The sequence below is a fragment of the Variovorax paradoxus genome (genome assembly GCF_902712855.1).
GTDB lineage: Bacteria > Pseudomonadota > Gammaproteobacteria > Burkholderiales > Burkholderiaceae_C > Variovorax > Variovorax paradoxus_Q.
Genome location: NZ_LR743507.1, coordinates 4,045,467 through 4,101,088, shown reverse-complemented (window position 1 = coordinate 4,101,088; position 55,622 = coordinate 4,045,467). Strand labels below are relative to the sequence as shown.

The 55,622-nt window shown below is 69.5% G+C and carries 52 protein-coding genes and 1 riboswitch (2 of these 53 cut by a window edge); of the genes, 30 read left to right on the top strand and 22 right to left on the bottom strand.

Annotated features, from left to right (window positions below; genetic code table 11):
• Positions 1-506 carry the 3' end of a dicarboxylate/amino acid:cation symporter gene (locus AACL56_RS19065; RefSeq protein ID WP_339091378.1) on the top strand. The gene continues 838 nt to the left of window position 1, outside the view, so 506 of the gene's 1,344 nt are visible here — the last part of the coding sequence; its start codon lies beyond the left edge, outside the window; it ends in the stop codon at positions 504-506.
• Between the two features lie 37 nt (positions 507-543).
• A complete protein-coding gene (gene ybaL, locus AACL56_RS19060) occupies positions 544-2,244 on the top strand; it encodes a YbaL family putative K(+) efflux transporter (RefSeq protein ID WP_339091377.1) in 1,701 nt (566 codons plus the stop codon).
• 25 nt (positions 2,245-2,269) lie between these two features.
• On the opposite strand, the gene AACL56_RS19055 is transcribed toward ybaL, so the two are convergent.
• A complete protein-coding gene (locus AACL56_RS19055; RefSeq protein WP_339091376.1) occupies positions 2,270-2,674 on the bottom strand; it encodes a hypothetical protein in 405 nt (134 codons plus the stop codon).
• A gap of 149 nt (positions 2,675-2,823) precedes the next feature.
• On the opposite strand from AACL56_RS19055, the gene AACL56_RS19050 reads away from it, so the two are divergent.
• The 9 genes from AACL56_RS19050 to AACL56_RS19010 all read left to right on the top strand — a co-directional run bounded on the left by AACL56_RS19050 (position 2,824) and on the right by AACL56_RS19010 (position 15,313).
• Positions 2,824-3,063 carry a hypothetical protein gene (locus AACL56_RS19050; protein WP_339091375.1) on the top strand — a complete coding sequence of 80 codons (240 nt, stop codon included), beginning with the start codon at positions 2,824-2,826 and terminating at the stop codon, positions 3,061-3,063.
• A gap of 39 nt (positions 3,064-3,102) precedes the next feature.
• Positions 3,103-3,379: riboswitch (cobalamin riboswitch) on the top strand.
• Between the two features lie 267 nt (positions 3,380-3,646).
• Positions 3,647-5,743, top strand: coding sequence for a TonB-dependent receptor (locus AACL56_RS19045; RefSeq protein WP_339091374.1), 2,097 nt, complete (start codon positions 3,647-3,649; stop codon positions 5,741-5,743).
• Positions 5,744-5,754: 11 nt separating this feature from the next.
• Positions 5,755-7,287, top strand: coding sequence for a PepSY domain-containing protein (locus AACL56_RS19040; RefSeq protein WP_339091373.1), 1,533 nt, complete (start codon positions 5,755-5,757; stop codon positions 7,285-7,287).
• Positions 7,288-7,333: 46 nt separating this feature from the next.
• Positions 7,334-8,011 carry an energy-coupling factor ABC transporter permease gene (locus AACL56_RS19035; protein WP_339091372.1) on the top strand — a complete coding sequence of 226 codons (678 nt, stop codon included), beginning with the start codon at positions 7,334-7,336 and terminating at the stop codon, positions 8,009-8,011.
• Between the two features lie 113 nt (positions 8,012-8,124).
• Positions 8,125-9,192, top strand: a complete 1,068-nt coding sequence (gene cobW / locus AACL56_RS19030; protein WP_339091371.1) for a cobalamin biosynthesis protein CobW — start codon at positions 8,125-8,127, stop codon at positions 9,190-9,192.
• A gap of 3 nt (positions 9,193-9,195) precedes the next feature.
• On the top strand, positions 9,196-13,008 hold the full coding sequence (gene cobN, locus AACL56_RS19025) for a cobaltochelatase subunit CobN (RefSeq protein WP_339091370.1): 3,813 nt from the start codon (positions 9,196-9,198) through the stop codon (positions 13,006-13,008).
• 100 nt (positions 13,009-13,108) lie between these two features.
• On the top strand, positions 13,109-14,173 hold the full coding sequence (locus tag AACL56_RS19020; protein ID WP_339091369.1) for an ATP-binding protein: 1,065 nt from the start codon (positions 13,109-13,111) through the stop codon (positions 14,171-14,173).
• Positions 14,174-14,313: 140 nt separating this feature from the next.
• The gene (locus AACL56_RS19015; RefSeq protein WP_339092900.1) at positions 14,314-14,847 is read left to right on the top strand and encodes a vWA domain-containing protein; all 534 of its coding nucleotides are present in this window, start codon (positions 14,314-14,316) and stop codon (positions 14,845-14,847) included.
• Positions 14,848-14,971: 124 nt separating this feature from the next.
• Complete coding sequence (locus tag AACL56_RS19010) at positions 14,972-15,313, top strand: DUF1090 family protein (RefSeq protein WP_339091368.1); 342 nt, start codon at positions 14,972-14,974, stop codon at positions 15,311-15,313.
• Between the two features lie 28 nt (positions 15,314-15,341).
• On the opposite strand, the gene AACL56_RS19005 is transcribed toward AACL56_RS19010, so the two are convergent.
• From AACL56_RS19005 to AACL56_RS18970, 8 genes are all read right to left on the bottom strand, one after another.
• The gene (locus AACL56_RS19005; RefSeq protein WP_339091367.1) at positions 15,342-15,839 is read right to left on the bottom strand and encodes an SET domain-containing protein; all 498 of its coding nucleotides are present in this window, start codon (positions 15,837-15,839) and stop codon (positions 15,342-15,344) included.
• Positions 15,840-15,894: 55 nt separating this feature from the next.
• Positions 15,895-17,022: a HAMP domain-containing sensor histidine kinase gene (locus AACL56_RS19000; RefSeq protein WP_339091366.1), complete on the bottom strand. Its 1,128-nt coding sequence runs from the start codon at positions 17,020-17,022 to the stop codon at positions 15,895-15,897.
• 205 nt (positions 17,023-17,227) lie between these two features.
• A complete protein-coding gene (locus AACL56_RS18995) occupies positions 17,228-18,163 on the bottom strand; it encodes an ABC transporter substrate-binding protein (protein ID WP_339091365.1) in 936 nt (311 codons plus the stop codon).
• Positions 18,164-18,184: 21 nt separating this feature from the next.
• A complete protein-coding gene (locus AACL56_RS18990) occupies positions 18,185-19,036 on the bottom strand; it encodes a PA4780 family RIO1-like protein kinase (RefSeq protein ID WP_339091364.1) in 852 nt (283 codons plus the stop codon).
• On the bottom strand, positions 19,033-20,145 hold the full coding sequence (locus tag AACL56_RS18985) for a GNAT family N-acetyltransferase (protein ID WP_339091363.1): 1,113 nt from the start codon (positions 20,143-20,145) through the stop codon (positions 19,033-19,035). Before AACL56_RS18985 ends, AACL56_RS18990 begins: the two co-directional genes overlap by 4 nt.
• Before the next feature lie 325 nt (positions 20,146-20,470).
• A complete protein-coding gene (locus AACL56_RS18980; protein WP_339091362.1) occupies positions 20,471-22,411 on the bottom strand; it encodes a reverse transcriptase family protein in 1,941 nt (646 codons plus the stop codon).
• A gap of 283 nt (positions 22,412-22,694) precedes the next feature.
• Positions 22,695-24,380, bottom strand: a complete 1,686-nt coding sequence (locus tag AACL56_RS18975) for an SWIM zinc finger family protein (RefSeq protein WP_339091361.1) — start codon at positions 24,378-24,380, stop codon at positions 22,695-22,697.
• Entirely contained in the window at positions 24,377-27,553 is a 3,177-nt protein-coding gene (locus AACL56_RS18970) for a HEAT repeat domain-containing protein (RefSeq protein WP_339091360.1), read from the bottom strand. The genes AACL56_RS18975 and AACL56_RS18970 overlap by 4 nt, the downstream gene beginning before the upstream one ends.
• A 179-nt stretch (positions 27,554-27,732) precedes the next feature.
• Between AACL56_RS18970 and AACL56_RS18965 the strand changes: the two genes are divergently transcribed.
• Both AACL56_RS18965 and AACL56_RS18960 read left to right on the top strand, forming a co-directional pair.
• Positions 27,733-28,830, top strand: a complete 1,098-nt coding sequence (locus AACL56_RS18965) for an ATP-dependent DNA ligase (protein WP_339091359.1) — start codon at positions 27,733-27,735, stop codon at positions 28,828-28,830.
• A 104-nt stretch (positions 28,831-28,934) separates the two neighbouring features.
• Positions 28,935-29,693, top strand: coding sequence for an NAD-dependent epimerase/dehydratase family protein (locus tag AACL56_RS18960; protein ID WP_339091358.1), 759 nt, complete (start codon positions 28,935-28,937; stop codon positions 29,691-29,693).
• Here the strand turns inward: AACL56_RS18960 and AACL56_RS18955 are convergent.
• Positions 29,690-30,046 carry a DUF2845 domain-containing protein gene (locus tag AACL56_RS18955; RefSeq protein WP_339091357.1) on the bottom strand — a complete coding sequence of 119 codons (357 nt, stop codon included), beginning with the start codon at positions 30,044-30,046 and terminating at the stop codon, positions 29,690-29,692. The genes AACL56_RS18960 and AACL56_RS18955 overlap by 4 nt on opposite strands.
• Positions 30,047-30,268: 222 nt before the next feature.
• On the opposite strand from AACL56_RS18955, the gene AACL56_RS18950 reads away from it, so the two are divergent.
• Positions 30,269-32,020: a carboxylesterase/lipase family protein gene (locus AACL56_RS18950; protein ID WP_339091356.1), complete on the top strand. Its 1,752-nt coding sequence runs from the start codon at positions 30,269-30,271 to the stop codon at positions 32,018-32,020.
• Positions 32,021-32,032: 12 nt separating this feature from the next.
• On the opposite strand, the gene AACL56_RS18945 is transcribed toward AACL56_RS18950, so the two are convergent.
• The gene (locus AACL56_RS18945; RefSeq protein ID WP_339091355.1) at positions 32,033-32,665 is read right to left on the bottom strand and encodes a response regulator; all 633 of its coding nucleotides are present in this window, start codon (positions 32,663-32,665) and stop codon (positions 32,033-32,035) included.
• 11 nt (positions 32,666-32,676) lie between these two features.
• Complete coding sequence (locus AACL56_RS18940) at positions 32,677-33,723, bottom strand: PAS domain S-box protein (RefSeq protein ID WP_339091354.1); 1,047 nt, start codon at positions 33,721-33,723, stop codon at positions 32,677-32,679.
• Between the two features lie 225 nt (positions 33,724-33,948).
• On the opposite strand from AACL56_RS18940, the gene AACL56_RS18935 reads away from it, so the two are divergent.
• On the top strand, positions 33,949-34,974 hold the full coding sequence (locus AACL56_RS18935; RefSeq protein WP_339091353.1) for a phosphotransferase enzyme family protein: 1,026 nt from the start codon (positions 33,949-33,951) through the stop codon (positions 34,972-34,974).
• 40 nt (positions 34,975-35,014) lie between these two features.
• Positions 35,015-35,386 (top strand): hypothetical protein, encoded by a 372-nt coding sequence (locus AACL56_RS18930; RefSeq protein ID WP_339091352.1) that lies wholly within the window; start codon positions 35,015-35,017, stop codon positions 35,384-35,386.
• A 69-nt stretch (positions 35,387-35,455) separates the two neighbouring features.
• Here the strand turns inward: AACL56_RS18930 and AACL56_RS18925 are convergent, their stop codons facing one another.
• From AACL56_RS18925 to AACL56_RS18915, 3 genes are read right to left on the bottom strand one after another with little or no spacing between them, the layout of a single operon-like run.
• A complete protein-coding gene (locus AACL56_RS18925) occupies positions 35,456-36,637 on the bottom strand; it encodes an MFS transporter (protein WP_339091351.1) in 1,182 nt (393 codons plus the stop codon).
• Positions 36,638-36,653: 16 nt separating this feature from the next.
• Complete coding sequence (locus AACL56_RS18920) at positions 36,654-36,824, bottom strand: SDR family NAD(P)-dependent oxidoreductase (protein ID WP_339091350.1); 171 nt, start codon at positions 36,822-36,824, stop codon at positions 36,654-36,656.
• Positions 36,825-36,868: 44 nt separating this feature from the next.
• Complete coding sequence (locus tag AACL56_RS18915; RefSeq protein ID WP_339091349.1) at positions 36,869-37,705, bottom strand: isocitrate lyase/PEP mutase family protein; 837 nt, start codon at positions 37,703-37,705, stop codon at positions 36,869-36,871.
• Between the two features lie 114 nt (positions 37,706-37,819).
• Between AACL56_RS18915 and AACL56_RS18910 the strand changes: the two genes are divergently transcribed.
• Together AACL56_RS18910 and AACL56_RS18905 are read left to right on the top strand one after the other, a co-directional pair.
• The gene (locus AACL56_RS18910; RefSeq protein ID WP_339091348.1) at positions 37,820-38,767 is read left to right on the top strand and encodes a GlxA family transcriptional regulator; all 948 of its coding nucleotides are present in this window, start codon (positions 37,820-37,822) and stop codon (positions 38,765-38,767) included.
• 257 nt (positions 38,768-39,024) lie between these two features.
• Positions 39,025-39,705, top strand: a complete 681-nt coding sequence (locus AACL56_RS18905) for a hypothetical protein (protein ID WP_339091347.1) — start codon at positions 39,025-39,027, stop codon at positions 39,703-39,705.
• Between the two features lie 113 nt (positions 39,706-39,818).
• Here AACL56_RS18905 and AACL56_RS18900 read toward each other — a convergent pair whose 3' ends face one another.
• Complete coding sequence (locus AACL56_RS18900; protein WP_339091346.1) at positions 39,819-40,679, bottom strand: hypothetical protein; 861 nt, start codon at positions 40,677-40,679, stop codon at positions 39,819-39,821.
• A 329-nt stretch (positions 40,680-41,008) separates the two neighbouring features.
• Between AACL56_RS18900 and AACL56_RS18895 the strand changes: the two genes are divergently transcribed.
• Positions 41,009-41,389: a helicase SNF2 gene (locus AACL56_RS18895; protein WP_339091345.1), complete on the top strand. Its 381-nt coding sequence runs from the start codon at positions 41,009-41,011 to the stop codon at positions 41,387-41,389.
• Between the two features lie 141 nt (positions 41,390-41,530).
• On the opposite strand, the gene AACL56_RS18890 is transcribed toward AACL56_RS18895, so the two are convergent.
• Both AACL56_RS18890 and AACL56_RS18885 read right to left on the bottom strand, forming a co-directional pair.
• On the bottom strand, positions 41,531-41,920 hold the full coding sequence (locus AACL56_RS18890) for a DUF427 domain-containing protein (protein WP_339091344.1): 390 nt from the start codon (positions 41,918-41,920) through the stop codon (positions 41,531-41,533).
• Positions 41,921-42,163: 243 nt separating this feature from the next.
• On the bottom strand, positions 42,164-42,481 hold the full coding sequence (locus AACL56_RS18885) for a DMT family transporter (protein WP_339091343.1): 318 nt from the start codon (positions 42,479-42,481) through the stop codon (positions 42,164-42,166).
• 108 nt (positions 42,482-42,589) lie between these two features.
• Here AACL56_RS18885 and AACL56_RS18880 point away from each other — a divergent pair, with 108 nt between their 5' ends.
• The 3 genes from AACL56_RS18880 to AACL56_RS18870 all read left to right on the top strand — a co-directional run bounded on the left by AACL56_RS18880 (position 42,590) and on the right by AACL56_RS18870 (position 44,821).
• Complete coding sequence (locus tag AACL56_RS18880; protein ID WP_339091342.1) at positions 42,590-42,979, top strand: winged helix-turn-helix transcriptional regulator; 390 nt, start codon at positions 42,590-42,592, stop codon at positions 42,977-42,979.
• Between the two features lie 76 nt (positions 42,980-43,055).
• Positions 43,056-44,039 (top strand): Bug family tripartite tricarboxylate transporter substrate binding protein, encoded by a 984-nt coding sequence (locus tag AACL56_RS18875; RefSeq protein ID WP_339091341.1) that lies wholly within the window; start codon positions 43,056-43,058, stop codon positions 44,037-44,039.
• A 35-nt stretch (positions 44,040-44,074) separates the two neighbouring features.
• The gene (locus AACL56_RS18870; protein ID WP_339091340.1) at positions 44,075-44,821 is read left to right on the top strand and encodes an FABP family protein; all 747 of its coding nucleotides are present in this window, start codon (positions 44,075-44,077) and stop codon (positions 44,819-44,821) included.
• Between the two features lie 77 nt (positions 44,822-44,898).
• Here AACL56_RS18870 and AACL56_RS18865 read toward each other — a convergent pair whose 3' ends face one another.
• A complete protein-coding gene (locus AACL56_RS18865; RefSeq protein ID WP_339091339.1) occupies positions 44,899-45,816 on the bottom strand; it encodes a LysR family transcriptional regulator in 918 nt (305 codons plus the stop codon).
• A 98-nt stretch (positions 45,817-45,914) separates the two neighbouring features.
• Here AACL56_RS18865 and AACL56_RS18860 point away from each other — a divergent pair, with 98 nt between their 5' ends.
• The 3 genes from AACL56_RS18860 to AACL56_RS18850 are packed head-to-tail and all read left to right on the top strand — an operon-like array spanning position 45,915 to position 48,699.
• The gene (locus AACL56_RS18860) at positions 45,915-47,306 is read left to right on the top strand and encodes an acyclic terpene utilization AtuA family protein (protein WP_339091338.1); all 1,392 of its coding nucleotides are present in this window, start codon (positions 45,915-45,917) and stop codon (positions 47,304-47,306) included.
• Positions 47,303-47,683: an AtuA-related protein gene (locus AACL56_RS18855; RefSeq protein WP_339091337.1), complete on the top strand. Its 381-nt coding sequence runs from the start codon at positions 47,303-47,305 to the stop codon at positions 47,681-47,683. The genes AACL56_RS18860 and AACL56_RS18855 overlap by 4 nt, the downstream gene beginning before the upstream one ends.
• A 50-nt stretch (positions 47,684-47,733) precedes the next feature.
• Positions 47,734-48,699 carry a Bug family tripartite tricarboxylate transporter substrate binding protein gene (locus tag AACL56_RS18850; protein ID WP_339091336.1) on the top strand — a complete coding sequence of 322 codons (966 nt, stop codon included), beginning with the start codon at positions 47,734-47,736 and terminating at the stop codon, positions 48,697-48,699.
• A gap of 9 nt (positions 48,700-48,708) precedes the next feature.
• Here the strand turns inward: AACL56_RS18850 and AACL56_RS18845 are convergent, their stop codons facing one another.
• The gene (locus tag AACL56_RS18845; protein ID WP_339091335.1) at positions 48,709-49,503 is read right to left on the bottom strand and encodes an NAD(P)H-dependent oxidoreductase; all 795 of its coding nucleotides are present in this window, start codon (positions 49,501-49,503) and stop codon (positions 48,709-48,711) included.
• Between the two features lie 88 nt (positions 49,504-49,591).
• Between AACL56_RS18845 and AACL56_RS18840 the strand changes: the two genes are divergently transcribed.
• The 3 genes from AACL56_RS18840 to AACL56_RS18830 all read left to right on the top strand — a co-directional run bounded on the left by AACL56_RS18840 (position 49,592) and on the right by AACL56_RS18830 (position 52,057).
• A complete protein-coding gene (locus AACL56_RS18840; RefSeq protein WP_339091334.1) occupies positions 49,592-50,512 on the top strand; it encodes a LysR family transcriptional regulator in 921 nt (306 codons plus the stop codon).
• Entirely contained in the window at positions 50,509-50,937 is a 429-nt protein-coding gene (locus AACL56_RS18835; protein ID WP_339091333.1) for a hypothetical protein, read from the top strand. The genes AACL56_RS18840 and AACL56_RS18835 overlap by 4 nt, the downstream gene beginning before the upstream one ends.
• 121 nt (positions 50,938-51,058) lie before the next feature.
• Positions 51,059-52,057 (top strand): OmpA family protein, encoded by a 999-nt coding sequence (locus AACL56_RS18830; RefSeq protein ID WP_339091332.1) that lies wholly within the window; start codon positions 51,059-51,061, stop codon positions 52,055-52,057.
• Between the two features lie 12 nt (positions 52,058-52,069).
• On the opposite strand, the gene AACL56_RS18825 is transcribed toward AACL56_RS18830, so the two are convergent.
• Both AACL56_RS18825 and AACL56_RS18820 read right to left on the bottom strand, forming a co-directional pair.
• Positions 52,070-52,708: a hypothetical protein gene (locus AACL56_RS18825; protein WP_339091331.1), complete on the bottom strand. Its 639-nt coding sequence runs from the start codon at positions 52,706-52,708 to the stop codon at positions 52,070-52,072.
• A gap of 50 nt (positions 52,709-52,758) precedes the next feature.
• Positions 52,759-53,253: an Lrp/AsnC family transcriptional regulator gene (locus AACL56_RS18820; protein ID WP_339091330.1), complete on the bottom strand. Its 495-nt coding sequence runs from the start codon at positions 53,251-53,253 to the stop codon at positions 52,759-52,761.
• A gap of 65 nt (positions 53,254-53,318) precedes the next feature.
• On the opposite strand from AACL56_RS18820, the gene ilvB reads away from it, so the two are divergent.
• Positions 53,319-55,106 carry a biosynthetic-type acetolactate synthase large subunit gene (ilvB, locus tag AACL56_RS18815; RefSeq protein WP_339091329.1) on the top strand — a complete coding sequence of 596 codons (1,788 nt, stop codon included), beginning with the start codon at positions 53,319-53,321 and terminating at the stop codon, positions 55,104-55,106.
• A gap of 255 nt (positions 55,107-55,361) precedes the next feature.
• Positions 55,362-55,622, top strand: partial view of a TetR/AcrR family transcriptional regulator gene (locus tag AACL56_RS18810; RefSeq protein ID WP_339091328.1) — the 5' end (the start) only. It continues 318 nt past the right edge of the window; the window shows 261 of its 579 coding nt (coding positions 1-261); it begins with the start codon at positions 55,362-55,364; its stop codon lies beyond the right edge, outside the window.

Sequence of the window (55,622 nt, the reverse complement as noted above, 5' to 3'; positions counted from 1 at the left end):
CGGTGCTGCCTCGCATGATGGAGAAGATGGAGAACCTGGGCGCCAACAAGACCTGCGTGGGCCTGGTGATCCCCACGGGCTACTCTTTCAACCTCGACGGCACCTCGATCTACCTGACGATGGCGGCCGTGTTCATCGCGCAGGCCACCAACACGCCGATGACGCTGGTGCAGGAGATCACGCTGCTGGCCGTGCTGCTGCTGACCTCGAAGGGCGCGGCCGGCGTCACCGGCAGCGGCTTCATCGTGCTGGCGGCCACGCTGTCGGCCGTGGGCCACGTGCCGGTGGCGGGGCTGGCGCTCATCCTCGGCATCGACCGCTTCATGTCCGAGGCGCGCGCGCTGACCAACCTCATCGGCAACGGCGTGGCCACCATCGTGGTGGCCAAGTGGACCAACGAACTCGACATGGAGCGCCTGCAGGCCGGGCTCAACAACGAGACCTGGGTCGAGGCGCAGGACCCCGAGGCACTCGACGCGGTGCGCGGCGGCAAGATGGCCGGCTGACATGAAGGGGTAGGCATCGTTCCTGCAAAATGGAGCGATGCCCCACAGCGTTTCCCTCATCAACACGATCGCCGCCGGCCTCGGGCTGGCGCTCGTGTTCGGGTTCCTGGCGGCCAGGCTGCGGCTGCCCGCGCTGGTCGGCTACCTGCTGGCCGGCGTGATCATCGGCCCCTTCACCCCGGGCTTCGTGGCCGACGCGGGCATCGCCGCCCAGCTCGCCGAGATCGGCGTGATGCTGCTGATGTTCGGCGTGGGCCTTCATTTCTCCCTCGACGATCTGCTGGCCGTGCGCAAGATCGCGTTGCCGGGTGCCTTGGCGCAGATCGGCGTGGCGACGTTGCTGGGCGGCGGGCTGGCCATGTGGTGGGGGTGGAGTCCGGGTGCCGCGCTGGTGTTCGGGCTGGCGCTCTCGGTGGCCAGCACCGTCGTGCTGCTGCGAGCGCTCGAGAGCCTTGGCATCCTCGATTCGTTCACCGGGCGCATCGCCATCGGCTGGCTGGTGGTCGAGGACCTGGCCATGGTGCTGGTGCTTGTTCTGATGCCACCGCTCGCAGGCACGCTGGGCGGCGCGCAGTCCGGCCCGTCCGATCCGCTGTGGCAGACGCTCGGCCTCACGCTGCTGCAGGTGGGCGGCTTCGTCGCGCTGATGCTGGTGGTGGGGCGCCGCGTGTTCCCCTGGATCCTCTGGCAGGTCACGCGCACCGGTTCGCGCGAGCTGTTCACGCTGTGCGTGGTGGCCGCGGCGGTGAGCATCGCCTTCGCGTCCGCGGCGCTGTTCGGCGTGTCGTTCGCGCTGGGCGCGTTCTTCGCCGGCATGGTCATGCGTGAGTCGCAGTTCAGCCATCGCGCCGCGCAGGAGTCGCTGCCGCTGCGCGACGCTTTCGCGGTGCTGTTCTTCGTGTCGGTCGGCATGCTGTTCGACCCTTCGGTGCTGATCGAGCGGCCGCTGCAGGTGCTGGCGGTGGTGCTTGTGATCGTGCTGGGCAAGTCGCTCGCGGCGTGCGCGCTGGTGCTGGTGTTCCGTTACCCGCTGGGCACGGCGCTCACGGTGAGCGCCAGCCTGGCGCAGATCGGCGAGTTCTCGTTCATCCTGGCCGGCCTGGGTGTGTCGCTTGGCCTGCTGCCGGTGGAGGGACAGAGCCTGGTGCTGGCCGGCGCGCTCATTTCCATCGCCACCAACCCGCTGTGGTTCAGCCTGATCGGGCCGATGCAGAAGTGGCTGCACGCGCATTCATCGTTCGCGCGCGGGCTGGAGTCGCGGGACGACCCCCTGGCCGAGCTGCCGATGACCACCGAGGCCAGGTACCTGTCGCGCCAGGTGGTGCTGGTGGGCTACGGGCGGGTGGGGCGGCGCATCGCGTCCGAGCTCGACGCGCACGACATTCCCTACGTGGTGGCCGAGCAAAACCGTGAGCTGGTCGAGAAGCTGCGCGAAGCGGGCACGCCCGCCGTGTGGGGTGACGCGGCCGATCCGGCCGTGCTCATCCAGGCGCACATCGCGCGCGCCCGCGTGCTCGTGGTGGCCACGCCCGACGCCATGAACGTGCGTCAGATGATGGAAACCGCGCGCACGTTGAATCCCACCATCCAGACGGTGATCCGCAGTCACAACGAGCACGAGGCGAAGCTGCTCACGCAGGAGACCTCGGCCACGGTGTTCCTCGGCGAGCACGAACTGGCGCAGGCCATGGCGCGCGACGTGGTGCAGCGCGCCGTTTCCATGGCCGCGCCGGCCTGACACGAAGACGCCGGCCTCTTCACCTTCAGAGGTCTTCGATCACCAGCGTGCGGTAGCGCTGCGCGATGGAATAGGGCACCGTGCGCACCAGCTCCATCAGCCGTTCGGCCGCCGCACCGTCCCTGGTCTTCACCAGCAGGCAGGCATGGCCTTCGCGGGCCAGCCGGGTATAGGCGCGCACCGTGGCCGCGTCGGTGCCGGCGGAGGGCAGCGGGTCGTCGGAGGTCTTCACCGTCGGCGAGATCCCGGCCAGCACCGCCTGCGCGGGCAGCAGGTAGACCTCGTCGCCGCTCATGCCTTTTTCGATCAGCCGGTGCCCGATGTGGTCGGCGTCGGCCGGGTCGGGGAACATGACGATCGAGCAGCCGGTCGGGCAGAAGGCCCCGCCGATGGTCGCCCGCATGCGGGGCTCCAGAATGAATCGCTTCATGTTGTCACCTGTGTCCTGAAAAGGTTCTCTGACGGCCCCTGGAATCAACACTGGTTCGCGACCGAGACAAGCGCTGTAGGAGAAGTCCGGAAGCTGTCAACCGGAGCCGTCCTCTAGCCATTGACCGATCACCACTTATCGTCCACCCCATGGCCTCACCGAGAAACATCGCGCTCACCGTCCACGAACTGGAAGCGGGCGAGTTCTATTGGGTGCTGATGGAAGCGGTGGACGACACGCCGGGAACCCCGCGCGATACCGCCCATACATACGTCCCGCTGGAAGCCGCTCACGCGCCCTACGCCACCTACTCGAACGCGCTGGTCGCGGGGGTGGCGGTGATGCGCCGGCTGTTCGGCCCCGGCGGTACGGCCTCCGGCTCCCTATAATTTCGCGGTCCCGGTGCGCTGGTTTTTCCTGTACGCACCCGGTCAAACGGTTCGAAGGTGCCCCTACCGCCATGCCATGGCGTTCGGGGTTAAACGGGAAGCAGGTGCGCCGTGTCGTCGCCGACACGGTCATTCCTGCGCTGCCCCCGCAACGGTCGGCGGATCGGAAACTCTCAAGCCCGCGCCTCTTCGATGAGGCCGGCAGCCACTGCGCTTCGGCGTGGGAAGGCGAGGGTTTCTGCCGCGGCGCGCACTGCCACAGTGCGCGCCGCGGCGCTCCGCAAGCCCGGATACCGGCCTTCGCAACCGCCTTCGGACGCAGCGGGAGTGCGTGTCCGGGCCTGCCGCGTTCCGTACCTTCCGTGCGAGCCGCCGCAGCCCCTTGTCCTTTCCCGCGACGTCCTTCATCGGTCGGGAGCCTGCGGGGACGCAGGACGGAGAGGGCAATCACATGGATCAGGCATCGCCAGCACGCCGACGCGTCGGCATGGGCAGGGGCGCAGCGCCGCGCCGCGCACGCATTTCACACACCGCGGGCGTTGCGCGCCTTTCGAGACTCTCGGGACTTTCATTCGGGCTGGGGTTGGCCTTCGGCCCGTCGCTGGTGCTGGCGCAGGCGGCCGATGCGGCCGCGGGAAACCGCAGCCTCGCACCGGTGCAGGTCGAGGCCGAGCGCCACACGCCGCTGGCCATCGACGAACCGACGCAGACCGGCAGCCGCCTGGGGCTCACGCCGCTCGAGACGCCGGCCAGCATCGAGGTGCTGACCGGCGACACCATCCGCGCGCGCGGCGACGCGTCCGTGATTGACGCGGCCACCCGCGCCACCGGCATCACCGGCTCGCCAGGCCCCGGCAACGGCGGCACGGCGATGGCTGCGCGCGGCTTCCCGGGCCACGGCTCGGTGATGCAGCTGTTCGACGGCACACGCCTGTATGCCGGTGCAGGCACCGTCACCTTCCCCTTCGACACCTGGTCGGTCGACCGCATCGAGGTGCTGCGCGGCGCGGCCTCGGTGATGTACGGCGAAGGTGCCATCGGCGGCGCCATCAACGTGGTGCCCAAGAAGCCCACGCGCGGCCCGATCCAGAACGAAGCGCTGGTCACGCTCGGCTCCGACGCCACCCGCCAGGTGGCCTTCGGCAGCGGCGGGGCGATCAACGACAGGCTCTCGTACCGCTTCGACATCAGCCACCGCACCACCGACGGCTTCATGCAGCGCGGCGAGACCGAGAGCCTGGCGGTGGGCGCGGCGGTGCGGCTCGACGTGTCGCCGCAGCTGCAGTTCACGCTGTCGCACGACGAGGGCGTGCAGACGCCGCAGCGCTACTACGGCGTGCCGCTGATCGACGGCCACCTGAGCAGCCAGACGCTGCGCCAGAACTACAACCTCGACGACGCCGAGATCAAGTACCGCGACAAGTGGACCCGGCTCGACGCCGTCTGGACGCCCAGCGCCGCCGTCACCGTGCGCAACCAGCTATACCGCCTCGAGAGCACGCGCCACTGGCGCAACAGCGAGACCTACACCTACAGTGCCAGCACGCGCCGCGTGACGCGGGGCGACTACCTGGAGATCGGCCACGACCAGGAGCAGATCGGCAACCGCACCGACGCCATCTTCAAGCACAGCGTGTTCGGCATGGCCAACCAGGTGCTGGCGGGCTTCGACGTGAACCGCATCGACTTCCAGCACACCAACGACTCGCCCTACGGCGGGCGCTCGGTGGTCGACCCGTTCGTGTTCAACCCGGGCTACTACGCGTCGCCTGTGGCCTACACGCCGCGCTACCGCACCAAGACCGACACCTACGCCTTCTTCACCGAAGACAAGCTGGCCCTCGACGAGCAATGGTCGGTGGTGGGCAGCCTGCGCTGGGACCATGCCAAGGTGGCGCGCACCGACCTGCAGAACGCGGCCAACAACCTCGGCAAGACCTTCGAGTACGGCACCGGCCGCCTGGGCGTGGTGTATGCGCCCGATGCGTCGCAGTCGTACTACGCGCAGGTGGCGCGCGCGGCCGATCCTCTGACCTCGCTCATCAGCACGTCGGCCACGCAGGTGCCGTTCGAGCTCAGCACGGGCAAGCAGGTCGAGGTGGGCTACAAGCGCCAGCTCGCCGACAACCGCGGTGCCTGGACGGTGGCCGCCTACCGCATCGAGAAGAACAAGCTGCTGTCGCGCGACGCGAGCGACCCGAACAAGACGCAGCAGATCGGCCAGCAGTCGTCCGAGGGCATCGAGGCCACGCTCGACCTGGCGCTCACCTCGACGCTGCGGCTCGAGGCCAACGTGTCGAAGCTGCGCGCGCGCTACGACGACTTCAACGAGGTCGTCGGCGGCAGGCTGGTCTCGCGTGCCGGCAACACGCCCACCGGCGTGCCCGAGGAAGCGGCGAACCTGTGGCTCAACTGGCGCTTCCTGCCGCAGTGGGAGGCTGCCTTCGGCTTGCGCTACGTCGGGCCGCGCCAGGTCGATTCGGCCAACTCGCGAAAGATCGGCTCGTACACCGTGGCGGATGCCTCGGTGAGCTGGCAGGCGAATCCGTCGCTCAGGCTGGCGCTGCGTGCCTACAACCTCGCAGACCGCAAGTACCCGGTGTCGTTCTCCAACAGCGGCAACCAGTGGCTGCTGGGGCGTCCGCGCTCGTTCGAGCTGTCGGCACTGGTCAACTTCTGAAACGCATGCACATGGCTTCCGCATGGCGCCGCGCCTGGCCGCGCATCCGGCACTGGCTCTACTGGACGCACCGGTGGCTGGGCATCGGCGGCTGCCTGCTGTTCGTCATGTGGTTCGCATCGGGCGTGGTCATGATGTACGTGGGGTATCCGAACCTCACGGACGAGGAGCGGCTGGCCGGGCTCGCGCCGCTGCGCTTCGGGCAGGCGCAGCTGTCGCCTGCGGCCGCGCTGCAGGCGCTGCCGCCCGAGGTGCGCGGGCTGCAGCCGCGGCGCATGGGGCTCGAGACACAGGGCGGCACCGACCCGCAACCGGTGTGGCGCATCGTCGATGCGCGCGGCGGCCGGCACACCGTGTCGGCGCGCGACGGCCGCGTGCCCGGCCCGGTCGATGCGGTGCAGGCCGAAGCCATTGCGCGCGCGTTCTCCGGCCAGCCCGGCGCGCGCTGGGCAGAGACGCTCGATCGCGACCAGTGGACCGTGCCGCAAGGCCTGAACCCGCTGCGGCCGCTGCACCGCATCGAGGTCGGCGATGCGGCCGGCACCGAGCTCTACGTGTCGCAACGCAACGGCGAGGTGGTGCGCGACACCACGCGCCCCGAGCGCTTCTGGAACTGGCTCGGCTCGGTGCCGCACTGGATCTACTTCACGCCGCTGCGCGCCGATCCGCCGCTCTGGCACGACGTGGTGGTGTGGATGTCGGCGGCATGCATCGTCTCGGCTGTCACGGGCATCGTCATCGGCATCCTGCGTGTGCGGCTGCGCCGCCGGTTCCGCAACGGCGCAGTCACGCCCTATACCGGCTGGATGGCCTGGCACCACATCGCCGGCCTGATCGGCGGCTTCTTCGTGCTGACGTGGATCGTCAGCGGCTGGCTGTCGATGAACCCCAACGGCTGGTTCCAGCGCGGCGGCGATGCGGCGGCCATGGCGCGCTACACCGGGGCGGGCACCTCGCCCTTCCCGTGGCCGCCCGCCGCCTTGCCGACGGGCGAGGGCGACGCGGCACCGCGCGAGGCCGTGCTGCTGTGGTTCGACGGCAGGCCGCTGCTGCAGCTGCGCGACGCGAAGGCCCGCGTGCGGGTGGTCGATGCCGCCACCGGCGCGCCTGCAGCCATCGCCAGGGACGACATCGTGCGCGCGGCGTCGCGCCTGCGCCCCGGCGCGCGCATCGTCGACACCACGCTGCAGGTCCGCGAGGATTTCCACTGGTACGGCCACCACCGCGAGCGCATCGTGCCGGTATGGCGCCTGCAGTTCGACGATCCGGCGCGCAGCCGGGTCTACATCGACCCCGCCAGCGGGCAGGTCGCCGGAAGCAACGACAGCAATTCGCGCCTGCGCCGATGGCTGTTCAATGCCGCCCACAGCCTCGACTTTCCCTGGCTCATCCAGTACCGGCCGGCCTGGGACCTCGTGATGTGGCTGCTGTCACTCGTCGGCATCGTGGCCTCAGCCAGCGGCGTGGTGATCGGCTGGCGCCGACTGCGTCGCAGACCGGCGCGGGCGGCCGCCTCGAAGGGGCTTGCGCAGGCGGGTCCATGAACCAACAATCAACTTTCGCACTTCGGTGCATTTCAGGAGGTGCTCGATGCACATCGAACCAGGTCTCGTCGACGGAACCAAGATTTTTCTCAGCTACGCCACGGCAGCAGCCGCGCTCGCCTACACGGGCAAGGTGGCCATCCAGACTGCCTTGAAGGACGGCCTTGCCGCCCTCGTGCTGCGCTCGGCGATTGCCGTGGCGCTGGTGTTCTGCTTCTTCGAGGTGCTGCCGCATCACCCCGTCGGCGTGTCCGAGGTGCACCTGATCCTCGGCACCACGCTGCTGCTGGTGTTCGGGCTCGCGCCCGCGGCCATCGGCCTGGCGGGCGGGTTGCTCATCCAGGGCATGTTCTTCGAGCCGCAGGACATTCCGCAGTACGGCATGAACGTCACCACGCTGCTGGTGCCGCTGTTCGCCACCGCCGCGCTGGCGCGCCGCATCATTCCGAAGAACGTGGCCTACGTGGACCTGAGCTACCAGCAGGCCTTCAAGCTGTCGGTGGCCTACCAGGGCGGCATCGTGGTGTGGGTCGGCTTCTGGGCGCTGTACGGGCGCGGCACCGGCCTCGAGAACCTGGGCCAGATCGCCAGCTTCGGCGCCGCCTACATGACCGTGGTGCTGGTCGAGCCGCTGGTCGACCTCGGCGTGCTCGCGGCCGCCAAGGCCTGGCGCCGCCTGCAGGGTTCGGCCTTCGTCGAGCGCCGCCTGTACAACGCGGTCTGATCCTTCCGTCCGACCCGTCCTTTTCAAGAGGGCGCCCCGGCGATGCCGCGGGCGCCCTGCGCCATTCCCCGGGGCAGCCTTCGGCCGCCGCGGCACCTGAAAGTCTTCTTCCCATGACACAAGCAAGCAACGCCAAGATCCCCGTCACCATCGTCACGGGGTTCCTCGGCAGCGGCAAGACCACGCTGCTGCGCCACATCCTCGGCAACGCCGAAGGCCGCCGCATCGCAGTGATCGTCAACGAGTTCGGCGAGCTCGGCATCGACGGCGAGATCCTTCGCGGCTGCGGCATCGGCTGCGACGACGAAGGCAACGAGCGGGCCGGTGCGCTGTACGAGCTGGCCAACGGCTGCGTCTGCTGCACCGTGCAGGAAGAGTTCCTGCCGGTGATGCTGCAGCTGGCCGAACGCCGCGGCGAGCTCGATGCGGTGCTCATCGAAACCTCGGGCCTCGCGCTGCCCAAGCCGCTGGTGCAGGCCTTCCAGTGGCCGGATATCGCCAACATCTTCACTGTCGATTCGGTGGTCACCGTGGTCGACGGCCCGGCCGCCGCGTCGGGCCAGTTCGCCGAGAACCCCGAAGCCGTCGACGAAGCCCGCCGCGCCGACCCCAACCTCGACCACGAGTCGCCGCTGCACGAGCTGTTCGAAGACCAGCTCTCCGCCGCCGACCTCGTGGTGCTCAACAAGACCGACCTGATGGACGACGCGATGCGCACGCAGGTCGAGGCACTGGTGCGCGAGGAACTGCCGCCCGAGGTGAAGATCGTGGCGGCCAGCGAAGGCAGGCTGCCGCTCGCGCTGCTGCTGGGCCAGGGCCGTGCGGCCGAAACCACCATCCACCTGCGCGAGAGCCACCACGACCACGAGGAAGACCACGACCACGACGAGTTCGACTCGCTCGTGATCGAGCTGCCGCCCGTGGACCGCGACAGCCTGCTGGCCGTGCTCGGCAAGCTGGTCGAGCAGCACACCATCTACCGCGTGAAGGGATTCGTCGCCATTCCGGGCAAGCCTATGCGCCTGCTGGTGCAGGGCGTGGGCCGCCGCTTCGACCATCATTTCGACCGCCGCTGGCGCGACGGCGAGGCGCAGCGCACGCGGCTTGTGTTCATCGGCGAGGACCTGGACGAAGCCGCGCTGCGCAAGGCGCTGGACGCGGTGAGCGCGGTCGCGGCCTGACCCATGCACCTGCTGAGCACGCAACCCGGGCGCTTCGTCGAGGACGACAGCGTCGTCACCCGGCTCGACCAGACGCCGGGCGACATCGTGGTGCTCAGCTCGGCCGACACCACGCTCGCGCTGCTGGCCGCGGCACGCACGGCGCTGGCCGTCACCGACCCCGGCTATCCGTCGCTGCGGCTGGCCAACCTGATGTACCTGCGGCAGCCGGCTTCGCTCGACCTTTACATCGACGAGGTGCTGCAGCATGCGCGCGTGGTGGTGGTCGACCACCTCGGGGCGGAATCCGCCTGGGCCTACGGGCTGCAGCAGCTCGAGAAGCTCGCCAGGCGCAAGGGCCAGCAGCTCGCCATGTTCTCGGGCGACCTGCAGGAAGACGAAGACCTGCTCGCGCGCGGCACCGCGCCGCGCGAAGTGAGCCGCCAGCTGTGGCAGTACATGCGCAGCGGCGGGGCGGGCAACGCGATGCAGTTCCTGCGCGCGGTGGCCTTCCACGGGTTGCGCCATGGCGAGGCGCCCCTGCCGCCGCGCAGCCTGCCGCAGGTGGCGCTGCACGTGCCGGGCGGCATGCACGCGCTGCACACCGTGGCTGGCATCGATGACCTGCGCGCCGGCTGGCGCGACGGCGCGCCGGTGGTGGCGCTGGTGTTCTACCGGTCGCACCTGCAGTCCGGCAACACGGCGGCCTTCGATGCCATCGCCGGGGCGCTGCGCGCCGAAGGGCTCAACCCGCTGCCGATCGCGCTCGATTCGCTGAAAGATCCGCTGTGCCTGTCCGCATTGCGTGCGCTGTGCGTCGAGCACGATGCCCAGCTGGTGCTCAACACCACCGCGTTCGCTGCGCTGGGGCAGGGCTCGAAGGACGAACAACGCGAAGACCTCGCGCTGGCCGGCGATGCGCCCGTGCTGCAGGTCATCGTGAGCGGCGGCAACCGCGAGGACTGGCTCGCCGACAGCCAGGGCCTGCGCCCGCGCGACATCGCGATGCAGATCGCGCTGCCGGAGATGGACGGCCGCATCATCACGCGCGCCGTGAGCTTCAAGGGGCTGTCGCATCGCTGCGAGCTCACGCAGACCGAGGTGGTCAACTACCAGCCCGAGCCCGACCGCGTGGCCTTCGTGGCCGAACTGGCGCGGCGCTGGTGCAGGCTGCGCAGCCTTGGCGCCGCAGACAAGCGCGTGGCGCTGATCCTGGCGAACTACCCGGGCAGCGAAGGCCGCATCGGCAGCGGCGTGGGACTCGACACGCCGGCCTCGGTCGTCGGCATCCTGCGCGCGATGCAGGCCGGCGGCTACGAGCTGGGCGATGCGCAGGCGATGCCCGAGGACGGCGATGCGCTCATGCGCCGGCTGCAGCAGGGCATTGCCAACGACCCCGCGCGTTGGGCCGCGCGGCCCGCGTGGCAGAGCTACGCCATCGAGCACTACCGCACGAGGCTCGCGGCCCTGCCCGAAGGCATGGCGGCCGCCATCGACGCGCGCTGGGGCAGGCCCGAGCAGGACCCGATGGTGCGCCAGGGCCGCTTCATGATCGCCGGCCTGCGGCTGGGCCGCGTGTTCGTCGGCATCCAGCCCGCGCGTGCACTCGGTGAACCCGGCGCGGCCGACTACGCGAGCTACCACAACGCCGAACTGGTGCCGCCGCACAGCTACCTCGCGTTCTATTTCTGGCTGCGCGACGTGTTCGCCATCGATGCGGTGGTGCATGTCGGCAAGCACGGCAACCTCGAATGGCTGCCCGGCAAGAGCATCGCGCTGGCGCAGACCTGCTGGCCCGACGCCATCCTCGGGCCGATGCCGAATGTGTATCCCTTCATCGTCAACGATCCGGGCGAGGGCGCGCAGGCCAAGCGGCGCACGCAGGCGGTCATCGTCGACCACCTGATGCCGCCGCTCACGCGCGCGGAGAACCACGGTCCGCTGCAGGACCTGGAGCGCCAGGTCGACGAGTACTACGACGCGCTGCTCGTCGATGCGCGCCGCGCCAGGGTGCTGCGCGCGCAGATCCTCGCCGCGGTGCGCGCGCAGCACCTGGTCGAGGAACTGGGCATGCCCGGCGCCGAAGACGACGCCGTGCTGGCGCGCGTGGATGCCTACCTGTGCGAGCTGAAGGAAACGCAGATCCGCGACGGTCTCCATGTGTTCGGCGCATCGCCGCAGGCGCGGTTGCGGCGCGACACGCTGCTGGCCCTGGCACGTTTTCCCGCGCTCGACGGTGCGGGTGCGAACGAGGGGCTGCTCGGCGCGCTGTCCCACGACCTGCTCCCCGAGGAGAACTTCGATCCGCTCGACATCGATGCGGCAAAGCCGTGGCACGGCGCACGACCCGCGCTGCTGCAGTCGGTCAGCGCCGATGCCTGGCGGCACCAGGGCGACACGCGCGAGCGGCTGGAACTGCTCGCGCAACGGCTGCTGGAAGAGGGCGCGTGCCCGCCGGAGCTGCCGCGCACGGCGGCGGTGATGAAACGTATCGAGCGCAGCGTCGCGCCCGCGCTCGATGCCTGCGGCGCGCAGGAACTGCTGCAGCTCCTGCGCGCGCTTCAGGGCCGCTTCGTGCCGCCCGGCCCGAGCGGTTCGCCTTCGCGCGGCCGGCCCGACGTGCTGCCCACCGGGCGCAACTTCTACGCGGTCGACATCCGCGCCATTCCCACGCCCACCGCCTGGATGCTCGGCCTCAAGTCGGCCGCGCAACTGGTCGAGCGCCACCTTCAGGAGCATGGCGACTACCCGGTGGCGCTGGGCCTGTCGGTGTGGGGCACCGCGACCATGCGCACCGGCGGCGACGACCTGGCGCAGGCCTTCGCGCTGATCGGCGTACGGCCCAAGTGGGCGCCCGGCAGCCAGCGCGTGGTCGACTTCGAGGTTCTGCCCACGGTGGGCATCGGCCGTCCGCGCATCGATGTCACGCTGCGCATCTCGGGCTTCTTCCGCGATGCCTTCCCGAACGCCGTGCAGATGTTCGACGCCGCCGTGCAGGCCGTGGCCGCGCAGGAGGACGAGGATGCCGAGCGCAATCCGATCCGTGCGCGCATCCTGCGCGAGACGGCGGCGCTCGAGGCGCAGGGCATCGGCCCCGAGGCCGCGCGCCTGCAGGCCGGCTGGCGTGTGTTCGGTTCGGCGCCCGGCAGCTACGGCTCGGGCCTGCAGCCGCTGTTCGACCACGGCGCCTGGCAGACCGACGACGACCTGTCGAAGGCCTACGTCGGCGGCAGCGCGCACGCCTACGGGCGGGGCAGCGACGGCGTGCCCGCGGCCGACGCGCTGGTACGAAGGCTGGGCGGCATGAACGTGGTCATACAGAACCAGGACAGCCGCGAGCACGACCTGCTCGACTCCAACGACTACTACCAGTTCCAGGGCGGCATGGCTGCGGCCGTGCGTCACCTGAGCGGCCGGCAGCCGGCCATGTACCACGGCGACCACGGCAACCCGCAGGCACCGCGCGTGCGCACGCTGAAGGAAGAGATCAGCCGCGTCATCCGCGCCCGCGTGGTCAACCCGAAGTGGATCGATGGCGTGAAGCGCCACGGCTACAAGGGCGCCTTCGAGATGGCCGCCACGGTCGACTACCTGTTCGGCTTCGATGCCACCGCGCGCGTGGTCGGCGATCACCAGTACGCCATGGTGGCGGACGCCTACGTGCTCGACGACGCCACGCGCAGCTTCGTGGGCGAGCACAATCCACGCGCGTTGCACGACATGCTCAGCCGCCTGCTCGAAGCCATGCAGCGCGGCCTGTGGCAGTCGCCCGGCGACTACAAGGACCAGCTCGAGAACCTGCTGCTCGACCAGGAGCAGCGGATGGAAGGCCGATGAAGCCGTTCGCCGGTCGTCGTTCGCTGCGCGTGCGGCAAGGCCGTTTCCACCGTATTCCCCCCGTCATGCAGTCGCACCGCGACGACCAGGAGCTTCAACGATGACCGCCGCAGACATGCCGGTGCCTTTCCCCTTTGCCGCCATCGCAGGCCAGCCTCAGCTTCGCCAGGCGCTGCTGCTGGCCGCGGCCGACCCCGGACTGGGCGGGGTGCTGATCGAAGGGCCGCGCGGCACCGCCAAAACCACCGCCGCGCGCGCGCTGGCCGAACTGATGCCCGGTGCACCGTTCGTCACGCTGCCGCTGGGCGCCAGCCTCGAGAGCCTCGTCGGCACGCTCGACCTGGGGCAGGCGATGGCCGGCCATGAATTGAGGTTCGCGCCGGGGCTGCTTGCGCGCGCGCACGGCGGCGTGCTGTACGTGGACGAGATCAACCTGCTGCCCGACGCGCTGATCGACTCGCTGCTCGACGCGGCTGCCAGCGGCGTGAACGTGGTGGAGCGCGATGGCATCTCGCACCGCCACGCCGCGCGCTTCGTGCTGGTGGGCACCATGAATCCGGAGGAGGGCACGCTGCGGCCCCAGTTGCTCGACCGCTTCGGGCTGTGCGTGCAGCTGCGCAACATCGAGGACGCGGCCGAACGCCAGGCCATCGTGCGCGCACGCCTGGCCTTCGATGCCGACCCGCAGGGCTTTCGCGCCCGGCATGCGCAGGAGCAGGCCGCGCTGGCGGGGTCCCTGTCGCGTGCCCGCGCCCGCTTGGGCGATGCGTCCGCGCTGCCTTACGACGATGCGACGCACGAGACGGTCGGCGCCCTGTGCATCGAGGCCGGCGTCGACGGCCTGCGCGCCGACCTCGTGATGCTGCGCTCGGCCCGCGCGCTCGCCGCCTGGGAAGACGCGCCGGCCATCAGCGCCGGCCACGTGCAGCGCGTGGCCGAAGCGGTGCTGTTGCATCGCCGCAAGCCGGTGTCGGCGAGCGCTCCGCCGGCCGCTGCACCTGTTCCTCGCAAGCAGGACGCGGGTGGCGCACCGCAGCCGGACGATGCCGGTGACGCCGGTGACGGCGACTGGGGCGCGATGCCGCCCGAGCCGGTCGGCATCGAGCGTGTGAAGCCGCTGCGTCCGTTGCTCTCCACATCACGGGCCGTCCCAAAAAAAGCCTGAGCCTCCGGGATGCGGCATCCGCTGGCGCGCGCCAGGGTGACCGGAGGCAGGGCACGCAGCGGGATGCATGGCATGGTGCCGCGCGGCAGGGCGCGGCCTTCGACTGGCCGCGCACCTTCGCGGCACGCGGGGCGGCACGCCTGGGTCCGGAGCATCTGCGCCATCGCCCGCAGGAAACGCGCAGTGGCGCGCTGCACTGCTTTCTGCTCGACTGTTCGGCCTCGATGCGTGACGACGGCAACCTCGCGCGCGCCAAGGGCCTGCTGCTTGCGTTGATGGACGAGGCCTACCAGCGCCGCGACCATGTCGCGCTTCTGTGCTTCGCCGGCGACGTGGTCGAGCTGCGCCTGCCGCCGCGCCGTGCCAGTGCATGGAACGACGACTGGATCGCTCCCATTGCGGCGGGCGGCGGCACGCCGCTGGCGCTCGGGGTGCTGCACGCCGGGCAACTGCTGGCAAGGAACGAGTCGCGCCAGCGCTGGCTGTGGCTGTTGACCGACGGCCGCAGCAGCGAGAGTCCCGCGCGTCCCGAGGCCGCCGATGTGGCGTGCGTGGTGGACTTCGAGGCGGCGCGCGTGCCGTTGCACCGGGCTCGGCAACTCGCTGCGCGCTGGGATGCGCGCTACCTCGTGGCGGACCTTGCGGCAGATCGTGCGCCAGACCGTGAGGTCTGAGGCCCCGGCACCGTTCCACGCAGGCCCGCGCAGGCCTGCAGACAGTGCTTCGAAAAAGACGCATGGCCGGATCCCTTCGAGGGCTGTACGGACTCGCGGCGAAGAAGTTCGGGTACCGTGCGGCATGCGTGTGAAACCCTGCTTCCTGGCCCTTGCGTTGACGCTGGCCGCACCTGCCTTCGCCCAGTCCGCACCGGCCGCAGCTCCTTTGAAGGGCGAGGACTGCAAGGCGCAGGAGGCCCTGCTCGAGCGCGACATCGACCTGGCCCGCTCAAGAGGCCAGATGCTGCGCCGCCGCGAGCTGGCCGACGCGCTCGCCGGGCTGCAGGTGCGGTGCACGGCACCGGCCGCGCCGCAGGGCCGCGAGGCGCGCATCGAGCGCCTGGAGCAGGAGATCCGCGTGCTCCGTTCGGAACTCGAGCAGGCCGAATCGCAACTGCGCAGTTTGCGCGGCACTGCGCAGTGACCGTGGCGGCTGCTTCGCCGCCGTGGCCTCAGGCGGCGGCTTGGTCCACCGGCGGCAACGCGGTGTCGACGGGCGCCAGCATCGTTCCGCGGCAGCTGGGCGCGCCGCAGTGGCAGGGGTACTTCGATGGCGGAGAGCCGTCGTCGGCTGTGAGCGAGTAGTCGATGAACAGCTCGTCGCCCGCGTCCACTTCCGTCAGCGTCTGGAACTTCAGCACCAGCTCGCCGCTTTCGTCGTATTCCTCGACCGCCTCGCAGTTCGGCTCGCACGAGTGGTTGAGGTGGCGTGTCGCATTGCCGCCCTTGGCACCGTCGATGGTTTCCTGGTTCGTCAACGTGAACAGGTAGGTGAGCTGGTCGTCCCACACCTTCGTGGCGATCTCGGCCTTGGTGTAGCGGCGGCCTTCGTAGAGGCCGAGGAAGGCTTCGGCGGGAAGGTCGCGCGTGGCGAAGGCGCCCAGGCCGTGCACGCCGCTGGGGCCTACCCGCACGAAGGGGGTGGACGAGGTTCGCTTGTGATGCTTCATGGGAAAGAAAGAAAATCTGCGGGTGCGGCGTGCCGCGCTGCGTGGGCGGCCTTGTCTACGCCGCCGGGATCGTCGCGAGAAAGCATGTGCCCTCGCTTGCCCCCGAGGTGACGCGCAGCGTGCCTGCGTGGCCGGCGACGATCTCCGATGCGATGTAGAGGCCCAGCCCGAGCCCGCCGCCGGGCTTGCTGTTCGCGGGCCGCCAGTAGGGCTGGAAGATCTTTGCCAGGTCGTCCGGCGGGATCGGCGTGCCGCCGTTGGTCACCGACAGCACGAGGTCGTCGCCCTCGATGGCGGCGCGCACCTCGATCGGCCGATCGGGCGCGCCGTGCGTCACCGCGTTGCCGATCAGGTTGGACAGTACCTGCTGGATGCGGCCCTGGTCGCAGCGCACCGTGCCGTTGATGGCGATGTCGTCGCGGATGTCGAGCTGCGGATTGGCAGCGCGCACCTCCTCGACCACGTCCTTCAGCGCCGAAGCCAGGAAGTCGGCTTCGCGGATGCTGAGGCTCATGCCAGCGCCCAGGCGCACCCGCGCGAAGTCGAGCACGTCGTCGATCAGTGCCGACATGCGCCGCGTGCTGGCCTTGAGCCGCGCGCCGAGCCTGACCAGGTCGGGCTCCGACTCGCGGCGCGCCAGCAGCTCGGCCGCGGCGCCCACCGCCGACAACGGGTTGCGAAGGTCGTGCCCCAGCACCGCGATGAACTGCTCGCGCAGCTCGGCCGTGACGCGCTCCGACTGCAGTTCGACCTCGGTGCGTTCCTGCCGGTCCTCGTTCTCGAGCTGGCGCGCGATCAGGTCGGCGAAGGCGGTGAACATCGACACCACGCGCGCGTCGGACACCACGGCCGGGCGCGGATCGATGGCGCAGAGGTTGCCGAAGTACTCGCCGTTGCTGTGGATGATCGGCACCGAGATGTAGCTCTCGATGTTGTACATGCGCGGCGTGTGGTGGTTGAAGTAGACCGGGTCGATGCTGGCCCGGTCGATCACCACCGGCTGGCGGGCCGCACGCGATTCGCTGCACAGCGTGGTCTCCACCTTGAGCTGGCCGCCGGGGAGCAGGCCGAACTGGATGTCGTCCTGCACTGCGCAGGCGGTCCAGGTGCCGTCCGTCACGCGGGCGACGGCGGCAAAGCCCATGCCGGTGTTCTGGCAGATGATCTTCAACAGCGAGGGCACTGCGCTGATTCGCGCGATGGCCGCAACGTCACGCGCGATCGCCTCGACGGAATCGATCGAGCCGAGGCTTCCCGTGGAAGCCGGAGGCGCCGGTGAGGCGGAAGGGTTTTGGGAGCCGGGGGTCAAGGTAAGCCAATGGTACGACAGCGGTTGCGGTTGCGGTTGCCGGAAGGGCCGGAACACCTCATCGCCCGGGCCGCGGGGCTCAGGGCTTCGCGTCGCCCAGCGAGGCCAGGCAGCCCACGATGGCGTCGGCCGCCTCGTCCAGCCGCGGGCCGGGCCGCATCATCAGGTCGAAGCGCGCCGAGGCGAAGCTGCACACGCGCCCGCGCCTGATGGCCGACATGGCCGACCAGCCCGGCCGCGCGGCCATGGCCGAGATCTCGCCCAGCGCGGACACCATCAGCACGTCGGGGTCGGCGCGCACCACGAATTCGGGGCTCATCTTGGGGAACGGGCCGAGCGTGCCGGGCACCGCGTTGCCCAGCCCGAGGCGCGCCAGCGTCTCGCCGATGAAGGAACTCTCGCTCGCCGCAGCCATGCCACCGTGCACCTCGAAGTACACGCGCCGCCCCTGCCAGCCGGCCGGCACGCGGGCGCGCGCGGCGTCCAGCCCGGCGTCGAGCTTGCGCCAGTAGGCCTCGCCCGCGCCGGGGCGGCCGGTGGCGCGGGCCACGGTCTCCATCGTGCGGCGCATGTCGGCGTGGGTCTTGGCGTCGAGCGCCAGCACCTTGATGCCCAGACGCTCCAGCGGCTCGGCCGCGCGGCTGCGCGGGCGCAGCAGCACCAGGTCGGGCTTGAGCGCGACGATGCGCTCGATGTTGGCGTCGTCGATCCCGCCCACCTGGGGCAGGCCCTTGACCGACTGCGGCCAGTTGGCATGGCGGTCGATGCCCACAAGCCGGTCGCAGGCGTCGAGCGCGCAGACGGTTTCGGTCAGCGAAGGCATCAGCGACACGATGCGCCGGGCCGGCGCCTGCAGCTCGACGGTGGTGCCGCGGTCGTCCTCGAGGCGGATGCCGGCCGCGTGCGCCGCCGGGCCGAAGCCCAGCGCCACGAACGCGGCGGCCCTGGCGATCTGCCGTGCGGCGGTAAAAAGCGGCGGACGCGGAGCGGGGTTCGGCAGGGCGGAGGAAGTCATCGGGCAGGCGGGTTCGGTCCGCTATTGTCGCGGCGTGCGCATGCGCAGCCGCCGGGCCGCCTCCTCCTCGCGCGCGTCGTCCACCTCGCGCAGCACCTTGCCCAGGTCGACCGGTCCGGTCTCGCGCGCGAAGGTGCCCGTCAGTTCGGTACCGGGGCGCAGCAGGCCGCGCTCGTAGAGCTGCCAGATCTCGTCGCCGTAGTGCGTGCCCAGCAGGGCCGGCGCGAACCGGCCGAAGAAATTGCGCAGATTCCCGACATCGCGCAGCAGCATGCGACGGGCGTGGTTGTTGCCTGCGGCATCGACGGCCTGCGGCAGGTCGATGATCACGGGCCCGTCCCCGGCCAGCAGCACGTTGAACTCCGAGAGATCGCCGTGCACGATGCCGGCGCACAGCATGCGCACCACCTCCCTCAGCAGGCTTGCATGGTGGCGCACGGCCTCCTCGGGCGAAAGCATCGTGTCGTTGAGGCGCGGCGCGGCATCGCCGCGGGCGTCGGTCACGAGGTCCATCAGCAGCACGCCCTCGAGGAAGTTGTGCGGCGTCGGCACGCGCACGCCGGCGGCGGCCAGCCAATGGAGCGCGTCGACCTCGGCGCTTTGCCAGATCGCCTCGGTCACCTTGCGGCCGAAGCGCGTGCCCTTGGCCATGGCGCGCGCCTCGCGGGTGTTCTTGACGCGCCGGTTCTCGGTGTAGTCGACCGCCTGCCGGAAGCTGCGCCTGTCGGCCTCCTTGTAAACCTTGGCGCAACGCGTTTCCTCGCCGCAGCGCACCACGTAGACCGTCGCCTCCTTGCCGCTCATGAGCTGGCGCACGACGCTGTCGACCAGGCCTTCGTCGATCAATGCCTGCAGTCGCGGGGGCGCCTTCATGAGCGTGCCTCCGCCGCTTCGTGCCGTGGCGAGAACGGCGGGCGTGTCGAGAGAAAGGCGGTCAGGCCTTCGGTGCCGATCTGGTACAGGCCGTCGTGCCGGTGCGCTTCGAAGCCGAGTTGCCGGTTGATGGCGAGCATCGGCGCGTTGACCTCCGCGTTGCTGGTGACCGCCAGCGTCACTTCCGGGTGGTGCTCGCGCACGAGCTGCAGCATCGCGGCCTTCACGCCCTTGGCCAGGCCTTTGCCTCGCCAGCGGCGCGCCACCGCGGTGAGGTTCTGGTACATGCGATCGGGAAGGCGCGGAGTCCAGTTGGCGTCGCACACCGCGGCAACTTCGTCGCCGTCGAGCAGCAGCACGAGGAAGTGGTCGCCGCCGCGCTGGTCCAGGTCGGCATACCAGCTGCGATAGCCCTCCAGGTCGTAGAGCATCGGCGGTCGTTCGAGCTTGCCGGTGGGCGCGTCGCCCAGCAGTTGCGAGAGCGGTGCTATCAGCGTGGCGAGCCGCTCGAAAGGCACGCGGCCCGCGTGCACGTCGGCGCGAAGGCCGTGCGCGGGCGCGAAGCCGTCGCTGCGCCAGCGCGCGAGCGCCTGCCAGTCGAGGCCCGCGAAGCGCATGCGGTTCTCGACGCTGCGGTGTTTCTCCACGGCGCCGATGGCCTGCAGGAAGGCATGGCCTTCGGGCCGGTGCGTCCGGAACGTGGCGATCGACTTGCCGTGTGCATTCATCAGCGCCAGCAGGGCGCGCAGCAGCGTGCTGGCCACGCCGCGGCGCTGGTGCGCGCGCAGCACGCCGCCCCACGCGTCGACGAAAGGCGCGAAGGCCTCGTGTTCGGGCGTGCCTTCGCGGCGGAAGCTGGCATTCAGGCTGCCGACCCATTCGCCGTCCGGGCCGGCGGCCAGCACGCGGTGCACGACATGGAGCGGGTCGTGCCGCAGCACGGCGTGCCGGGTGTCGGCATCGGCCGGGACGGGCCCGTGGGGATGATCCTCGGCATGGCGCAGGCGCCAGCAGGCGAGGGCGCGGTCCCAGTCGGCTTCGCTCGCGCGCTGGGGATCGAACACGGTGGTCACGGTCTGCCGCGCGGATGCGGCATGGTCTTCGAACATGGTGGTTGGCTCGACAAATGAACGTGACGCTGCCAGCACATGCGTGCGGCAACGGCGTTTCTTGAATCGGAGCGGCTTGGAGGCGATGCGGTCGGCAAGACCGCAACGAGCGAACCGATGGCGCGGCGAGCGCGCGAACCCGGGGTTCCGGGGTCAGTTCAGCAGGGGCCGACAAACAGCACGTGGGTGGGGGCTTGAATTGCAGTGTCTTCCATCGTGCACCTCCGCTTTCCGTGTGGTTGTCGAAGCGCCGAATGTAGCGGGCTTGCCTCGCGCTGTGAAGCGCGTTGTGGTTTCGCCGCAGCCCGGTGCGAACGGCGCGTTGTCAGTTCTTCATGCCGTGCACGAGCGCGGCCAGCGCCGAGGACACCACCACGGCGGCGATGAAGTTGCCCCAGCCGGTCTTGCGCCGCAGGAAGTTGCCGATGAACACGCCGCCCGTCAGCAGCCAGATCAGGGGGCTCGATCCCGACAGGAACACCGTGACCACGTAGAGCGCCTGCACCATCATGCTGACGATCCAGGCGACGTGCGAGCCGGGACCGGGCGCCGCGGGTTGGGCGGGCGTGGATGCGGGTGCCGCAGCCGCGGTCCTTGCGGGGGCCGGCGGCGCGGGCGCTGCAGAAGCGCTTTCGCGCGCTGCGTCGCGTTGCGCCTTCTTCTCGGCGGCGATCTGCTCGGTCGTCTTCTCGAGCACCGGTGCCGCAGCCTCGGCCGGTTTCCACCACGCGGGCCACGGCGCCTGGCCCGCGGCGGACTGCGCGCGGAAGTGCCCTGCGGGGAGCTTGCGCTGCGCAGGCTCCTGCGCGGCCGGTGCTGCCGTGGGTGCGGTCGCCGTGCTGCCCTTGTGCTTGTCGGCCAGCGCCCGAACGCGTTGCAGATAGGGCGCGCCACGCGCCGGGTCGGTCATCGCGATGAAGTTCGCATAGCCGCGCAGCGCGCCGATCACGTCGGTGTTGCCGTTCCACTGCAGGCCCTGCGGTCCGTGCCGCTCCGCCTGGTGCAGGACCGCGCGGAAGCGCCGCAGCGTGTCGCGGTCCACAGAGAGCTTGTCGTTGACCACGATGCCCGTCACGTGCTGCTGGCGATGGCGGCGCATCACCTGCTGCTTGTCGGGGTGCACCGTGAGGCCCTCGCTGGCCACGATCTGCTTCACGCGCCAGAGCAGCTTGCCGGTGTCGCGGCTGTGCGCGGGATCCGCAGAGAAGCTCAGGTCGTCGGCGTAGCGGGTGTAGCGAAAGCCCAGCTTCGCCGCGCTCGCGGCCAGCCGCGCATCGAGCCGTCGGCACAGCAGGTTGGTGAGCATCGGGCTGGTCGGTGCGCCCTGCGGCAGCACGCGCTCGCCGCGCGCGACGAAGTAGCGCCGGCCGTCGAGCTGCACTTCGTCGGTCGGCGCCTCGGTGCACAGCAGCGCCAGCAGGCTCGCCACCTGCGACGAATAGCCGAGCTGGCGGAACACGCCGCGCACGCGCCGCATGCCGATCGAAGGAAAGAAGTCCTTCAGGTCGAGGTTGATCACCACGTCCTGGCCCACGTGCGGCGCGGCGTTGGTGAGGATCGAGCGCCCCGGCAGGAAGCCGTGCACCGCCTCGTGCACCGGCATCCTGGCAAGGATGTTGTCGAGCACCCAGTACTGCGCGCGCTTCAGGCGCGGCATGGGCGCCGAGATGTGGCGCTCGCCGCCGCTCTTCTTGGCGATGGTGAAGCGCTGGTAGTGGCTCACGCTGGCGACCTCGCGGTGCCACGCGAGGAAGCGCAGCTCGCCAAGCCCGATGCCCATCGCCTGCGCGAGTTCGCCCGCCTGGTCGATTGCGGGCAGGGCGTTGCGCGCCAGTGCCTGGCTGTCGCTGTGCGCCTCGTTGAGTCCGCCCGAGACACCGTCGCCGAGGTAGAGCAGCTCGCGCTGGCACCGCTCGTGCCAGGCCACGGCGCGCGCATGGCGGCCTTGCGCGAGGCGCTGGCGGGTTTCCTCGCGGCGTTCCCGGGCCTTGGCCATGCGTTCCTTGCGCATCGACTTCAGGGCCCGGTCACGGTCCTCGATGCCGCGCAGCTCGTCGCCGAGCTTCGAGAGGGCCGTCTGCAGTTCGGTCTCGCGGCGGATCAGCTGCGCCTCGACGGTGGGTTGCGTCGCGTCCTGCGGCCAGAAGCCGAGGCGCTGCATCTCTTCGAGGACGACCTCCTGCTTCGAGCTGTTGCGGATGCGCTCGTAAAGCTGCTCGCGCGTGAGCGCCGAATCGGGAATGGAGGAAGCGGGGGGAGACTGCATGGTCATGGCGCTGCGCCACCGGCCGATGCACTGCTGAAGAAAAAATTGCGAACGAAGCGGGAATCTCGTCGAAGAGCCTCGGGACTGGAGGGCTCCACTCGACGCCGGATGGCCATGGTGACGCCGATGAGCTTCGAGGAAGCCGTACTGTCGTCGCGTCACCATGGCCATCCGGCACAGTGAAGAGACGTCCAGTGACGCTTGGGAAGTGCTGTGTGCGAGGGTGGCGATGCGCCACCCGGATTGCAAGAGCCTTCCCGCTCCGTTCGCAAAAAGCAGTGTATCAGCCGATGTTTGCGATCCTTTGCTGATCTGTCGTCGTTGTGATCGTTGTGTTGGCTGAAAGCCGCAGTGCCAGCATGTGCTCGCACGGTCCCTTGGTCATGCGATGGCGCACGAAGTGGCTGCATTGGCATTCGCCCGACGCCACGCGCTGGTCGCTGTCGAGCTGCAGGCTCACCTGGTACTCGCGCTCGCCCGATGCGCCCTTGCACTTGCCGCTGAGCGCGAAGCCGCCGTCGGCGCGTGCCTGCGTCTTCACGTTGGCGATGCGCCGGGCCTGCACCAGTTCCGCGGCCGCTTCTTCCTCGGGGCTGGCATAGCGCAGCCTGTCCATCGGCAGTGGCTCGCGGCTCAGTTCGCGCAATCGCCAGACGCCGTGCGCCAGGTCGAACACCACGCGCCCGGCCTGCACGTAGCCGCCGAGCGCGGCGTCCACAGTGAGCGTCGAGAGCCCGGTGGCGGCGGCCAGGTCGGCGGTGGTGGCGCGCCAGCGTTCGCCCAGCGCCGCGAACACGCGCAGCTGGCTGTCCTGGTCGACCGTGTGGCGCGGCTGCAGCAATTCGAAGTGGCCGTTGCGCGACCAGTCGTTGGCGGTCCAGCCCGACAGGCCCAGCGTGAACTCCATGCCGGGCAGCTGTGCCACCCAGAAGCTCGGCATGCCGGTGCCCAGCAGGTGCACCGTGAAGCCCTGGGCCACCGGCACCAGGCGCTCGAGCTGCAGCAGCCGGCGCCGGCCCCAGACGCGGATGTCGGTGTCGGAGGTGGCACTGTGCGTGGAACGCGGGCACACCATCTCGTGCCCCCAGGGCTCGAAGAGGATGCGCACCGGCTGCCCCGGGCGCAGGATGAACCGCAGCGAGCGCGGCCCCACGCGCTCCTTGCGCCGCCGCAGCACCAGGCAGATGTTGTGGATGTCCATCGGATGCAGCTGCAGGCGCTGCGCGGGCAGCAGCATCGCGCTGCTCACCTGCAGGAAGCCGCGCACCCAGCTGTCGGGCACGTCGATCTTCGGCTCGTGGAAGGCCGGGTCGTTCTCGCTCTGCACCTGGAAGCCGCCGGGGTCGATGGACAGCCGCGTGGCCTTGTAGTCGCGGATCTTCTGGAACTCGTCGTACAGCGACTCGGAGTAGTCGACGTTGGTCGTGCCGAAGGCGTGGTCGCTCACGCGATCGAAGGCCTCGTGGCTGCACGAGAACATGCCGTAGCTCGACTCGTCCTGGCTGAAGCACTCGAAGAAGACGCGGTCGGGGTGCACCGTGATGACGGGATCGAGCACGAACCACGCTTCGCGGTTCACCTTGTAGAGGTGGTCGAAGTAGCGCTTCTGCGCACCCAGGAAGGGTTGCATCACGGCCTGCTTGCGTTTGCGCAGCGTGGCGAGTTCCTGCTGCAGCGGTGCCATCTGCGCCTTCAGGTCGTCGCTGCGCGCCATGAACTGCGCGAGCAGTTCGCTCTCCTGGCCGGCGAGCCATTCGAAGTACGCGGTCTTGTCGCGCGGCTGGAAGCGCAGGTCGCCCACCACCACGTCGTGCAGCGCGGACATGCCTTCGCGGAACGGCAGGTGCCGGTTGACGTCGGCCACGAAGTGCACCGGCGCGCGCAGCGTGTCGGGAGCAAATTGCAACGCGGTGCTGGTGGCGGTCTGCTGCGCGCCGGAGTGGCCGAAGTAGCGGTACTGGAATCTCATGCGGCGCGGCCTCCGGCGGGCAATGCGAGGCGCGGTGCAACGCTGCGCACCGTGGCGGTCTGCAAGGGGTTGTCCAGGCCGGGGAACGCTTGCTGGATGCTGCGCAGCCCGGCAACGTATTGCGCGCGCTCGGTGATGGCGCCCGTGACGGCCTGCCGCGCGAACACGCGTGCCACGATGCGCGCGATGTCTTCCGAGTGCACCGCCTGCGCGGCCAGGAACTGCATCACGCGGGCCTTGGCCAGCCGGCCCCGGTTGGCCTGCGACAGCACGCTGAGGAAGTAGGGTTCCAGCCGGGCCAGCACCTCCGGCTTCTGTCCAGCGGCCGAGGCCAGCCAGTTGGTCACGAACAGCTGCATGCCGGGCGAAGGGTGCTGGCTCAGTTGCAGCATGTAGGTGGTGACATCGGTCACGTCGAAATGGGTGGTGAGCAGTTCGCGGCCCAGGCGTTGCGCGCCGGCGTCCTTGTGGTCGCACAGGCGCACCAGCAGCGAAGGCGTCCACTGCCCGGCGGCGCCCTGTGTGGCGAACCACTGGCGGGCCCAGTCGCGCGCGTCGTCCCAGCGGCTGTCGACCATGCGCAGCGCGTCGCCGAGTTGTGCCAGCGTGCGTTGCGGCTGGGCTGCGAGCTGTTCCATGGCCCAGCGCCGCGCCGCTGCGCTGTCGACCAGGCCCATGCTCGCGGTTTCCAGCACGCTGAAACCTTGCGGGTCCTGTTGCGGCAGCAGCCAGTCGCCGAGGCGCTGTGCGCCCTTGCTGCGTGCTTCGAGCAGGCGCAGCGTCACGGCCGGCTCGCCCGCGCGGGTGTGCACGGCCAGTGGCCCGCACAGCCATTGCAGCAGCGCATCGAACACGCCTTCGGCGGCTTCGGCGCGGAACAGTTCGTCGCGCAGCATCGGCATGAGCGCCGCGCCGAACGCGGGATGCTCGGGCAGCAGCTGCGCGAGCTTGGGCGCGACGGCCGCGCGCACGCCGGCCATCGGGCTGCTGCAGAAGGCCGCGAACAGCGCGGGCTGCGCCACGAGGGTGTCGTCGGGCAGTGCGGTGAAGAGCCGCACGCCCGCGCCGCGCAGGCGCGCGTCGTCCGACTGCAGCAGGCGCGTGAGCACCTCCACCGGCAGTCCGTGCACCGAGGCCGGGTGCAGCAGCAGCCATTCGGCCGCCGTGGCCACCACGTCGGCGGCGGCGTGATCGAACAGCGCGAGCAGCGCAGGCAGCGGCGTCGTTGCAGCGGCAGTGCGCATCGGGCCCTGCAGCGCCCATTGCACGTTCTCGCAGATGTCGCCGATCGCGGGCGTCTCGGTGTCGCATGCCGCGAGCCAGGCCAGCAGTTCGACGCACAGCGCATCGAGCGTCGACGGATTCGACGCGGCAGCCTGCAGCAGCAGGCGCGATGCGCGGCGCACTTCGGCGTGGGCCGATGTCAGCAGCATCAGCAGCAGGTCGACCTGTTGGCTGTACAGGCCGGGGTCCTGCGCGATGTGGTCGAGTGCCAGCGTGCGCGCTTCCTCGAGCGGTGAAGCGAGCAGCGCCGGCAACCAGGGCAGCGCCGGCGTGCCTGCCGCGATGCGCTCGCGCGCCAGGCCCAGCGCGAAGCGGGCGGTGTCGTCCCAGGTGCTGCCGAGCAGCTGCCAGATGGCGGGCGGCTCCAGCGCGTCGCAGAAGGGCTTGTTGTCCGGCAGGGCGCGCGCGGCAAAGGCATGCACCGCGGCGCAGCGGCCCTGTTGCATGAGCTGCAGCAGCGCCTGCGGATGGCGGTCCCAGCGCTCGGGCCAGGCTTCGGTGCGGTTCACGCGGCGTTCGGGCAGCGGCGTGTGGCGGCGCCAGCGCAAGCCGCCGCGTTGCGCTTCCCATTCGGGGTCGTGGCGATGCAGCAGCTGCATCAGCACCAGCCAGCGGCTGTAGGGGCCGGTGTGCCAATTGCTGGGCTCCTCGGTCCAGCGCGTCTCGCGTTGTTGGCCGGCAGTGCCTGCGTCGGCATCGTCGGCCGCGAGCAGCACCCCCATGGCCAGCTGCAGCCAGCTCGGCTCGTCGGCGGTGCCGGCCATGGCCAGCCTGCGCAGGCTGCGCCAGGTGCGCCGGCGCAGGTAGTCGCGCGTGCGATGGCTGTACGCGAGCCGGCTGTCGGGCCGCACGATCTCCTTGGCGATCTCGACATAGCGGCCGTTCGCCTGGGCCCAGCGCCCGCCCGAGCGGAACGCCGCGCGCTGCGTTTCCAGCCGCTGGTGCAGCACGCCAAGCAGCGTGTAGTTGCCCGCGAACTCCGCGCCCTTGTAGAGCCGCCGCCATGCACGGAAGCTGCCGGCCGCGAGTTGCAGGGTGGACGCGACCTGCAGCAGCGCCTTGTGCGCAAGGCTGTCGGCCTGCGGGCCGTCGAGCAGCGAAAGATCGAACACCTGTTCGACCCACGCTGCGTATTTCAGTCCGTTCCACAGTGCCGTGTCTGCCAGATGCTGCTGCAGCAACGCCACGGCGTCGCCGGCGGCCGGTTCCTGCATGCCGGCCCAGGCGCGACGCAGCGGCGCGGGCCAGTCGTCGACGATGCGTGCCGCTTCAGCGGCGCGGCCATCGGCGGGCCACAGGCTCAGCGAGGCCCAGCGTGCAGCGCGCGTCACCACCGGCGTGCGGCCGCGCTGCGACAGCTCGCGCATGGCCTCGAACGCACCGTCATCACCGCATCGGCCGATGGCCCAGGCGATGCAGTAGTCGAGCATGGGCTCGCCGGTTTCCAGCAGTTCGATGAGCCGAGGCACGGCCGAGGCCAGCCGGCGCTCGCCGATGCGCCACACCACGCGGCTTTGCCGCACCGGCGGCAGCAGGCGCCAGGCGTCGGGTGCAAGGGAAGCCAGCAGCACGGCGTCGCCGGGGTGCGACGCGGCGCTCGCGGGCGTTGCAGCCACGTCGGTGAAAGGCTGGGGCGTGCCCTCGATCGCGTAGCCCTGCGCGATGTGCGCGGCCACGGCGCGCTCGAAGGCGGCGGTGGCAGGCTCCAGCGGAAGAGGCGAAGGCGTGTGGACCGTTTCCTTCCACTGCTTGCCGTCCGTGCTCAGGCTCACGTGGACCACATGGCCCGGTGCTTCCGGCAGGGCAAACAGTTCCACGGTGCAGAAACCCGTGGCGCCGAGCGCGCCCGGCCTCATGCGGATCAATTTCTCGGAGCGTATGCGCTTCACGCGGAGGCCTCCCTGCCTTCGGTTGGATGCGTTGTATTTCTTGTATCGCCGCGCATCTTAGCGGTGGTTGATGATTGTTTACGCTGTGTAGCATCCGGCCTTTGCATCTGCGTTGCACATCACCCGCCGCACATCACGCGCGGCGTAGAGATTCTTCTTAATCTTCTTCACACCCGCACATGGCGAACACGGAACAGGCGCCCCAGTCGAGCTTTCTCTACTTCACGGGCCAGGGCTCGGACAAGGTCTACCAGGCGCACCTGCGTCCAGCCGGCGACGGCAACTGGGTGGTCGACTACGCCAACGGCCGGCGCGGCGGCACGCTCGCCACCGGCACCAAGACCAGCAGTCCGGTCGCCTTCGAGGCCGCGCTGAAGATCTACGAGAAGGTGGTGAAGGAAAAGACGTCGAAGGGCTACACCACCGACCAATCGGGCGCGCTCTACACCTCGAGCGAGCTGGCCGGCCGCATGAGCGGAGAACTGCCGCAACTGCCCACGCTGATCCTCGAGGAGCAGGTGGCGCGCTACTTCGACGACCCGGGCTGGGGCCTGCAGGAGAAAGCCGATGGCGAGAACCGCATCCTGCTGATCGAAGGCGACACCGTGCGCGGCACCAACCGCCGCGGGTTGTTCGTCGACATTCCGCAGGCCTGGGTCGGGGGCGCGCAGGTGCCCTCGGGCCGCACCGTGATTCCGGGCGAGCATGTGGGCGATGCCTTCATGGCCTTCGACCTGCTGGAGCTCGGCGGCCAGGACCTGCGCGGGGCGCCGTTCATCGAACGCTTCGGCCAGCTGCGCAGCGTGGCGGCGCTGGTGCCCTGGATGACGGTGCTCGAACTCGAGCTCACTGCCGAAGGCAAGCGCAACCGCGCGGCGCAGCTGCTGGCCGCGCACGGCGAAGGCTATGTGCTGAAGGCGCTCGACGCACCGTTCGCCGCGGGCCGCAGCACCGCCAGCCTGAAGTTCAAGTTCAACCAGAGCGCGACCTGCGAGGTGATCCGCGTCAATGCGCAGCGTTCGGTGGCGGTGGGCCTGCGCGACGAAGCCGGCGCGATGATCGACCTGGGCAACGTGACCGTGCCGCCGAACGAGACATTGCCGCCGGTGGGCACGCTGGTCGAGGTGCGCTACCTGTACCGCTACGCCGGCGGCAAGTTCGAGCAGCCCGTCTACAAGGGCCAGCGCCCGGACATGACGGCGGCCGACGCTGTGCTGTCACAGGTCACGCGCATCAAGGACCGCAGCGCGGCACTCGAGGAAGACGACGCGGCCTGACCGGCGCCTTGGGCCATTCGTTTTCGGGATTCTTGGGCCTTTTGCCGGCCGCCTCGCACACCTACGCTTGATGCTCAATGAACACTGGCTGAAGGACGACAGGCATGAGCGAGAAGGTATTTTTGGCGGGCGCCACCGGCGCAGTGGGTACGGCGCTGGTGCCGCTGCTGCTCGAGGCCGGCTACATGGTGTACGGCAGCACGCGCAACGCGGAGCGTGCCGATGCATTGCGCGCCCTCGGCGTACAGCCGGTGGTGGTCGACGTGTTCGACGCGGCGGCACTCGAGGCCGCAATGAAGGCCATCGGGCCGTGGGCCGTGCTGCACCAGCTCACCGACCTGCCCAAGGACCTCGACCCCGCGCGCATGGCCGACGCCGCGGTGCGCAATGCACGCGTGCGCACCGAAGGCACGCGCAACCTCGTGGCAGCCGCGCTGGCCGCAGGCGCGAAGCGGCTGGTGGCGCAGAGCATCGCGTGGGCCTATGCGCCCGGTGCCAGGCCGTACACGGAAGACCGGCCGCTCGACGTCGATGCCGAAGGCGCGCGCCGTGTCAGCGTCGGCGGCGTGGTGGCGCTGGAGCAGAGCGTGCTCGGCGCAAAGGGCATCGCCGCGACCGTGCTGCGCTATGGCCAGCTCTACGGACCTGGCACGTCGGCCGCCGAGCCCAAGGGCCCGATGCCGCTGCACGTGGCCGACGCGGCACGCGCAGCGCTGCTCGCGCTGCGGCATCCGGCCGGTGGCATCTTCAACATCGCAGAAGACAGCGCCGAGGTCAGCACCGAGAAGGCGAAGCGCGAACTCGGCTGGCACGCCGCCGCTCAAGGCCTCGCCGGCATCCCGGCGAAGGAGCCCCGGCGCTAGCGCACCTTCTCGCCGTCGCGCACCGATTCGACCGCGCCGTTGTAGAACCGGACGATCCCGAGGAAGTTGCCCTGGCCGCGGTGGTAGACCCAGTCTTCCATCGGCACGCACTGCTGCGTCACCACCTGCTGCGCCCGGCCGCCCGGGTAAGGCGAAAGCACCCACGCCACCTGCGGCCGGGGCACGCAGACGGCCTCCTTCGACAGCGGTTCGCCGCAGCGCTGCACCACGGAGAACTTCGAGTCGCCGATGCCCGAGAGCAAGCCGCCGCAGTTCAGCGATTGCGCGGAGGCACCCGGAGCATGGGCGAATGCGAACAGGCAGAGGAGGGCGCTGGCGGCGGTGTGGCGCATGGGGTCGCGGGGGAGGCGAGGGATGAGGTGCACGGTGGGGTCGATCAGCCTGGGACTGTAGCGGTGCGCGGAAGTTCATGGCGCTTTGCGGCGCCGGTGTCAATCGGAGAATTCTTGCCAGCCCCCTGCGATGACACCGAGCCTGCGGCAGGGCTGCAGTCCGCAGAATCCTGCAATGACCCCGGCCAGAGAGCCCGAGGCATTCACCAGGAGACAGACCCCATGAATTCCCTGCACCGGTGGCTGCGCGTGGTGCGCAGCGCGGCCCTGTGGGCCCTTGCGGCTTCCACGCTCTGCACCTTTCCCGCGCTGGCCGCCTACAACCAGAGCCTCACGCGCGCGCTCGACGCCGGCCAGATCTATGGCAAGGCCGCGGCCAACAACACGCAGGCGTTCCTCGGCATTCCCTTCGCGCAGCCACCCGTGGGCAACCTGCGCTGGCGTGCACCGCAGCCGCCGCTGCCGTGGGGCGGTTCGCGTGCGGCCACCATGCTGGCCGGCATGTGCGCACAGGTCGGCAATCCCTTCGGCGAGCCCGACCCGGCCACGTTCGGCCAGCCCGTGGGCAGCGAGGACTGCCTGTACCTCAACGTGTGGCGGCCCAACTCCAGCGCCGACAACCTGCCCGTGTTCGTCTGGATCCACGGCGGCAGCAACACCAAGGGCTCCGCCAAGGACCCGACCTACGACGGCGCCTACCTCGCCCAGAAGGCCAACATGGTCGTGGTGACGGTGCAGTACCGCATGGGCATGCTCGGTTGGCTCAACCATCCGGCGCTGAAGACGGGCAATGCGCTCGACGACTCGGGCAACTTCACCACGCTCGACCTGGTGCGCGCGCTCGACTGGGTCAAGGCCAACGCGCAGGCCTTCGGCGGCAACCCGCAGCAGGTGACCGTGGCCGGACAATCGGCCGGCTGCATCAACACCTGGGGCCTGCTGCAGTCGCCGCTGGCGGCGGGCAAGTTCCACCGCGCGGTGTGCATGTCGGGCATCCCCAATGCGTATCCACCGGTCGTGGGCACGCTGGCGGCCGAGTCGCTCATCGACAACCTGCTGGTCGACACCGGCCGCGCGTCCACCCTGGCGCAGGCGGCCGCGCAGCGCGCAGGCATGGGCCAGGCCGACATCGCCTCGCTGCTGCGCAACGCCAGCGCCGCGCAGATCATGAAGTTCACGCCCAGTCCCGTGGTGCCCGGCCACTTCACCGACGGCACCGTGATCCGCGCCAGTGGCCTGCCGGGCCTGCTGCTGGGCGACTACAACAAGATGCCGCTGATGATCGGCTCCACGCACGACGAGGGCTCGTACTTCGCCTTCCTGTTCGGCATGGGACAGCCCACGCAGCAGGAGTTCTGGAACCTGAGCAACTTCGCGCCGCCCGGCACCGTGACCTTCGACCAGCTCATCAAGCCCGAGTGGCGCCCGGTGTACACGCAGACGCACGAGGTGCTGACTTATGCGATCGACAACGTGATCGACAACGTCATCCGTGTGCTGCGGCTGCAGAACGGCGACATCTACCGCTACAACTACAACTGGGACGACACCCCGCAGCCCTGGAAGGACACCTTCGGCGCGTTTCACGCCATCGACGTGGCGGCGCTGTTCGGCAATTTCGTGACCGACGAGCCCAACTTCATGCGCTTTGCCTGGAGCCCAGCGAACGCCGCCAGCCGCAAGGCGCTGTCGGACAGGTTCATCGACTACACCGCCAGCTTCGCGCGCTACGGCGCACCGAGCCGGCTGTTCGACGGCAAGACGCCGTGGAACAACTGGACCAACTTCGTCTGCCTGCTTTGCAGCAAGCGCATGGTGTTCGACAACCAGTCGTACATGTCGAGCGACGACTACCTGTTCTTCTGGCCGCGCTACACGCTGCTGTCGCCGCAGCAGCGCGACTTCCTGCTGCAGCAGGTCGACTTCAACGCGTTGCCGGCCAATGTCGATCCGCTGCGCGGCGGACCGCGCTGAAGGGCCTGCGGCCTACTGCACCAGGCCGTGGCGCACCGCGTAGAGCACCAGTTCGGCGGTGCTCGCCACGCCCAGCTTGTCGAGGATGTGGGTGCGGTGCGTGCTCACCGTCTTCACGCTGATCAGCATTTCCTCGCCGATGACGGTGAGCGACAGGCCCTTGAGCATCATCAGCATGATCTGGTGTTCGCGCACCGTGAGGCGCTGGTGCGCCGGGCGGTCGTCGCGGCCTTCGAGCTGGCCGCTCACCAGCGGCGCGGCGCGCGCGCTCAGGTACTGGCCGCCGCCCGCCACTCGGCGGATCGCGCGCACCAGCTCGGCCGGCTCGGCATCCTTCGCGATGTAGCCGCGCGCGCCGCCCTGGATGGCGACCAGCGCGTACTGCTCCTCGGCGTACATCGACAGCATCAGCACCGGCAGCGCCGGCTGCAGCGCGCGGATCGAAGCCAGCACTTCCAGCCCGTTGCGGCCCTCCATGCCGATGTCGAGCAGCACGATGTCGAAGCGGCGATGCCGCACATGCTCCAGCGCGTCCGCGCCGTTGGCGGCCTCGGCCGCCGTGCGGATGTCGGCCTCGTCGTGCAGCAGGCGCTGCAGGCCCGAGCGGAAGATGGTGTGGTCGTCGACCATGAGGATGTCGATCATCCGGCCGTCCTTCACAGCAGCGGCGCACGCAGGCTCAGCCGCGTGCCCTGTCCCGGCGCGGAGACGATGCGCAGCTCGCCGCCGATCTCGCGTGCGCGTTCGCTCATGCTCAGCAGGCCCAGCGCACTGGCGCCGGGCGCCGCGGTGTCGAAGCCGCAGCCGTCGTCGTGCAGCGCCAGGTGCAGGTGCCGGCCGTTCTCCACGCGCAGCGTGACCGCCACGTGCCGCGCTTTCGAATGGCGCGACACGTTGGTCAGGCCCTCCTGGAAGATCCGGTACACCGCCGTCGTGCGCCGCGGCAGCAGGCGCAGCGTGTCGGCCTGCGCGTCCAGGCTGTGCGGCACGCCCGAGCGGCGCGTGAACTCGCGCAATTCGTTCGCCAGCGCCGCCGACAGGTCGAGGTGGTCGAGCGCACTGGGTCGCAGCGCCTCGGAAATCTGCTTCACCGTGTCGATGGTCTGCTGCGTGAGTGCGATCAGGCCTTGCGTGAGCGCCTGCATCTCGGCGCTCTCGGCGCGGCGCTGGATGCGCGTCGCGTCCATCTTGATCGAGGTCAGCATGCCGCCGAGCACGTCGTGCACATCGCGTGCCATGGCCAGGCGCTGCTCCTCGAGCTTGTTGGCGGTGTAGGCGGCCAGTGCCTGCAGCTGCTCGCGCGAGCTGCGCAGCGCTTCCTCGTTGTGCACGCGGTCGGTCACGTCGACGCCCACGCCCATCACCGCGGCACGGCCGCGAAAGGTGATGCGCGAACCGTGCACCTCCACGAGCCGGACGCCGCCGTCGCGATGCAGCCCGCGCGTGATGAAGTGCATGCTCGGCGGCGTGCCCGCGAGCCGGTCCCGGATGCGCGAGCGCACCACCTCGAGGAAGTCGGGCGGCACGATCTGCGCGAGCGGCATGCCCGTGACCTCTTCGGCGGTGTAGCCCGCGATGGCGGCCCACGTGGCGTTGCTGTAGACGAAGCGGTCGTCCTGTATCACGTAGATGCCCGCGACCATCTGTTCCACCAGTGTGTGGAAGGAGAGGTCCTGCAGGCTTTCGCGGTCGGGTGCGGTCAAGGCGGGATGGTGGCTGCTGTGGCTGCTGCGGCTGGGGGCCGGGCGCGTGGGGATGATAGGGCGGGGGTGCGCCCATGGCCGATGGCTGCGGGTTTGCGAGCAGCGGGCTTGTCCCGAGGCGTGTGCAGAAAATTCCTATGGCACGCGAATGCGCGCCGGGCGGCCTTGCTTCGGCCGTGGCCGCTCGTCATTCCAGTGCGCGCATCGCTCCATGGAGAATGCGCCATGCCCGACGTCCAACCGCACGATCCCGCGCTCGTTCCCACGCACACCACGGCGGCCACCTCGTCGGTCGCACACTGGGTGGCGCAGCACCATGGCATTGCGGTGCAGCAGTGCCACCTGATCCGCCGTGGGCTGAACGACAACTACGCATTGCGTTCGTCGGATGGCGCCCGCTATGTGGCAAGGCTGTATTCCATCCGGCCGCGCGGCGGCTTCAACATCGATTTCGAAACCTCGCTGCTGGCGCACCTGGACGCCAGGGGCGTGGGCGTCGCTGCGCCGATACCGGCATCCGATGGGCGCATGCATGTGCCGTTGCAGTTTCCCGAAGGGCCGCGCGCCCTGGTGCTGTTCCGGCATGCCGCAGGCGCGGTTCCCGACACGCTGGACGACATCGAACTCACGGGGCATGCGCTGGCCCGGGTGCACCAGGCGGCGCGCGACTACGCAGGCCCGCCGAGCCGCTACACGCTGGACGGCCATCACCTGGCCGGCCGGACCCTGGGCTATCTGCAGGCACATCCGGAACTGGACGCGGAGTTGCTGGAAACCTATCGCGCACTGGTGCTTCGGCTCCTCGGCGAATTGGCCGGTGCAGAGGCCGGGCTGACGCGCGTCGTCTGCCACGGCGACACCCACGGCTTCAACAACCATGTCGCCACGGACCCGGATGGAACCCGGACGTCGGTGTTCTTCGACTTCGACGATGCGGGCCCGGGCTTCCTCGCCTACGACCTGAGCGTACTGCCCTGGTCGTACATGTTCCGCAAGAGCCTCAAGCAGCCCGACGAGCTGCTCCGCGAGCGCTGGGCGCGTTACCTGCACGGATACCGTGCGGGCGGCGGCGAAGTGAGCGACGGCGACCTGGCGGCCCTGCCGCTGTTCCTGCAGTTCCGGCACCTGTGGAACCTCGGCGAGGCCGCGGGACGGCTGCATCACTGGGGGACGAACGCGGTGCCCGCGGATTGGCTGCAGAAGCAGCTGGAAGTGTTCGAGGCGTGGGGGAGGCTGGATCTCCGTGCGTGACGACAGTGTTCGAAAGCTTCCGGTCCACGGACTTCAAGCCATGCCTGCACCATCTCTTTGGAAGCACGGCCACTTCGCTCAGCGTGCATTGCTTCTTTCCACTGCGCTGCTGATGGCCGCCGGATGTGCTCCCGTCGAGGTCCGGGAAAGCCGCAACATCGAGGCCGTGCTGTCGGCGTCGCGCGGCGAGCCGCCTGAAGCGCTGGCCCGGAAGCTGGCCGCGCAGGGCTACGACTGCACGACCGGCGAGGGTGCCACGTCCGGCAAGCAGGGAGCGCTGCAATGCTCGAGCCGGAAGGGCAACCTCTGGCCGCCTTACTCGTGCATCTTCAGGGTCGATCTGACGACCGGAGAGCAAGCAGGTTCGACCGGCGCATCCCCGAGCGTGAGCCACGCGTGCGCCGGGCTCTAGGCGGTTGCGGCGCATGCTGCGGCTGATGCATCGGCCTGCCGGTCCGGCACCGGCATCGGGCTCTGCTTCTCAACGCACGTGCTGCAGGCCCTGCGCCGGGGCGCCGACGCGGTCGCGGTCGATCTGCCGGCCGGCCACATGCGACGCGAAGATCGCCAGGACGAAGACGCCGACGCTCAGGAGGCTCAGGTAATGCGCGCCGAGGTAGTGGATGCCCACCGCGCCGAGAATGCCGGCGGTCGTGACGCCCAGGTAGGTCGCAGCGGTGTTCAGCCCGAGCAGGACAGGCGCGATGACCGGTGCCACGTTGACCAGCCGGTACTGCTGCGGCCCCTGGATGCCCCAGCCCGTCGCGCCCCAGACGGCGATGGCCAGCGCGGCCGGCCACAGCGAAGCGCTCGTCCACGGCAGGAAGGCCATGTCCACCGCCTGCACCACGAGCACCACGAACATGACCTTGGTCGGGCTCGTCCTGTCCAGCACGCGCGCCAGGGCGATGTTCGTCATGGTCCCGCTGGCACCCCACACGACCAGCAGCGCGCCGAAGACCACGGCGTTGACCAGCACCCGATCGAAGACCACCGAGAAGTAGACGTAGACCAGGAAGTTGCCCGCCATGCCCAGGTAGGTGGTGAGCAGGGTCCATCCGATGCGCGAGTCCTTGAGGGGTGCGAGCCGCGCCTTGAGACCGATCTTCGGCGGCAGGGGCACGTTCCCCATCAGCGCCATGATGCCGAGGCCCGCCGCGAGCCCGACCGCCGAGACGAAGTACATGGTCCAGCGCCAGTCGCCCAGGCCTCCGAGAACCGTCCCGATCGGCGAGCCGAGTGCCGTGGCCGCCGTGAGGCCGGCGACGATCACGGCAATCGCCTGGCCGCGGCGCTCGGGCGCCACGATGGTCGCGCCCGTGCCGGTTGCGGTCGGTGCGTACATGGCGGCGCCCAGCCCTGCAAAGACGCGCGACACCAGCGCGATCGTGAAGGTCGGCGCGATCGCCGTGGCGAGGTTCGCGAGCACGAAGATGCCCAGGCCCGCCAGCATGAGCCGCTTTCGCGGCACGTTGCCCGCGATCGCGGCGATCGTCGGCGCGAGCAGCGCATACGAGATCGCGTACAGCGTCGTCAGCTGCCCCGCGATGGCGACGTCGACGCCGAAGGTGTGCGCGAGCTGCGGAAGGATGCCGGCCACGACGAACGTGTCCGTGCCCAATGCGAACATGCCGAGAGCCAATACAAGAAGCCGGTTGTCCATGGTCTTGCCCTCGCTCTCACAGTGATGCGCCGGACGCCGCGGGCGCCAGCGACGCGGCCGCGTCACGGATGCGCCCGTCGGCGTCGCGCATCGTTGCGAACACGTGGTGCCCGCGGGCTGCCAGCGTGAGGGCGGCGTCCTTGCCGAAGCCGGTGGAGGCGCCCGTGATGAGAATCGTCTTTTGCATGTCCTGCTTTCCGTGAATGGTGGGTCGCCTGCGCGAGTCGATGCTCATGCGCTGCGAAAGAGCTGCTGAACCTCGCCGAACGGCTTCGCACCGGCCAGCAGCGCATCGGAGCGGCCTGTGCCGAGGAAGTCCTTCGCGGCGCGCCCGGCGGTGGCCCACGCCAGCTGGGGAATGGCCGAACCGGCACTGAGGCGGCGCACGCCGAGCGTGGCCAGTGACGCGGCGGCAGGAAGGCCGCCCCACGCCATGACGTTCAGCGGCAGCGGCGTGGCGCGCGCGACGCTCTCGATATCGGTCGGCTCGTGCAGGCCCGGAACGAACAGGCCGTCGGCGCCGGCCGCGGCGTACTGCGTTGCACGCCGGATCGTCTCTTCCACCCGCTTCGACGGTTCCGCCAGCCCGGCCAGCAGCACGTCGGTGCGCGCGTTCACGAACAGGTCGGCATGCGTCCTGGCCAGGAACTCGCGGATCGCTCCGATCTTCCGCGACAGCACTTCCGGGTCGTCGTGTCCGTCCTCGATGTTGATGCCCGCGACGCCGATGTCGACGAGGCGCTGCACGAGGCCGACGACGGCCTTCGGATCGTCCGAGTAGCCGTTCTCGATATCGACCGACAGCGGCACCCCGAGCACCCTGGCCATCCGGGCGGCGGCGCCGACGGCCTCGTCGACGGGCAGCGCCCGGCCGTCGGCATACCCCAGCGCCCAGGCCAGCCCGGCGCTCGTGGTGGCCACGGCCTTTGCGCCGGCGCTCTCGAAGAGCCGCGCCGAGACTGCGTCCCAGGCATTGGGCAGGACCAGCGGCGCGGCGGTGGCGTCATGGAGCCGGCGAAACAGCGAGACGGTGCCGCCTGTTGCGTGTCGAGAGGTTGTGTCGGTCATTTGCAGTTCCTGAATGGATCACCGCCTTCGGTGACAGGCGCAAATCTTCGCGATAAACTGCCATGGCGTTAAGGTCGTGTTTCCGTCGTTTCAAGCCATCGGCGAGGTGTTTCCATGATTCGTGTCGGCGTGGTGATCTACCCCGGTTTCCAGCTCCTGACCCTGGCGGTCATCTCGGTGTTCGAGTACGCCAACATGTCGCTGGAGGAGCCGCTCTATGCCCATACCCTGCTGTCCGAAGAAGGTGGCCCGGTCGCGTCTTCCTGCGGCGTCGAGGTCGGCACGGTGCCCTTCGGCAACGTGCGCTACGACACCGTGCTGGTGGTCGGCGATACGGTCGTGACCCAGGGACCTCCGGCGCTTCTTGCCTTCCTGCGCAAGTCGGCGCGGCGCTCGCGGCGCATGGGTGCGGCGTGCACGGGCGCCTTCAACCTCGCGCAGGCGGGTCTGTTGAACGGCAAGCGGGCAACGACCCACTGGGCCCACGTCGCCAAGATGCAGCGTGACCACCCGGAAGTGAAGCTCGAGGAGGACAGCATCTTCGTGCAGGACGGCAGCGTCTGGACTTCCGCCGGAGCAACCGCCTGCATCGACCTGGGGCTGGCGCTCGTCGAGGAAGACTGCGGCGCCGACATCGCCAAGTTCGTCGCGAAGCGGATGGTCGTGTACCACCGGCGAACCGGCGGCCAGTCGCAGCATTCCGCGCTGCTCGAACTGCTGCCCCGGACCGATCGCATCCAGAAGGCGCTGACCTACGCGAAAAGCCATCTGACCAACGAACTCTCGGTCGAGGAACTGGCCGAGGCCGTGCATCTGAGCCCGCGCCAGTTCGGCCGCGTGTTCCGCGAAGAGACCGGGCAGACGCCTGCCAAGGCGATCGAACGGCTGCGGACCGAAGCCGCGCGGCTGATGATCGAGTCGCAGCTCCTGCCCATCGAGACCGTCGCCAGGGACACCGGCTTCGGCGACCCCGACCGGATGCGCCGCGCGTTCCTGCGCGCCTACGGTCAGCCGCCGCAGGTCATTCGCCGGGCGAATCGCACCGAGGTGCGGCGCGCCTAGCAGCAGCCCTCCTGCCAGCCTTCCTGCTGATCCTCAACCCTCACGCGGATGAAGCATGGCGGCCAATCTGCCTCGTCGCAAAGGCCGCATGGACAAGGGCACGGCGGCGACCCTGCCGCTGTCGAGCACGGGCCCTGGCGGCCCGGCTGCCAGCCTGCGTATCCTTGAGTCGGGCCGTGACCGCAGCCCTTCCTCGGGTTGTCGATGACACGGCGCTGCGGTAGCCTCGCGGCTCCAACAGCCCCCAGGAGTTTCCGATGTCCCGTCGCTTCGCCCTCTACACCGGCGCCGCCGTCGCAGCTGCCGCCCTGATCGCCGGTTGCGGTGCCATGAGTTCGTCGGGCAGCAACCCCATGAGCTTCTTCATCACCAGCGCCAACCCCGGCAAGGGCGGCGACCTCGGCGGCCTGGCGGGTGCCGACCGCTTCTGCCAGTCGCTGGCAGCCAGCGCCGGGGCGGGTGGCAAGACCTGGCATGCCTATCTCAGTACCGCTGCCATGAACGGCCAGCCGGCCGTCAATGCGCGCGACCGAATCGGCAGCGGTCCATGGACCAACGCCAAGGGCGTCGTCGTCGCCAGCAGCGTGGCCGACCTGCACAGCGCCAATGCCAAGGTCGGCAAGGAGACCTCGCTGACCGAGAAGGGCGAGGTGGTCTCCGGCTTCGGCGATGCCGTCAACCGCCACGACATCCTCACCGGCTCGCGCCCCGACGGCACCGTCGCCGTGCCCGACCCCGGCAAGGACACCACCTGCGGCAACTGGACCCGCAGCGACGGCGGCTCCGCCATCGTCGGTCACCACGATCACAAGGGCACCAACCCCGACCCGGTGGCCAACGCCTCGTGGAACTCCTCGCACGGCACGCGCGGCTGCAGCGTCGACCAGCTCAAGATGAGCGGCAGCGCGGGCCTGATGTACTGCTTCGCGACGAACTGATCCGGATGGATGGCGTGCGGGCTTCGGTCCGCAACCTCGAGGCTGCTGCACTGGCGTCCCTGCCGATTCGCCGGCAAGGTCTGAAGGTTGCCTGACTGTCGAGCCGCGCCCGGTCAGTACCTGGACCCAAGCAGCCGCGCAATGCCGAAGCCCGATGCCACGGCCACGCAAAGGAACGCCAACGCCGCGAGCCAGCCCGAACGGGTGAAAAGGTACGCGCCGAGCGCGGCGCCTGCTGCTGCGAACGCACCGAGCCATTCGAGCGCCGGGTCGAGCCAGCTCCTGGGGCGGTGCGGCTTGTCGGGCAATTGCCGCAGCGACGGCGATCGTGCATCGGCGCGCTTCCTCCTGCGCGGGTCGGGAAAGCACTCTCTCAATGTGTCCGGCGGCCATGCCTCGTCCGCCGACGAACCAAGGCCTGCGAGGGTCCAGACCGGGTCTGTGTCGTGCCGTGCCAGGTCCTTCAGGAGCGGGGCCAGCGCACCGCTGCCGCTCGGGTTGTCGACGGCCGCGAGCTCGGCGCGCAGCCAGGGCTGCGCATCGGCGGCATCCGGCAGGCCTTGGGTGCGCAGCAGGATGTGGTGGGGGAAGCCTTGCGCGACGAACGCTTCGAAGGCGTCGTGGATCGGCCGGTAGCGCTCGCCGATGGCTGCGATCAGGTCTTCGCGCCGCGCCGACAGCCGCGCGAGCGCGGTGGCCGTGTCGATGACGAGGTACGGGTAGGTCGCCTCGGGGCCGAAGTCCTGCAGGCATTCCTCGCGGTCGGTGGCCGCGTCCTCGTTGTCGATGTCGTATTCGTCGATGAAGCGCGCGCACCGGATGTCGTCTTCGCTGAAGAGCGCGCGCCAGAACAGCGGGAAGAAGGCGTTGGCCTCCAGCTCGGCGCCACTGCCGAAGAAGCCGCGCCATTCGTTGCGGCTGCCCTCGGGCATGCGGGGCAGCGGCGAGCTCGAGAGGTAGACGGGGTGGGACATGTCGGCGCTCCAGGGGGCCAGGGAAGGGCGGGGCGGGCGGATCTTACCGGCGCACGGCGGTGGCGGCGTTCGACGCGAAGCACCGCTGCAACGAGTGCTCCGGCCGGTCCGGTCCGTCCTTTTCCAGATTGACTCGACCCGCCGAGGTGCTGCGGAAGCCAATGAGGAAGCCCCTGCAGGCGGCTGCGATTGTTTCCATCGCATGAACGCCGCGGTTCTTTTTGCCTAGGGTTTTCACCGAGAGATCGGCGCACAATTCTTTCCATGGACCAGCCCTTCAGCTGATCCACGGAACCAAAAACCTAACCGACCGATTGAAGGAAATCCAAATGACCGCCTCGAAGCTCCTCTCCGCCATCTCCATCGCCCTGCTGGCTGCTGCCGGCGCCGCCCATGCCGAAACGTATGACGGCGTGCATCAACTGACCTCGGCCGCCAGCCGTGCCGAAGTCGCTACCCAGGGCGTGGTGGCCGCACGCAGCGGCAACCTGTATGCCGACGGCGCCAACCAGGGCCCGGTGCAGCTGATCGCATCGACCACGAGCCGCGCAGCCGTCCGCGCCGAAGCCGTGGCCGCCGCCCACAGCGAGAACCCGTATGCCGAAGGCGTGACCTCGCGCGTCGCCCCGGTGCTGGCCAGCGGCCTCGACCGCTCCACCGTGCGCGCCGCAGCCCGTGCTGCAGCCCGCGGCGACGCACTGCCGCTTTAATCGCGCGGCGCTGCCCCGCCTCGTCGGCGAGGGCAGGCACGCAAGGGACACGAGTGCCGGTCCTGCGAAAGCAGGGCCGGCATTTTGTCGTGCAGGATGGGAAGAGAGGAAGAAGGAAAACGGGAGACGCGCGAAGGCGCGTCAGGACACCCGTTCCTCGATCGGTCCCACGCGGTCCGGATAGAAGGCCACGTAGTCCCTGATCGGCGCGACCGAGTCGTAGGGCGCCTCGTAGGTCCACACCGCATTCACCGAGCGTTCGCCGCCGGCCGGAATGCTGTAGTAGTTGCATTCGCCCTTGTACGGGCAGTAGGTGGCGTGCGAGGTGCGCTCCAGCAGCGACATCTTCACGTCCTTGCGCGGGATGTAGTGCACGGCCCCGAAGTGCGATTCGCGCAGCGTGAGGGCCTCGCGCGTGTCGGCGACGACGCGGCCGTCGACCGAGACGATCACGCGCAACGGGTTCGGCGTGATGGTGATCGCATGGTCGGGCCCGGGGGTCTTGATGGTGCGTTCCGGCGTGGCGAACATGGGCGGCTCCTTCGTTCAGAGAGGTGACGCAAGAATCGGCGGATGCGCATCTTGCCGCGATGGCGTGTCGGTTTGAAGTCCCCCTTCAATCGGCCCAATGGCAACGTGGTTAAAGGCTGCCATGGCCATCCGATGCGCTCTGGAAGCCTTTCGGCTTCATTTCGCTGCGCGCGCCGCAATACCGTCGCGGTGCATCAGGATGTAAGGGTTGCGCTGCGCCGTGTCGCCGGCTTCCGTGGTGGCTCAACCCTCGATGAACCGCAGGCCGGCCGTGCCGCCGACCACCAGCGCGATGCAGGCGAGCCTCGGCGCCGACAGCCCCTCGCCGAAGATCAGCACGCCCATCAGCACCACGCCGACCGAGCCGATGCCGGTCCAGATCGCATAGGCCGGTCCGAGCGGCAGGTAGCGCAGCGCGCGCGCCAGCAGGTAGATGCTGACCAGCGCGGCAAGCACGCCGAGGGCCGACGGCACGGGCCTCGTCCAGTCCTGCGATTGCTTGAGCGCGGCGGCCATCGCGATCTCGACGAGACCGGCCGCCATGAGAAATACCCAGCCCATGAAAACTCCTTCGGTGATGCAGTGGTGATGAAAAGCCAAAGCCGATAATTCCGGCCCGGGCACCGGCCCGCAAGTACGCACCTTCTGGTAACCATGGGAAATCGAGACATGCCGCCGAAGACGACAGAAGCCGTGGCAGGCGATGCCGCCGGCACCACCGCCGACGTCTGGAACGCGGGCTGCCCCTCGCGCCGCGTGCTGGAGCTCGTCGCCAACAAATGGGCGCTGCTGGTGATTCCGCTGCTGCGCGGCAAGCCGAAGCGCAACAACGAACTGCTGCGCCAGGTGGGCGGCATCTCGCAGAAGATGCTCACGCAGACGCTGCGCGAACTCGAGCTCAACGGACTGGTGCTGCGCGAAGACCGCCACACCGTGCCGCCGCACGTCGAGTACCGGCTCAGCCCGCTCGGGCTGTCGCTGAGCCGGACCTTGCTCGCGCTGGACCGCTGGGCCGAGGCCAACCATGCGCAGATCGATGCGGCGCGGCGGCTTCGGTGATACCGTCTCGCCACGTCGCGCGCCCCGTCCCTGTTCACGTCCTCGTCCCTCTCCCGATACCCACGCAAGGACCGAAGTGAAGAAGCATTTCCAGCTCGCCGTGCCGCTGTTGTTCGGCCTGTTCGCCTGCCTTGCTGCCCTTGGCGCCGGCGCCCAGGAGTGGCCTGCCAGGCCGGTGCGCATCGTGGTGCCCGCGCCCGCCGGCAGCTCGCTCGACGTGATCGCCCGCACGCTCGGCGACCGGCTGCGCGTGATGTGGAAGCAGCCCGTGGTGATCGAGACCCGGTCCGGCGCGGGCGGCCTGATCGGCATGGACACGGTGGCCAAGGCACCGCACGACGGCTACACGCTGGGCATCGGCTTCAACGGTCCGATCGCGTTCGGCCCCTACATGTACGCGCGCATGCCCTATGCGCCGGCGCGCGACCTGCTGCCGATCGTGCTGACCACTTCCCAGCCCAATGTGCTCGCGGTGCAGGCCGACAACCCTGCCAGCACGCTCGCCGAATTCGTCGACTGGGCGAAGAAGCGGGGCGACCGGTTCAGCTATGCATCGGTGGGGGCAGGCAGCTCGTCTCACCTCACGATGGAACTGCTTCGCAGCGTGGCGCAGATCGAGGCGGTGCACGTGCCTTACGCGGGCTCGCCGCCCGCGGGGCTGTCGTTGGCCGCGGGCGACACGCAGGCGCTCTTCGCCGTCGCACCCGCGTTGCTGCCGCTGATCGAGGGGCACCGCGTGAAGCTCATCGCCGTGACCAGCGCCAGGCGGTCCGAACTCATGAAAGACCTGCCCACCGTGGCCGAGTCTGGCTATCCCGGTTTCGAGTCGCTCGCATGGAACGGCTTCTTCACCGCCAGCGGCACGCCGCCAGAGGTGGTGCGGCGCATCAATGCCGACGTCAACACCGTGCTGCGGGAGCCCGCGGTGCGCGAGCTGCTGGCCAACCAGGGGCTGGTGGCGGGCGGCGGCTCGCCCGAGGAATTCAAGGCCTTCATCGACGCCGAAGGCCGCAAGTGGGGCGCGATCATCGCGCGGGTCGGCATCCGGCTCGATCAGTGACACTCGCAGGCCCCGCGCATCGAGGAGAAAAGAACATGGACACCTTTCCCGACGACATCTACACCGAACCCGAGCCCGATCCGCACACGCTCGCCAACCTCGGGCCGCTGACCGGTCTGGCGGGCATATGGATGGGCACCTCGGGCCACGATGTGAGCCCGAAGGCCGACGGCCCCGACGCCGAGGCGTACATCGAGCATGCGGAGTTCCAGCCCATCGACGCGCAGACCAACGGTCCGCAGATCTTCTACGGGCTGCGCTACCACCTGCGCATCGTCAAGCCGGACGACGTCGAGACCTTCCACGACCAGGTCGGCTACTGGCTCTGGGAGCCCGCCACCGGCGCACTGGTGCAGACGCTGTCGATCCCGCGCGGGCTCACTGCCATGGCCACCGGGCACGCCCAGGCCACGGACCGCAGCTTCCGCCTCGAGGCCGTGCGCGGCGGCGAGACCAACGGCATCCTGGCCAACCCCTTTCTCGAGCATGCGTTCAAGACGCTGCGCTACCGCATCGACGTGTCGATCCATCCCGACGGGAGCTGGTCGTACGAGCAGGAAACCGTGTTGAGCGTGCGCGGCCAGGCCGAGCCCTTCAGCCACACCGACCGCAACACGCTGCGCAAGATCGGCGAGCCCACGCCGAACCCGACCGCGCAGGCTGTGTTGGCCGAAGAGGCGGCGAGGACCGCCGCGGCAGAGGCCGCGGATGCCGTGTCGGCCATTGCCGCGGGGGCGGCGAAGCCCGCAGGTGCGTCCGGCGTGCCGGACGCGGTGGCCTGAGCTGATGACCTGAACCGCCAGTGCATCGTTCGCTCCTGTCGCCGGGGTGAGGAAGCCCTCGCACCGCGCGGCCTCCTTCAGTCCAGCTTCAATGATCCGAGCCTTGCCACGATCAGGTCGTGCAGCGTCTGGGCCGCCACCGACAGGCTGCCCTCGCGCCGCTGCACCAGGTACAGCGTGCGCGTGAGCGCGGCCAGCGGCATCGGCCGCGTGACCAGAGTCTTGCGCTGGAAGTGGAACAGCGTGAGGGCCGGCACCACGCTGATGCCCAGCCCGGCTTCGACCAGGCCCATGACGGTGGCCAGGTGCTCCACCTCGAACGCCGCGTTGAGCCGCTGCGGATGCAGCGCCGCATCGAGCGCCTGCCGCACGCTGCTGTTGCGCGCCATCTGGATGAAGGGGTAGGGCGCGATCTTCTTGACCGTGAGGCGCGGCTCGCGCGCCAGTGGATGGTCGGCGCGGCACACCAGGTGAAAGCGGTCGCTGCAGAGCTTGCGTGCGCGCAGGTCGCTGTCCGCGGTGCCGCCGGCGCCCGAAGCCGCAAGCGCGAAGTCGGCCTGGCCGCTGCGCACGTGCGCGATGCAGGCGTCGGAGAGCGCGTCGTCGAGGTCGATGCGGATGCCGGGCCAGGCCGCCATGAACTCGGCGAACACGCCCGGCAGCCAGCCGGCCGCCAGCGAAGGCAGCGCCGCCACGCGCACGCGGCCCTTGCGGCGCTCCACGTGGTCGGCGAGGTCGCCCATGGCGCTGACCATGTCCTCGAGCAGCCGCCGTGCGGCACCTTCGAACAGCCGGCCTTCGGGCGTGAGATGCACGCTGCGCGTGTCGCGGTCGAACAGCCGCGTGCCGAGCGCATCCTCGAGCGTGCGGATGAGCGCGCTGAACGCGGGCTGCGACAGGTGGCTCGCCTGCGCCGCGCGCGTGAAGTTGCGCTGCTCGGACAGCGCGAGAAAGGCGCGCAGCTGCCGCGTGGAGAGGTCGGGCGTCTTTCTCATGGCGGTCCTGCGGGGGTGTTGGGCTATTTGAAAATCGGATCAATCGATCCGTATTTTCGATTTTACGGATGATGGCGCACCACCTACAGTGCGCGCCAATGAACTCCATCGATCCGTCCACGCTGTTGATCGGTTGTGCCGCCGGCTTCTCGGGCGACCGCACCGACGCCGCCGGGCCTGTGGTCGACACGCTGATCGCCCGGATGGCCGGCGCGCCTGCGGGCCGTCGCGCGTTCCTGATCTTCGAGACACTGGCCGAACGCACGCTGGCGCTGGCCCAACTGCGCCGCCGTGCCGACCCCGACGCCGGCTACGAGCCGTTGCTGGACGACATGCTGCGCCCGGTGCTGGCGCGCTGCCTGGCGCACGGCATCCGCATCGTGAGCAACTTCGGCGCGGCCAACCCGCGCGCGGCGGCGCGGCACATCGCACGCATGGCGCGCGAGCTGGGCGCCGGCGCGCCGCGCATCGCCGTCGTGGAAGGCGACGATCTCTCGGGGCCCGCGCACCGCGCGCTGCTGAAGGAAGCGCTGGGTGCGCAGATGGACGGCATCCGCATGGTCAGCGCCAATGCCTACATCGGCGCGGAGCCGATCGCCGCGGCGCTCGATGCGGGCGCGCAGATCGTGGTGTGCGGCCGGGTGGCCGATCCCTCGCTGACCGTGGGCCCCGCGATGTCGCACTTCGGCTGGCGCTCGGACGACTGGGACCGGCTCGGCCGCGCCACCATGGCGGGCCACCTGCTCGAATGCGGCGCGCAGGTGTGCGGCGGCTACTTCGCGGACCCGGGCTACAAGGACGTGCCAGGCCTCGAGGCGGTGGGCTTTCCCATTGCCGAGATCGACGCCGAAGGCCGCTGCACCATCGGCAAGGCCGATGCCACCGGCGGGCTCGTGAGCGAGGCGACGGTGAAGGAACAGCTGCTCTATGAAGTGCACGACCCGGCCGCCTACCTGACGCCCGACGTGGTCGCCGACATCGCCGACGCCGAAGTGCGCGCGCTCCCCGGCACCGGGCGCGTCGGACTCTCCGGCGTGCGAGGGCATGCGCGCCCGGACAGCTACAAGGTCAACGTCTGCCACGAAGGCGGCTGGCTGGCCGAGGGCGAGATTTCCTATGCGGGACCGGGGGCCGAGGCGCGCGCGCGTCTCGCGGCCGACGTGCTGCGCAAGCGGCTCGTGGGCCTCGTGCTGCGGGTGGACCTGATCGGCGCGCTCAGCATCCTCGGCGACGATGCGGGGCGTGCCCTGGCTGCCACGCCCGACAGCGGCCTGCGCGACGTGCGGCTGCGCATCGCGGCCACGCACGCCGACCGCGCGCAGGCCGAGCGGCTGGCGCGCGAGGTGACGGCGCTCTACACCTGCGGCCCGGCCGGCGGCGGCGGCGTTCGCACCGCGCTCACGCCGCGCCTGAACACGCTGTCGTGCCTGCTGCCGCGCGAGGCGGTGCCGGTGCGTTTCGAACTGCTCGACGCGGAGGCGCTCGCATGACCACCATCGACAACGCCGGCACCATCGACACCATCGAGGTGCCGCTGTACCGCGCCGCGCACGGCCGCACCGGCGACAAGGGCGACCGATCGAACATCAGCGTGATCGCCTGGCACGCCGACCTGTATGCGGTGCTGGCCGCGCAGGTCACGCCCGAGCGCGTGGCTGCGCAGTTTCGCTTTCGCGCGCCGTCCCAGGTGCAGCGCTTTCTTCTTCCGAAGCTGCATGCGATGAACTTCGTGCTCGACGCCGTGCTCGATGGCGGCGTGAACGATGCGCTCAACCTCGACACGCACGGCAAGTCGCTGTCGTTCCTGCTGCTCGACATGCCCGTCCGCGTGCCGCGTTCGCTCGAACCGCTGCTGGCCGGGCCGTGACCCTGCGGTTCTCTTATTCCCTTGACCCATTTCCATACGGAGACAAAACAATGAAGCGATTTCCCCTCACCGTGCTGACCGCGGCACTGGCCCTGGCGCCCCTGCTGGGCCATGCACAGGCGTTCCCCGAGAAGGCCATCACCTTCGTCGTGCCGTTCGCGGCCGGCACCGCCACCGACCAGATCGCGCGCGCGCTGGGCAACCAGGTGGCCGCCGAGACGAAGCAGGCCGTCATCATCGACAACAAGGCCGGTGCCAGCGGCTTCATCGCCTCGCAGAACGTGGCCAAGGCGCCGGCCGACGGCTACACGGTGCTCATCACCACCAACACCACGCACGCGGCCAACGAGCACCTGTTCAAGAAACTGCCCTACGACCCGGTGAAGGACTTTGCCCCGGTTGCGGCACTGGGCAAGGGCGGGCAGATCATGGTGGTGAATCCGTCGTTCCCCGCGAAGAACGTGGGCGAGTTCATCGCGCTCGCGAAGAAGGACCCGGGCAAGTACAGCTTCGGCAGCGGCAGTTCGTCGAGCCGCATGGCCGGCGAACTGCTGCAGCAGATGGCCGACATCAGGCTGCTGCACGTGCCCTACAAGAGCAACACGCTGGCCGTGACCGACCTGCTGGGCGGCCAGATCAACATGATGATCACCGACACGGCCACCGGACTGCCCCAGGTGAAGGCCGGCAAGCTGCGCGCGCTGGGCATCTCCAGTTCGGCGCGCTCGCCGCTGGCGCCCGACGTGCCCACCATTTCCGAGGCCGGCGTGAAGGGCTACGAAATGGGCTACTGGTTCGCGGCCTACGCGCCCGCAAAGACGCCGCCCGCGGTGGTCAAGCGCCTGAACGAGCTGCTGGTGAAGGCAGCGAAGAGCGAGGCCGCCAGGACCGCCTTCTACGAGCCGACCGGCACCGAGGTGTTCACGACCACGCCGGAAGAACTGGGCAAGTTCCAGGCGGGCGAGTCGCAGAAGTGGGGCCGCATCGTGAAGGCGGCCGGGATCGAGGCCGAATAAGCCGCGATATCAGCGCCGGCCCGATGCCGGCGCGCTGTGCACCGCGAACCCCGCCTGGCCCGGCGCGATGTCGGGCCGCAAGGTGAGGGCGGGGATCTCGTAGTCGCCGGCGTTCTGGCGGCGGAACGGAATCGGCTCGGCGGTGAAGAGCGTGTCGAGCCGCTCGCCCAGTTCTACGGTGATGCGTGCGAAAGCCGCCTGGTCCACCTTGCCCGTGCGGTGCACCACGTACGGCGGCATCACGTCGAAGCCGGGGTAGTAGAGGATGCCGTGCTGGATCGGAAACAGGAGGTCGTCCATCGGCCCGTTGATGCCGCGCGGCGCGTAGTGCGTGGCCCAGCCGCCGGTGGTCGTGACCACCATCGCGCGCTTGCCGGCGAGCGTGCCCTCGCCGAAGCGGTCGCCCCAGTGCGTGTCCGAATGCTCGCCCACGCCGTAGGCGAAGCCATAGGCATAGATGCGCTCGAACCAGCCCTTGAGGATGGCGGGCATCGAATACCACCACAGCGGAAACTGGACGATCACCGCATCGGCCCACAGCAGCTTCTGCTGCTCGGCGGCGATGTCGGCCGCCTGGGTGCCGGTCTCGAAGGCGCGCAGGGATTCCAGCGCGGGATCGAAGCGGGCGGAGGCGTCGCGCCCGGAGAAGTCGTCGGCGTCGAGCGACGGCTTCCAGCGCATGGCGTACAGGTCGGAGGTGCGCACGCTGTGGCCGGCGGCCACGAGGCGTTCATGCATGAAGCGGTGCAACGCGCCGTTGAGCGAAGCGGTTTCGGGGTGGGCAAGAACCAGCAGGATGTTCACGGTTTCGCAATGGTCGAATGAAGATGTCCGCAGGTTAGGCGCCGTGGCAATATATTGGAAATGAATAGTCTGAATTCCAGGAATTGCCATGAACAATTTCAGCCGGCTCGACCTCAACCTGCTGGTGACGCTCGACACCCTGCTGGCCGAGCGCAGCGTGACCCGCGCGGCCGAACGCCTGAACCTTTCGCAGCCCTCGGTGAGCGTGCAGCTTGCCAAGCTGCGCGAGGCCTTCGGCGATCCGCTGCTGGTGCCCGCGCAGCGCGGCATGCGTCCCACCGCGCGCGCCGACGAGCTGCGCGAGCCGCTGCGCGAGGCGCTCGAATCGCTGGGCCGCGCCGTGGCGCCGACGCGGCCTTTCGATCCCGCCGAGGCCACCACCACCTGGCGCGTGGCCGCGGCCGACTATGCCGAGTCGGCGATCCTGCTGCCGGTGCTCGCCAAGTTGCGCGCAGAGGCACCGAACACGCGGCTGGCGGTGGTGGAGGCGGTGCCATCGCGCATGGCGCGGCAGCTGGAGCAGGCCGAGATCGACCTGTTCTTCCACACCAGCGTAGGTGCGCCGCCGGGCCTGCACCGTCGCGTGCTGTTTCATGAGCGCTATGTGCTGGCCGGTCGCGCAGGGCACCCGCGCCTGAAGCGCCGTCCCACGCTGGCGCAGTTCTGCGCGATGGAGCATGTGGTGGTGTCGCTGTCCGGCGGCGGCTTTGCAGGTCCTACCGACGACGCGCTGGCCGAACTCGGGCTGGCGCGCCGCGTGGCGCTGTCGGTGCCGCACTTCCTTTTCATGATGTCGGTGCTGGCTTCCACCGACATGGTCGCGATGCTGCCGGAGCGGCTCGCACGCGGCGCGCCGGACTTGCGCGTGGTCGAGGCGCCGCTGGCGGTGCCGGGTTACGAGATGGCGATGCTGTGGCACGAGCGCCGCCATCGCGATCCTGGGCACAAGTGGCTGCGAGAACAAATCGCAGCGAGTCTTCAGATGGCGCACCGGAGAATCGCGCCATGAGCAGCAGCACCTCGAAACCTGGCGCCCGTCGCATTGCTTGCCTGTTGCTGGGCGTCGCGTTTATGGCTGGCTGCGAACGCGCGCCGCAAATCAGCCCGCAGGCGATTGCCACGCGCAATGCGCCGCCCGAGCGGATGTTCAAGGGCACGCTGGCTGGACAGCCCGCGCACTTCGTCGTCGATGCCTGCGAGGTCTTCCGCGTGCGCCACATGCGCGGCGACGAGGTCGAATGGACAAGCGTGCTGGCGCCGGAGCCGTACCCGTTCTTCACCGGCTGCGAGCGGCAGTCGCTGAGCTTCGATGCGGCCGAAGGGGTGCTCACCGCCACGCTCGGGCGCCGGGCCTTCGGTGCCGGCGGATGCTGCGCCACCGGAGGCACCTACCGCACCACCGACGGGCTGGTGTGGAAGCGGACTGGCCATTGAGGCGATGACGGCATAGGCCGTCCGTCGAATGCACAAAGCCGGCCGCGGTCCCTAGCATCGGGTGCATCGCCGTTCCTGCCGATGCCCGCCCATGCCTTCGACGAACTCGCCCTCCGCCTTCATGGCCCGATTCACCCGGCTGGCCGGCGCGGCCATGCTGTCGCTGGCCGCTGCCAGCCCGTTCGCCGCCGAACCCGCCAAGGACCATCCGCTGGTCGGCCGCTACGAGGGCTCGGTGCTCGACGGCTACAAGGCCGCCGCGTACGACGAGGTCGGCCTCATCAAGGAGCCGTTCCAGAACTGGGGCGGCGGCAAGCCCGACCTGCTGCAGGTCGAGGGCAAGGTGACGCTGTACCTCTACAGGCTGCCCAAGGAGCGCTCGCTGCTGGAGGTGCAGCGCAACTACGAATCGAGCCTGAAGGCCAAGGGCTTCGACGTGATGTTCACCTGCGGCACGGCCAATGCGTCCTGCTACAAGCCGCGGCCCAACAGCGTTGACACGAACACGCCCTACGACTTCGCGCTCGCCTTCGACAACCCCGAGTGGCCGCGGCTGGGCAGCCGGGGCGACTACGCGCGCAACTACTTCGGGGTGAGCGGGCGCTACCTGCTGGCGAAGAAGACGGGGCCCACGGGCACGGTCTACGCCAGCATCGCGCTGGCCGAGCACAACGCCGACGTCGGCAACTACGCCTTCGTGCGCGTGGTCGAGAGCAAGGCGATGGAAGACAACAAGATCGTGTTCGTCGATGCCACGGCCATGCAGAAGAGCCTGGCAGAGACCGGGCGCGTGAACCTCTACGGCATCCTGTTCGACCTGGACAAGGACATCATCAGGCCGGAGTCGCAACCCACGCTCGACGAGATGACCAAGCTGATGCGCAGCAACCCGCCGCTGAAGCTGTCGGTGGTGGGCCACACCGACGCGCAGGGCGACGCGAAGCACAACGACGACCTGTCGAAGCGCCGTGCGCTGGCGGTCATCGCGGTGCTGGTGAAGGCGGGCGTCGACCCGCGCCGCTTCACCACGCGCGGGGCGGGTGCGTCGGAACCGGTGGCGCCGAACGACAACGAGGCGGGGCGCGCGAAGAACCGGCGGGTCGAGCTCGTGCGGCTCTGACGGACGCGGGCGTCAGCGCCTGAGCACGGCGAACAGCGTGCCCCAGTTGCCGGGCGCGGCGTCGACCAGCGCGTTCAGGTGTGCCTGCAGCCGCGAGGCCACTTCCTGCAGGCGCATGCTGTCGGCCAGCGGCTCTTCGCCGGCCACTTGCGCGATCCACAGGTCGGCGTCCTCGGAGCCGGCTTCTTCGGGCACCTCCCAGCCGCCCGCCGCGCCCAGCAGGTAGCGCAGGTGGTACTGGATGGTGAAGCCCGGCTCGGTACTGCCTTCGCGGCGCACACGGTCGAGGCGATCGAGCGCGGTGGCGAGCTCGCGGCTGTCGAAGCGGCGGCTGTCCTCGTCGCTGCACAGCTCGGAGCCTTCCTGCGCAAAGCCGACCAGCGCGCGCCAGTAGGCCTTGTCGTGCGTGCCGTCGCGCTGGGCCATGTGGCGGCTGGCAAAGCGGGCCATCAGGGCGGGGTCTTCGATGAGCGGCGACAGCACGAGGTCGCTGCGGAAGTCGAAGCCGAAGAAATGCATCGTGCCGTCGAGCGTGATCGCCTCGATGGCACCGATGTGGCCGTCCCGCCCGGCCAGCGGGGCGGGCACGCCGGCGTCGCCGGGCGCCGCCGGTGGGGAAGGCGGAGGTTTTTTCCTGAAGAAACCGAACATCCGAAGATCCTTTGGGGGAGTTTCAGCGTGCCGCCATGTTCGCAGCTTCTTCAGGTCACGGGCACGCTGGTTTCCTTGAGCACGCGCAGCACGAAGTGCGACTTGCTGTGCCGGATGCCGGGAATCTTGTAGAGCTTCTCGCGCAGCAGCCGCTCGTAGTCGCGCGTGTCTCGCACCGCAATGCGCAGGTAATAGTCGTAGTCGCCGGAGACCAGGTAGGCCTCCTGGATCTCGGGAATGGTGGCCAGCGTGCGGCCGAAGTCGTACAGCGCTTCGTCGGTGTGGCTCTCGAGCGTGACCTGCACGATCACCGAGTCGTGGTAGCCGAGCTTGGCCGCGTCGACGTCGACCGTGTAGCGCTTGATGACGCCCGTGGCCTCCAGTTTCTTGATGCGCGTCCAGCAGCTGGTGGGCGACAGGCTGACCTCGTTGCCGATCTCCTGCAGCGTCTTGCGCGAGTCCAGCAGCAGCACGCGCAGGATGGCCAGGTCGGTCTTGTCGAAAGATCCGTCGTCGTTGCCAAGGATTTGCCGATTGATTTTCATGAATCGAGCCTAATGAGCCAAAAGAAAGAAGCATATTTTGCGCCGAAACCGGAAGAATCGACGGCATGCGACTGCTCGACTTACCCCTCACGAACACACTGTCCCTCCACCCGGAAGCACCGGCGCGCATCCGCAACGGTGCCGAGGCGCTGCTCGACACCCTGGTCGAGTGCGGCGTGGACACCATCTTCGGCTACCCCGGCGGCGCGGCGCTGCCGCTGTACGACGCGCTGCACGGCGAGCCGCGGCTGCGCCATGTGCTGGTGCGCCATGAACAGGCGGCGGTGCATGCGGCCGAGGGCTACGCGCGCAGCACCGGCCGCGTGGGCGTGGTGCTGGTCACCTCGGGGCCGGGCGTGGGCAACACCATCACCGGGCTGCTCGACGCCATGAGCGACTCGGTGCCGCTGCTGTGCATCAGCGGGCAGGTGGCCACCGCGGTGATCGGCACGCAGGCCTTCCAGGAGAGCGATGCGCTGGGCATGTCGCGCTCGGTGACGAAGTGGAACAAGCAGGTGCGCTCGGCCGACGACATGCCGTCGCTGGTGCGCCGGGCGCTCGAGATCGCCGCCGGCGGCCGTCCCGGGCCGGTGCTGCTCGACGTGCCGAAGGACATCCAGCTCGACCGCCTGGGCCAGGCGCCGCAGCCCGCTCCGCTTCGTGCCTTGCGCACCAGCCGTTCGGCGCTGCCGCCCAAGGCCATGATGCAGCGCGCTGCCGACCTGCTGTCGACCGCGCGCCGTCCGGTGATCTACGGCGGCGGCGGGCTGGTCAACTCGGGCCCGGCTGCGTGCGAGGCCTTCACCAGGCTGGTGAACCTGCTGCACGCACCGTGCACGCTCACCCTGATGGGCCTGGGCGCATTCCCTGCGTCCGACCCGAAGTTCATCGGCATGCTGGGCATGCACGGCATGCTCGAGGCCAACCTGGCCATGCACGAGGCCGACCTCGTGGTGTGCATCGGCGCGCGCTTCGACGACCGCGTGACAGGCAAGCTCGACGAGTTCTGCCCGCATGCGCGGAAGATCCACATCGACATCGATCCCGGCAGCATCAACAAGGTGGTGCAGGTCGACGTGCCGATGGTGGGCGACTGCGCGGCCATCCTCGACGGCCTGCTGGAGTTGCTGCCCGCCGAGGGTTTCGCACCCGAGCGTCTCGCGCCGTGGTGGGCACGCATCGAACGCTGGCGTGCGGAAGACTGCCTGGCCTTCGAGCCGCGCGAGGACGCCATCCTGCCGCAGCAACTCATGTCGTCGCTGCAGCGCGCCATCGATGCAAGCGGGCGCGACACCATCGTGTCGACCGACGTGGGCCAGCACCAGATGTGGGCCGCGCAATACCTGCGCTTCGACAGTCCGCGCCACTGGCTCACCTCGGGCGGGGCGGGCACCATGGGCTACGGCCTGCCTGCGGCCATCGGCGCGCAGATCGGTCATCCCGAGGCGCTGGCCGTGTGCGTGAGCGGCGACGCATCGGTGCTCATGAACATCCAGGAGCTGTCGACCGCGGTGCAGCACCGCGTACCGGTGAAGCTGGTGCTGTGCAACAACGGCTACATGGGCATGGTGCGCCAGTGGCAGGAGCTGAACCACGGCAACCGCCTGAGCCACAGCTGGAACGAGGCGCTGCCCGACTTCGTGGCGCTGGCCAAGGCCTTCGGCTGGGGTGCGCGCCGCGTGACCGATCCGGCGGAGCTCGAGGAAGCGCTGGCCGAATGCCTGGCGAGCGACGGACCGTTCTTCCTCAACGTGGAAGTGGCCGCGCAGGAGAACTGCTTCCCGATGATGCCGTCGGGGCATGGGCACCATCGGGTGATGCTGGCGAAGGACCGGTGGTACGAAGAGGCTTGATGCCTGGCGCGCTCCTTCTGCGGGAGCACCGCGGGGCGTGGGCCGCCATGTGTTCTGCCTTGCAATTCTCTCCAGAGGAAGGTGAGGGCACTGTGCCGTCGATGAGGCGCGGCTCCGGCGTTGGAAAACCGATGCCCTCGCCATGACTCTGTCCAACGGGGAGAGGGGAGTAGAAACCGCGAGCCTTTCCCCGTCCGCGGAAGTGGATACATCGGATATTGGACAGATTGATCCGATATGGTTATGCTCCACCCCATGTCCCGACCCAAAGCATTCGACCGCGAGACCGCCCTGGAGGGCGCGATTCCCGTGTTCTCCGACCTCGGCTACGACGGCACCTCGACCGAGGTGCTGCTCAAGGCCATGGGCATCAGCCGGCAGAGCATGTACGACACCTTCGGCGACAAGCGCAGGCTGTACCTCGAGGCCCTGCAGCACTACGCGGCCGGCCATGTGGCCGAGCACCTTCGCGTGCTCAACGGCACGCCTTCGCCGTTGCGCGGTATCGAGGCGATG

What these genes read in the sequence shown, in the direction of transcription:
- ybaL (WP_339091377.1), top strand. Translation starts at nt 544, where the DNA reads ATGCCCCACAGCGTTTCCCTCATCAACACGATCGCCGCCGGCCTCGGG.
- AACL56_RS19055 (WP_339091376.1), bottom strand. Translation starts at nt 2,674, where the DNA reads ATGAAGCGATTCATTCTGGAGCCCCGCATGCGGGCGACCATCGGCGGG.
- AACL56_RS19050 (WP_339091375.1), top strand. Translation starts at nt 2,824, where the DNA reads ATGGCCTCACCGAGAAACATCGCGCTCACCGTCCACGAACTGGAAGCG.
- AACL56_RS19040 (WP_339091373.1), top strand. Translation starts at nt 5,755, where the DNA reads ATGGCTTCCGCATGGCGCCGCGCCTGGCCGCGCATCCGGCACTGGCTC.
- AACL56_RS19035 (WP_339091372.1), top strand. Translation starts at nt 7,334, where the DNA reads ATGCACATCGAACCAGGTCTCGTCGACGGAACCAAGATTTTTCTCAGC.
- cobW (WP_339091371.1), top strand. Translation starts at nt 8,125, where the DNA reads ATGACACAAGCAAGCAACGCCAAGATCCCCGTCACCATCGTCACGGGG.
- cobN (WP_339091370.1), top strand. Translation starts at nt 9,196, where the DNA reads ATGCACCTGCTGAGCACGCAACCCGGGCGCTTCGTCGAGGACGACAGC.
- AACL56_RS19020 (WP_339091369.1), top strand. Translation starts at nt 13,109, where the DNA reads ATGACCGCCGCAGACATGCCGGTGCCTTTCCCCTTTGCCGCCATCGCA.
- AACL56_RS19010 (WP_339091368.1), top strand. Translation starts at nt 14,972, where the DNA reads ATGCGTGTGAAACCCTGCTTCCTGGCCCTTGCGTTGACGCTGGCCGCA.
- AACL56_RS19005 (WP_339091367.1), bottom strand. Translation starts at nt 15,839, where the DNA reads ATGAAGCATCACAAGCGAACCTCGTCCACCCCCTTCGTGCGGGTAGGC.
- AACL56_RS18995 (WP_339091365.1), bottom strand. Translation starts at nt 18,163, where the DNA reads ATGACTTCCTCCGCCCTGCCGAACCCCGCTCCGCGTCCGCCGCTTTTT.
- AACL56_RS18990 (WP_339091364.1), bottom strand. Translation starts at nt 19,036, where the DNA reads ATGAAGGCGCCCCCGCGACTGCAGGCATTGATCGACGAAGGCCTGGTC.
- AACL56_RS18985 (WP_339091363.1), bottom strand. Translation starts at nt 20,145, where the DNA reads ATGTTCGAAGACCATGCCGCATCCGCGCGGCAGACCGTGACCACCGTG.
- AACL56_RS18980 (WP_339091362.1), bottom strand. Translation starts at nt 22,411, where the DNA reads ATGCAGTCTCCCCCCGCTTCCTCCATTCCCGATTCGGCGCTCACGCGC.
- AACL56_RS18975 (WP_339091361.1), bottom strand. Translation starts at nt 24,380, where the DNA reads ATGAGATTCCAGTACCGCTACTTCGGCCACTCCGGCGCGCAGCAGACC.
- AACL56_RS18965 (WP_339091359.1), top strand. Translation starts at nt 27,733, where the DNA reads ATGGCGAACACGGAACAGGCGCCCCAGTCGAGCTTTCTCTACTTCACG.
- AACL56_RS18960 (WP_339091358.1), top strand. Translation starts at nt 28,935, where the DNA reads ATGAGCGAGAAGGTATTTTTGGCGGGCGCCACCGGCGCAGTGGGTACG.
- AACL56_RS18955 (WP_339091357.1), bottom strand. Translation starts at nt 30,046, where the DNA reads ATGCGCCACACCGCCGCCAGCGCCCTCCTCTGCCTGTTCGCATTCGCC.
- AACL56_RS18950 (WP_339091356.1), top strand. Translation starts at nt 30,269, where the DNA reads ATGAATTCCCTGCACCGGTGGCTGCGCGTGGTGCGCAGCGCGGCCCTG.
- AACL56_RS18945 (WP_339091355.1), bottom strand. Translation starts at nt 32,665, where the DNA reads ATGATCGACATCCTCATGGTCGACGACCACACCATCTTCCGCTCGGGC.
- AACL56_RS18935 (WP_339091353.1), top strand. Translation starts at nt 33,949, where the DNA reads ATGCCCGACGTCCAACCGCACGATCCCGCGCTCGTTCCCACGCACACC.
- AACL56_RS18930 (WP_339091352.1), top strand. Translation starts at nt 35,015, where the DNA reads ATGCCTGCACCATCTCTTTGGAAGCACGGCCACTTCGCTCAGCGTGCA.
- AACL56_RS18925 (WP_339091351.1), bottom strand. Translation starts at nt 36,637, where the DNA reads ATGGACAACCGGCTTCTTGTATTGGCTCTCGGCATGTTCGCATTGGGC.
- AACL56_RS18920 (WP_339091350.1), bottom strand. Translation starts at nt 36,824, where the DNA reads ATGCAAAAGACGATTCTCATCACGGGCGCCTCCACCGGCTTCGGCAAG.
- AACL56_RS18915 (WP_339091349.1), bottom strand. Translation starts at nt 37,705, where the DNA reads ATGACCGACACAACCTCTCGACACGCAACAGGCGGCACCGTCTCGCTG.
- AACL56_RS18910 (WP_339091348.1), top strand. Translation starts at nt 37,820, where the DNA reads ATGATTCGTGTCGGCGTGGTGATCTACCCCGGTTTCCAGCTCCTGACC.
- AACL56_RS18905 (WP_339091347.1), top strand. Translation starts at nt 39,025, where the DNA reads ATGTCCCGTCGCTTCGCCCTCTACACCGGCGCCGCCGTCGCAGCTGCC.
- AACL56_RS18900 (WP_339091346.1), bottom strand. Translation starts at nt 40,679, where the DNA reads ATGTCCCACCCCGTCTACCTCTCGAGCTCGCCGCTGCCCCGCATGCCC.
- AACL56_RS18895 (WP_339091345.1), top strand. Translation starts at nt 41,009, where the DNA reads ATGACCGCCTCGAAGCTCCTCTCCGCCATCTCCATCGCCCTGCTGGCT.
- AACL56_RS18890 (WP_339091344.1), bottom strand. Translation starts at nt 41,920, where the DNA reads ATGTTCGCCACGCCGGAACGCACCATCAAGACCCCCGGGCCCGACCAT.
- AACL56_RS18885 (WP_339091343.1), bottom strand. Translation starts at nt 42,481, where the DNA reads ATGGGCTGGGTATTTCTCATGGCGGCCGGTCTCGTCGAGATCGCGATG.
- AACL56_RS18880 (WP_339091342.1), top strand. Translation starts at nt 42,590, where the DNA reads ATGCCGCCGAAGACGACAGAAGCCGTGGCAGGCGATGCCGCCGGCACC.
- AACL56_RS18870 (WP_339091340.1), top strand. Translation starts at nt 44,075, where the DNA reads ATGGACACCTTTCCCGACGACATCTACACCGAACCCGAGCCCGATCCG.
- AACL56_RS18865 (WP_339091339.1), bottom strand. Translation starts at nt 45,816, where the DNA reads ATGAGAAAGACGCCCGACCTCTCCACGCGGCAGCTGCGCGCCTTTCTC.
- AACL56_RS18860 (WP_339091338.1), top strand. Translation starts at nt 45,915, where the DNA reads ATGAACTCCATCGATCCGTCCACGCTGTTGATCGGTTGTGCCGCCGGC.
- AACL56_RS18855 (WP_339091337.1), top strand. Translation starts at nt 47,303, where the DNA reads ATGACCACCATCGACAACGCCGGCACCATCGACACCATCGAGGTGCCG.
- AACL56_RS18850 (WP_339091336.1), top strand. Translation starts at nt 47,734, where the DNA reads ATGAAGCGATTTCCCCTCACCGTGCTGACCGCGGCACTGGCCCTGGCG.
- AACL56_RS18840 (WP_339091334.1), top strand. Translation starts at nt 49,592, where the DNA reads ATGAACAATTTCAGCCGGCTCGACCTCAACCTGCTGGTGACGCTCGAC.
- AACL56_RS18835 (WP_339091333.1), top strand. Translation starts at nt 50,509, where the DNA reads ATGAGCAGCAGCACCTCGAAACCTGGCGCCCGTCGCATTGCTTGCCTG.
- AACL56_RS18830 (WP_339091332.1), top strand. Translation starts at nt 51,059, where the DNA reads ATGGCCCGATTCACCCGGCTGGCCGGCGCGGCCATGCTGTCGCTGGCC.
- AACL56_RS18825 (WP_339091331.1), bottom strand. Translation starts at nt 52,708, where the DNA reads ATGTTCGGTTTCTTCAGGAAAAAACCTCCGCCTTCCCCACCGGCGGCG.
- AACL56_RS18820 (WP_339091330.1), bottom strand. Translation starts at nt 53,253, where the DNA reads ATGAAAATCAATCGGCAAATCCTTGGCAACGACGACGGATCTTTCGAC.
- ilvB (WP_339091329.1), top strand. Translation starts at nt 53,319, where the DNA reads ATGCGACTGCTCGACTTACCCCTCACGAACACACTGTCCCTCCACCCG.